The following is a 57,671-nucleotide window of genomic DNA, read 5'->3' as shown; positions in this document are numbered from 1 at the left end:
GCAGCAGATGGCGACGCCCGTCCCGCACGGGACGGTCCAGCAGCCCGACGGCTCGAGGTACACCGACGAGTCCGCCGTCGCCCAGGCCGGGGCCGACGGCGTGACCACGACGACGTTCGAGGTCACCCTCGTGGACGGCGTCGAGGAGTCGCGCGAGCAGCTCTCGCAGGAGGTCACGACCGCGCCCGTGGACGAGGTCGTCGTCACCGGCACGCAGGAGCGCCCGAAGGACCCGCGCGCGATCGGGCAGGCCATGGCCGCCGCGCGCGGCTGGACCGGGTCGCAGTGGACGTGCCTCGAGAAGCTGTGGACCAAGGAGTCCAACTGGAACCCGACGGCGGACAACCCGACGTCGAGCGCCTACGGCATCCCGCAGTCGCTCCCCGGCTCGAAGATGGCGAGCAAGGGCGCCGACTGGGCGACCAACCCCGCGACGCAGATCGCCTGGGGCCTGGACTACATCGCCGGCTCGTACGGCTCGCCGTGCGGCGCGTGGTCCCACTCGCAAGCCACCAACTGGTACTGAGCCGCCCGGCTCCGGTCCCGTCCGCTCTTGTCGGGGCGAGCGGGACCAGCGTCGACGGTGAGTCGAACGCCGAGGGTGCGGCGCGGGGAGGATGCGGCGGGTCGTGGCGGGCCTGGCGGGAGCCGCGAGGCACGAGCGGCGGATGGTAGACCCGCCGCATCCTCCCCGTGGCGCACCCGGAGCCGCGCTTCCCGCACGAGACGCCCCGCAGGCGGGTGCGTCGGCCGACTAGGATCGGGCACCATGACCCACATCCTCTCGGCCGTGGCGTGGCCGTATGCCAACGGGCCGCGCCACATCGGCCACGTCGCAGGTTTCGGTGTCCCGTCGGACGTCTTCAGCCGGCACATGCGCATGGCGGGTCACGACGTCCTCATGGTCTCGGGCACCGACGAGCACGGGACGCCCATCCTCGTGCAGGCGGACAAGGAGGGCGTGACGCCCCAGGAGCTCGCGGACCGGTACAACCGCGTCATCGTCGAGGACCTGCACCAGCTCGGGCTGTCGTACGACCTGTTCACGCGCACCACGACGCGCAACCACTACGCCGTCGTGCAGGAGATGTTCCGCACGGTCCACAAGAACGGGTACATGGTCGAGCAGACGACCATGGGCGCGATCTCGCCGTCGACGGGCCGCACGCTGCCGGACCGCTACATCGAGGGCACGTGCCCCATCTGCGGCTACGACGGCGCGCGCGGCGACCAGTGCGACAACTGCGGCAACCAGCTCGACGCGATCGACCTGATCAACCCGCACAGCCGGATCAACGGCGAGACGCCCAAGTTCGTCGAGTCGAACCACTTCTTCCTCGACCTGCCGGCGTTCGTCGACGCGCTGGGGGACTGGCTGCGCACGCGTACCGAGTGGCGCCCGAACGTCCTGAAGTTCTCGCTCAACCTGCTCGACGACGTGCGCCCGCGCGCCATGACGCGCGACATCGACTGGGGGATCCCCGTCCCGCTGGAAGGCTGGGAGTCCAACCCGAGCAAGCGCCTCTACGTGTGGTTCGACGCGGTAATCGGCTACCTGTCGGCCTCGATCGAGTGGGCGCGGCGCAGCGGCGACCCGGACGCGTGGCGCGCGTTCTGGAACGACCCCGAGGCGCGGTCGTACTACTTCATGGGCAAGGACAACATCACGTTCCACTCCCAGATCTGGCCGGCCGAGCTGCTCGGCTACGACGGCCGGGGGAACAAGGGCGGGGCACCGGGGGCGTACGGGAACCTGCAGCTGCCGACCGAGGTCGTCTCGAGCGAGTTCCTCAACGTCGAGGGGCAGAAGTTCTCGTCGTCGCGCGGTCTCGTGATCTACGTGCGCGACATGCTGGCCCGCTACCAGCCGGACGCGTTCCGGTACTACGTCGCGTCGGCGGGTCCGGAGACGCAGGACGTCGACTTCACGTGGGCGGACTTCCAGCGCCGCACGAACGACGAGCTCGTCGCGGGCTGGGGCAACCTCGTGAACCGCACGGCGAACCTGGTCCACAAGAACTTCGGGGCGATCCCGGAGCCGGGACAGCGCCAGCCGATCGACGAGGGCGTCCTCGCCACGACGACGACCGCGTTCGGCCGGGTGGGCGAGCTCATCGCGACGCACCGCCAGCGCGCGGCCGTCGCGGAGGCGATGAAGACGGTCGGCGAGGTGAACAAGTACGTGTCCGACACCGAGCCCTGGAAGCTCAAGACGGACCCGGACCGCCTCGCGACCGTGCTGCACACCGTGACCCAGGCGGTCAGCGACCTCAACACGATCCTGTCCCCGTTCCTCCCGCACTCGGCGCAGCAGGTGCACGAGGCGTTCGGCGGGACGGGCACGATCACGCCGCAGCCGCGCATCGACGAGGTGACGGACCTCGACGACGACTCGCGGCACTACCCGGTCATCACGGGCGACTACCGGGCCGAGGGCCTGGCGACGTGGGAGCCGAAGGCCGTCGTGCCGGGCACACCGGTGGGCAAGCCGACGCCGGTGTTCACCAAGCTCGACGACTCGATCGTCGAGGAGGAGCTGGACCGCCTGCGCGAGACCGCCTGACCGTGGCGAAGCAGCGCGAGCGCGGGTGGCCGCCCGACCCGGAGCCGCTGCCGGTCCCGGTGGTCGACAACCACACGCACCTCGACTCGATCCCTCACGTCCTGCCCGACGACGTCCCTGCACCGAGCGTCGCGGACCACCTCGCGCGCGCGGCCGCCGCGGGGGTGGACCGCCTGGTGCAGGTCGGCTGCGACCTGCCGTCGGCCCGCTGGACCGACGCCCTCCTGCGCGGTGTCCCCGCGGCCTGGAAACAGGCGGACGCCCCGGCTGAGCAGGGGGTTCCTGCCCGTCCGGGGGTGGTGACGGGCGACGACCCCACGCTCGGCGAGGCGGCGGCCGACCGTGGGCGGCTGCTCGGGGCCGTCGCCGTCCATCCGAACGAGGCGGTGCTGCACGGCGGGGTGCGGGAGGTGGGGCCGGACGGGCTCTTGCCCGACCCGCAGGCGCACCACGACGTCGCGCTCGACGACGCCGTCGCCGAGATCGCGGCGATCGCGCGCGGCAACGACCGCGTGCGGGCGATCGGCGAGACGGGGATGGACCTGTTCCGTACAGGGTCGCAGGGCGAGGCTGTACAGCGTGAGGCGTTCCGCGCGCACGTCGCGCTCGCCAAGGAGCTGGGGCTCGCGCTGCAGATCCACGACCGCGACGCCCACGCCGAGGTGCTCGACGTGCTCGCGCGGGACGGTGCCCCGGAGCGGACAGTCTTCCACTGCTACTCGGGCGACGCGGCGATGGCCCGGTTCTGCGCGGAGCAGGGCTGGTTCCTGTCCTTCGCGGGACCGGTGACGTTCCGCGCCAACGACGAGCTCCGGGCCGCGCTGCGGGAGGTGCCGCTCGGGCAGGTCCTGGTCGAGACGGACGCGCCGTACCTCACGCCGCACCCGTACCGGGGTCGTCCCAACGCCCCGTACGTGCTGCCGACGACCGTGCGTACGGTCGCCGAGGTGGTGGACCTGCCGCTCGCGGACGTCTGCGCGCGGCTCGCCGCGACGTCGGTCGCGGTCTACGGGCCCTGGTGACGCAGGCACGGCGGAGGCAGACCCGTCGCCGCGCGTCGCCGCCCGTTCCGGGGCGAACCGGAGGTTTCGTCCGGGGTCACGTTTCGGCTACGGTCAGGTCCGTGCGTCGCGCGCCGTGCGCCGACGACGTGCCCCACCTCGCCCTCGGCGGTCGCCGAGGGCCGCTTCCCAGAAGGGACCGCGCGCGTGCTCGCACCTGACGGAACCGGTCGCCGGCGCCTGCAACGGCTGGCGGCCCGGGGCGTCGTCGTCGCGAGCCTCGTGGTCGTCACGGGCGCGTTCGCCTCGCTCCAGAAGAGCGTCACGCTCGACGTGGACGGCGAGCTGTACGACGTCTCCGCGTACGGGCGCACGGTCGCCGAGGTGCTCGACTACCAGGACGTCGCGGTCGGCGCGGAGGACCTCGTCGAGCCGGGCCTGACGGACTCCGCGCACGACGGCGGCACGATCGTCGTCCGGACGAGCCACGACGTGACGATCGAGATCGACGGCCAGGTCCAGACGATCTCGACGACGGCGCGCACCGTCGGAGAGCTCCTCACCTACCTCGGCCCGCGCGCCGAGGGGGCCGTGACCGAGGTGTCCCGTACCCAGGCGCTCGGCCGCGACCCGATCCGGGTCTCCACCCTCAAGACCGTGCACGTCGCCGTGGACGGCGCGGTCATGCCCATCACGACGGCGGAGCCCACGGTGCGCGGCGTCCTCGCGACGGCCGGCATCGTGCTGGCCGAGGGCGACGGGACGTCGGCGCCGCTCGACGCCGCCGCGGTGGACGGCATGCTCGTCCTCGTGAGCCGGGCCGCAGCGTCGGCGACGACCGTCACCGAGGTGCTGCCCTTCGCCACGGAGGAGGTCGAGGACCCGAACCTGCCGAAGGGGCACCGGGTCGTCGTCCAGTCCGGCCGCGTGGGCGAGGCGACCACGACGTACGCCGTCCAGACCCTCGGCGGCGCCGAGGTGTCGCGCACGGTCCTCACGCGCACCGTCACGACGGAGCCGCGGAACGAGGTCATCAAGGTCGGGACGATGGACATCTCCGTCTCGGTGGACCCGGGCTCGGCCCGGGCGATCGGCCGGTCGCTCGCGGCCCAGCGCGGCTGGGGCGACGACGAGTTCACGTGCCTCGACAAGCTGTGGACCAAGGAGAGCAACTGGCGCGTCGACGCCGACAACCCGAGCTCGAGCGCGTACGGGATCCCGCAGGCGCTGCCGGGGTCGAAGATGTCGAGCGCGGGCGCCGACTGGCGCACCAACCCGGCGACGCAGATCACGTGGGGCCTCGGCTACATCGAGGGCCGGTACGGCACGCCGTGCTCGGCGTGGTCGCACTCGGTCGCCAAGGGCTGGTACTGAGACCGGCGCGGCGCCCGCGGTCCGCGAGCGCCGCGGCGCGCTAGGCCTCGAGCATCTCCAGGTAGTGCGGGTTCTGCATGATCCCGAGCACGTTGCCGAACGGGTCGACCACGGACGCCGTGACGAAGCCGGTGCCCTCACCACGCTCGACGACGCCCTCGTACTCGGTCGCCCCGAGCGCGAGCAGCCGGGCGAACGCGTCGCGCACGTCGTCGACGTGCCAGTTCACGATCGCGCCCCCGGGGGTCTCCGGCTGCGGGCGCGGGGACCAGGACCGGGCGATGATGCCGAGCTCGTCCTGGCGGTCGCCGACGCGGAACTCCACGTACCCGCCCGGGACCACGTAGTAGGGGTCCGTCCCGAGGACCTCCGCGTACCACGCGGCCGCGGCCTCCAGGTCGTCGGCCCACAGGTTCAGCGTCGCCATCCCACGCAGCATGCTCGTCTCCCTCGTCGTCGTCCCCGGATCCGGCCCGGGGACCGCGGTCGTCGACCCCGGCGGGACCGACACCACGACAGTAGGACCCCATGCGGAACCTGCGGTTCCGCATGGGGTGCCAGGATGGGATCCGTGCTCGACACCTCCGTGCGACTCCTCCGCCTCCTCGCGCTCCTCCCGTCGCGCCCCACGTGGTCCGGCCCCGACCTGGCGGAGCGGCTCGGCGTCACGACCCGCACGGTCCGCAACGACGTCGAGCGGCTGCGGCTCCTCGGGTACGAGGTGCGGTCGGCTCCGGGGACCGCGGGCGGCTACCGGCTCGGGTCCGGGACGGCGCTGCCCCCGCTGCTCCTCGACGACGAGGAGGCGGCCGTCGTCGCGGTGTCGCTGCGGGCCGCGGCCACGGGGTCGATCACCGGGGTCGAGGACGCCGCGCGACGCGCTCTCGTCAAGCTCGACACCGTGCTGCCCGCGCGGCTGCGCGCCCGGGCGGACGCGCTGCGCGCCGCGGTCGCGAGCGCGCCGGTGGCGGGGTCGCCGGTCGACGCGCGGGTGCTCTCCGAGATCGCCGGTGCGGTCGCGGCGCGGACCGGGCTGCGCCTCGAGTACCGGGCCCACGACGGGACGACGACGGACCGGGCGGTCGAGCCGTACCGGCTCGTGCACCTGGGGCGGCGGTGGTACCTCCTGGCGTTCGACCTGGGCCGCGACGACTGGCGGACCTTCCGCCTCGACCGGCTGCGCCTGCGCACGCCGGGCGGGCCCCGTTACACGCCTCGCCCCGTGCCGGGCGGAGACGCGGTCGCCTACGTGGTCCGCGGAGTGGGGTCGATCGCGTGGGCGCACCCCGCCCGCGTGCGCCTGCACGCGCCGGCGAGCGTCGTGGCGGAGCGGCTCGCGCCGGAGGCGGGGGTGCTCGTCGACGACGGCCCGGACGCGTGCGTGCTGGAGACCGGGGGGACGTCCCTCGCCCAGCTCGCGGGCTTCCTGCTGGGCCTCGACGTCGACCTGACGGTGCTGGAACCGCCCGAGCTGACGGCATCGCTGGCACGGGTCGGGGCGCGGGCCGTGCGTGCCGGACACGCGTGACGCGGCACGGTGCGGGCGACGCCCCAGCGTCGCGTCGGGGCGACGTCGGGGCGACGTGGGCGGTGACGCAGGGGTGAGAAGTGCGTGGAGAGGCCCGCGACATACGCGCAGAAAACCGGACAGAACCTCCCAGTCTAGCGGCGCGAGGGTTGGACTTCGATAACGGATCGGTTACGGTCGAACGTCGCTCGCGTGCGAACGGCGTGCCTCGGGGTCCTTCCGGACCACGGGAGGCGTGCCCGGACCTCGCGGGCGGTGCGCCGTCGTCGGGCCCTGGGGAAGGGGCGCCGGGGTTGGCGCCGGCAGCCGGATCGGCCGCTCGAGACCCGCGGACGCACGTGTGCGCCCGCCGTGGAGGACGTCTGTCCGCCACGGGCCGCGGGTGGTGCGCACGCGCCGTCGAGCCTCCGTGCCCGGGACCCCCGACGACTGGACCCGAGTGAAGAACCCCTTCCACCGGACCGCTGACGCGGCCGGCGCCCCCGAGAGCGCCGACACGAACCTGCAGGACCCCCTGACCCCCTTCGAGACCACCGACGGCCTCGCGGAGAGCCCCCAGGGCCCCGCGACCACCGCCCGCCGTCGTCGCCGCTGGCCCCTCGTGGCCGGCGCCACCGCCGTCGTCCTGCTCGCGACCGGCGCCGTCGCCTACGGCAGCGCGCGCAAGACCGTCCAGCTCGACGTCGACGGCCAGATCACCTCCGTCACGACCTTCGCCGGGTCCGTGGAGGGCCTGCTCGCGGAGCAGGACGTCGCCGTGGGCGACCGCGACCTCGTCGTGCCCGACGTCGACTCCGCCCTGCGCGGCGGCGGTGACGTCGTCGTGCGGTACGGGCGCGAGGTGCCCGTCCAGGTGGACGGCTCCCAGTCCTCCGTCTGGCTGACCGCGCTCGACGCGGACGAGGCCCTGACGACCCTCGCCTCGCGCGGCAGCGACGTGCGCCTCGTGGCGTCGCGCTCCGGCGAGCGCGTGTCGCTCCCGATCCGCCTCGACGCGGACGGCCCCGTGAACGTCGTCGTGGACGGCGAGACCAAGGTCGCGCCCGACGGCAGCATCGGCATCGACGCGATCCTCGACCAGCAGGGCGTGCAGCTCGGCGAGCTCGACCGCGTCCACGTGGAGAAGTCGGACCAGATCGCCGCGGCCCAGGCGGACGCCGCTGCCGAGGCGGCACCTGCCGCCGACGCCGCCGCGACCGAGGACGCCGACGCCGCCGCGACCGAGGACGCCGAGGCTGCGGCCGACGCCGCGCCGGTCTCGCTCGTCGTGCAGCGCGTGAAGGTCGAGGAGGTGCCGACCGCGGCGGCCGTGCCGTTCGAGACGGTCACCGAGGAGGACGCGAACCGCTTCAAGGACCTCGACCCGGTCGTCAAGCAGGAGGGCGTCGAGGGCGTCCACACGACCGTGCACCGCGTCACGACGGTCGACGGCGTCGAGGAGTCGCGCGAGCTCGTCTCCGAGGGCGTCACCACGCCCCCGGTGAACAAGATCCTCGTGCAGGGCACCAAGGAGCGTCCCAAGCCCGAGCCGAAGCCCACGACGCAGCAGCGCTCGTCGGCCCCGTCGTCGTCCGGCGGTTCGTCCGCGCCGGCCGCCGACCTCGGGTCCGCCCCGGGCGGCGTCTGGGGTGCGCTCGCGCAGTGCGAGTCGGGTGGCAACCCCGCGACGAACACGGGCAACGGCTACTACGGCCTCTACCAGTTCTCGGCGTCCACGTGGCGCGCGATGGGCGGCTCCGGCCTCCCGTCGGAGGCCTCGGCCGCCGAGCAGACGCAGCGCGCCCAGGCGCTCCAGGCCCGCTCGGGCTGGGGCCAGTGGCCCGCGTGCGCGCGCAAGCTGGGTCTCCTCTGACCCGCTAGCAGGACCCGCGGCCGCCCGACGGCCGCACCGCGGAGGGCGGGGCGCACGGCGCCCCGCCCTCCGTCGTCCCCGCGACGTCCGACCCGTGCCTGCCCCGGTCGGTAGGCTTGGCTGTCATGAGCGACACCCGCGGTGCCCTGCTGGGTCCGGCCGAGATCCGTGACCTGGCGGGCCGCCTCGGCGTCCGCCCCACCAAGACCCTCGGCCAGAACTTCGTGCACGACGGCGGCACCGTCCGCAAGATCGTGCGGGCCGCGGACGTGCGCGCGGGGGAGCGCGTCGTGGAGGTCGGGCCGGGGCTCGGCTCGCTCACCCTGGGGCTGCTCGAGGCGGGCGCGAGCGTCGTCGCGGTCGAGATCGACCCGGTCCTCGCGAAGCAGCTCCCCACGACGGTCGCCGCGCACGTCCCCGACCTCGGCGACCGACTCGAGGTCGTCGGCGCGGACGCCCTGGAGGTGACGACCCTGCCCGGGGAGCCCCCGACGGCGCTCGTCGCCAACCTGCCGTACAACGTGGCGGTGCCCGTGCTGCTCACGTTCCTCGAACGGTTCGACTCGCTCGAGCGCGTGCTCGTCATGGTGCAGGCCGAGGTCGCGGACCGGCTAGCCGCCCCGCCCGGGTCGCGGACGTACGGCGTCCCGTCGGTCAAGGCCGCCTGGTACGCCGACGCCCGCCGCGCCGGGACGATCGGCCGCAGCGTGTTCTGGCCGGTGCCGAACGTCGACTCCGCGCTCGTCGCGCTCGACCGCCGCGAGCCGCCGACCACGACCGCCACGCGCGAGCAGGTGTTCGCCGTCGTCGACGCGGCCTTCGCGCAGCGGCGCAAGATGCTCCGCTCCGCGCTGTCCGGCCTCGCCGGCTCCGCGAGCGTGGCCGCCGAGGTGCTCGTGGCTGCCGACGTCGATCCGCAGGCGCGCGGCGAGGTGCTGGACGTCGCAGCCTTCGCGCGCGTCGCCGAACAGCTCGTCCTGCGCGGCGGCCTCGACGAGCGCCCCGCCCGTGGTGCCGCACCCGCGGAGCGTCGCACCGGACGACCTGGCACAGTGGACGCGTGACACCCCCGCGACCGCCGAGCATCGCCCTCGCGCCACCCCCGTCCGTCCGCGTGCGCGCACCCGGCAAGGTCAACCTCTCGCTGCGGGTCGGGGCGCTGCAGGACGACGGCTATCACCCGCTCGTGACGATCTTCCAGGCCGTCGGGCTGAGCGAGGACGTCGTCGCCCACCAGGTGCCGCCGGGCTCGGGCGTCTCGCTCAGCGTGACCGGGCTCCAGGCCGACGTCGTGCCGACCGACGAGACGAACCTCGCGTGGCGGGCCGCCGTCGCGCTCGCGGAGCACGTGGGCGTCGACCCCGACGTGCGGCTCGAGATCCACAAGGAGGTCCCCGTCGCGGGCGGCATGGCGGGCGGGTCCGCGGACGCCGCTGCCACGCTCGTCGCGTGCGACGCGCTCTGGGAGGCCGGCGTGCCCCGCGCCGACCTCGTCCGGCTCGCCGCGGGGCTCGGGGCCGACGTCGCGTTCGGGCTCGTGGGGCACACCGCCGTCGGGACGGGGCGGGGGGACGTGCTCACGCCCGCGATGACGCGCGGCGAGTTCCACTGGGTCTTCGCCGTCCAGGCCGACGGCCTCTCCACGCCGGAGGTGTACCGCACGTTCGACGAGACCGTCGGCGGCCCGGCCGAGCTCGACCTCGCCGAGGACACCGCGCTCATGCAGGCGCTGCGCGCCGGGGACGCGGTCGGCCTCGGGCAGGTGCTGCGCAACGACCTCCAGGGCCCCGCGCTCGCCCTGCGCCCCGAGCTCCAGCGGACGATCGACGTCGCGACCGAGGCCGGGGCGCTCGGCGCGATCGTCTCCGGCTCCGGCCCGACGGTCGCCGCCCTCGCGCGCAGCCGACAGCACGCGCTCGCGATCGCCGCGTCGTGGACGGCGAACGACGCGTGCGACACCGTCTGGTGCACCACCGCCCCCGCGTCGGGGGCCCGCGTCGTCGCGCACTGACCGCCAGCCGGGTGTGTGGCTCGCCACGCGCCCGACAGGGCCTGCGCGTAGGGTCGCCGTCATGTCAGGAGACCGGCTCGGACTGCTCAGCCTGCGGCTCGACGCCGCGTACTGCCTGGTGCTCGGCGCCGTGGTCGCCGCCCTCGCGCCGTCGTGGGCGCCCGCGCTGGGGGTGCCGGTGCCGGTCGTCGCGGGGATCGGGGTCGCGGTGGTGCTCTGGGCGGCGGTCGTCGCCTGGATGACGGCGCGGCTGCGGCTGCGCGTCGCCCTCCGCACGGTCATGGTCGCGAACGTCGTCGCCGCCGCTGCCGTCGCCGCCTTCTCGGCGACGACGGCCGGCGCCCTCGTGCTGCTCGCGGTCCTGGCGGTCGCCGCCGACGTCGGCCTGTTCGCCGGCAGCCAGGCCGTCGCGCTCCGCCGGCTGCGGACCGCGACCCCGGGCCTCGTGACCTAGGACGGGTCTCGTCAGCCATCGGTCTCCTTCGTCGGCCACCCAAGAGCAGGCAGAGCGTGACGTGCCGAGGATGACGACTCCACGGTCGAAGGTGGTGCACCACGGCGAGCTTCACGTTCGACAGCAATGGCCAAGCCGACCTGCAGAAGCACACGGAGCAGCAGCTGAAGAAGGCTGAGGCCGAGGCGAACAGGGCGGCTGCACGGGAGTCGACGCCTGAGGCCAGGGCCCGAGCCTTCGCGCGGGTCCTGCGCAAGTACGGGGTCGAGAACGTCAACGAGGCCGAGCTTCGCGAGAAGTCTCAGTCGCTGAGCTCGCGCTCGCCCGCGGTGTGGCTCGGCGTCCGTACCCTTGCGTCGTGCCAACCAGCGTGTCGGACCGCTCCCTGCGAGGCGGTCACGTGTTCGTCGACGAGAGCAAGAAGCAGGACTACCTGCTCGTCGCCGCGGTGATCATCCCCGGCGAGCTCGCGCTCGCGCGCAAGATGGTGCGTGGGCTGCAGAAGCCAGGCCAGCGCCGGCTGCACATGGTCAAGGAGTCCCCGGCGCGTCAGCACACGATCTTGTCGACGCTCGGCACGCTGGGCGCGCGGGTCACGATCTACCAGGCCGGGGTGGGGTACCGCACGAACATCGAGCGGCGCGGAGCATGCCTCGAGAGGCTCGTCGAGGACATCGCCACGGCGGGCTGCGCTCGGTTGATGCTTGAGAGTGAGCAGGGAGAGGAAGAGCGCGACCGGCGTCTGCTGTATCGCGAGACGGGCCGGCGTGGGTGCCGGGACTCGTTGACCTACGCCCACGCGACCGCGGCCGCCGAGCCGCTGCTGGCGATCCCGGACGCGATCGCGTGGGCGTGGGCTCGTGGTGGTGATGTGCGTCGTCGCGCCGAACCGCTGGTCGCCGACGTCGTCCGGCTCTAGACAGCGCGAAACCCGAGCGCCACAACCGTCCGGAAGGGTCTCGGGCTCACTTCCCGCCGCTAGTGCGGCGAGCTGGCTCAATCTTAGGCACCCGTGTTGCGCGCGTGCAACGAACCGCCGATCCCCACGAGGTGATCTTGGGCGTTCTCCCCTGCCAAAACTCTCACTAGCTCTCGCGGAGCCAGGCGAGCTGGCGGGCGAAGCGGTAGGCCTGACCGCCCTCGTGCTCGTTGAAGCGGTAGACGTCGATCGCGCGCGCGACGTCCCCGGCGCCCGCGTCCGCGGCCCAGCCGTTGTACGCCGCGTACACCGTCGAGGGCGGGCAGACCGGGTCCATGAGGGCGACCGAGAACAAGCCGGGGGCGGTCGCGCGGCGGGCGAGGCTCGCGCCGTCGAGGTAGGAGAGCGTGCGGAAGACGGCCTCCTCGTGCTCGCGGTGGACGGCGAGGTAGCGCGTGATCTCGGAGTAGGGCGCCCTGTCGGTGATCTCGACGGCGCGGCGGTAGTGCGTGAGGAACGGGACGTCGGGCATCGCGGCGACGAGACCGTCGCTCAGACCGGCGACGGCGATCGTCAGGCCGCCGCCCTGGCTCACCCCGGTGACGGCGACCTGCGCGGGGTCGATCCCCGCGATGGTCCGGACGGCGTCGACCGCGCGCACCGCGTCGGTGATCACGCGACGGTAGTAGTGCTCGTGCGGGTCGAGGATGCCGCGCGTGAGGAACCCCGGGACGGCCGGGCCGGACCCGACCGGGTCGGGCGTGTCGCCCCCGGTGCCCCAGCCGCTGCCCTGACCGCGCGTGTCGACGACGAGGTGCGCGTACCCCGCGCTCGCCCACAGCAGGTGCTCGTGCGGCAGGCCGCGACCGCCCCCGTACCCGAGGTACTCGACGACGGCCGGGAGCGGCGCGGCGTCCCCGGCGGCAGCCGCGCGAGCGGCCGCCGCGGGCCGCACGAGCCAGGCCCGGACGGGCTGGCCGCCGAAGCCCGGGAACGTGACGTCGTCGACCACGACCGTCTCCAGGCCGGCGTCGACGCGGTCGAGGCGGACGGTCTCGGCGAGGTCACCGCCCGCCGCACGGGAGTCTGTGAGCGTCGTCGCCCAGAACGCGTCGAGGTCGGCGGGCTCGTCGAGCGCGGGGGCGTAGGCCTCCAGCTCGGCGAGGGGCAGGTCGAAGAGCGGCACGGGGGATCCTCCGGGGGGCGCAAAGGTCTGACGTCGGGCATCGATGTCGGGCCGTGACGACTCTAAAGCCTGTCGAACAACCTCTGGGGCGTTCGGCAGCGTCCTTCTCGGACGTCCCTATGCCGCGGTGGCGGTGCGGGTTCCCACGTCGTCCGGGCTGGTTTCGTCGGCGCGCGTGCGTCGGCCAGAGCCGTCCCGTCGGTGGGCGTTGGTGACCTGGCCTCGCGCTTCGGGGTCCAGGACCTGGGAGAAGTGCTGTTCGCCCCAGGTGGCGAGGTTGACCGCGGCGTTCAGGTCGCGGTCGATCGTGAGCCCGCAGTTCTCGCAGACGAAGACACGGTCTGCGAGGGTGAGCGTTGTGGTGACGTCCTCGCAGTTGGAGCAGGTCTTCGAGGACGGGAACCACCGGTCAGCGGTCAGGATTTGCCCGCCGTGCCAGGTTTGCTTGTAGGTGATCTGGCGGGCGAGCTCACCCCAGGCCGCGTCCGAGATGGCTGCGGCGAGCCGGTGGTTGGTGAGCATGCCGGTGATGTTCAGGTCTTCGAGGACGAGCCGGTCGTGGGTCTGGACCAGCAGGTTGGAGACCTGGTGCAGGAAGTGGTGACGGCGGGCACGGACCCGTTCGTGATGACGGGCCAGGCGTGCGACGGCGGCCCGCCTGTTCGCCGAGCCCTTGACCTTGCGGGACACGGACTTCTGCAACCGGCGGGTGACCGGTTGCGCTGCCCGTAGCGCCTTGGGTGCCGCTGTGATCCGCAGGGTCTGGGTGCCGTCGGTCAGGGCGACGACGACGGGTGCGTGCAGTCCGCGGTCAACCCCGGCCCAGCCGCCGTGGTCGGCGTCGATGCGCTCGACATGGCGGGCGGCGGGGTGCAGGTCGGCTGCCTCGACGTTCAGGCTGATCCACCACCGGCCGCCACGGCGCGAGATGGTGGCGAACAGGATCCGCGCACGCCCGCTGGCGAGCATGCGGCGCAGTCGGCGGGTGTCGTCGTGGACCTTGATCGCGCCGATGCCGGGCAGCGTGACCGAGCGGGGTCCAGCCTCGCCGAGACGGATCGTGGCCCGCTGGCCGGCCTTGGTCGTGGAGACCTTGTTGCGCATGCGGAACGAACCGCGTTCGTGGTTCTTCTTCTTGAACCGTGGGTGCCCGACCGGCCTGCCGGCACGTTTGCCGCGCCGGGAGTCGGTCCACGCCTTGAGGGCTTTGCCGAGGTCGACGACGGCTTCCTCGAAGACCTGCGCGCAGACCTCGGCCCGCCATGCTAGGCCGGTCACCTCGACGTCCGTCTGCCCAGCGGCGTCGACGACGAACCGGCGGCCGGCGGCCTCGCTGCGCTTCCACGCGTTGAACGCGTTGATCAGGTCGAACCCGGTCCACGGCACCGGCACGGCGTCGACGTCGACGGTGCTCTTGGCAACGTGGCGGGCGTTCAGGTGCAGTCGCAGGCCCTGGTTGAACGCGAACCGGGCGGCCCCCTCATGACGGGCCAGGGCGCGTGCCTGCTCCACGGTGGGGTCAGCCACCAGCTGGAACGTCGTGTGCCGAGCCATCGCCGAGCACGCTACCGACCAGCACTGACACGACCCGGGATGTCAGCGCCGACCTGCACGATCGCGTCCGTGTGACTGTCCAGCCGGCCCGCGCCGCCGATACCCGTCCGACCTGACCGAAGCCGCATGGTGGCGCATCCGGCACCTCGTCATGCCGGTCCGCGGCGACCGCGGTGGGCGACCGTGCTGCGAGCATCGATGGCGCGAGTACGTGAACGCACTGCTGTTCATCGTGACCACCGGCATCCCGTGGCGCTCGCTCCCGCACGACTTCACCGTGACCTGGTCCGCGACGCACAAGCACTTCACCAAGTGGACGAACACGAGGCTGTGGGAGCAGATGCTCGCCGGCCTGCGCGCCGAGGACCGCGTTCACGCCGGCCGCGACAAGGCGCCAACGGCGGCCGTCGTGGACTCATCCTCGGTCAAGAGCACGCCCGTGCCCGGGCCGCGCGGCTTCGACGGAGCCAAGAAGATCGACGGCATCAAGCGGCACATCCTCGTCGACACGGCCGGATGACTCCTGGCCGTGCACGCCACCGCCGCCAATGTCCAGGACAGGGCCGCGTTCGCGCAGCTGCTCACGCGCAACCGATGCCGCACCGTGCGCCGGGTGTGGGCCGACAAGGGCTACATCGGCCAGGCGCCCGCCCAGGCCGCCGCCAGCGCCGGGATCGAGCTGGAGATCGTGTCGGGCCCCAAGCCCGCCGACGCCTTCGTCGTCCAACCACGCCGATGGGTCGTCGAACGCACCAACGGATGGATCAACCGCCACCGACGACTCGTCCGGCAGTATGAGAGCACCCTCGGCGCTCACGAAGCATTCGTGATGCTCTCCCAGATCAGGCTCCTGCTACGCCGCCTCGAACCCAGGTAGTTCTTCGACAGGCTTTAGCGCCGTCGTCGCGGGCCCATGGCCGCACTAATAATGCGCATCATCCCTTTGACCCCTGCGGGGTCGTTGCGGCGAGACTGCCACCAGCCGCCGCCGCGCGCGCGGCGCCCGGTCGGCGACGAGGCCGCCGGTGAGGAACCGATGGAGGTCCCCCTGTGAGAACCCGAGCAGCAGCACCGCGCCGCAGACCCGGCGTCGTCGCGACGACGGTCGCCGCCCTGACGGCGATGCTGACGGCCGGTGCGGTCGCCCCCGCCGGCGCTCAGACCGGAGCGCCCACGACGTTCGGCGCGAGCGCGCCCGCCACGGCCCCCGCGGTGGCGCGCACCAACCCGGACGACGGGCCGTCCGCGTCCGACCTCCCCGTGTTCGAGTACCGCGGCGTGATCACCGACAAGGAGTCGATGACCTACAACCCGACGGACGAGTTCATCTTCCCGAGCGTCTTCCACGCGGGCGCCTACCTCGACGACCCGCTGGGGGAGTGGTACCTGTACTACGCCCCGCACGACTCCCCGGGCGGCATCTCGCTGATGTATGCCGACTCGCTCGAGGGCCCGTGGACGGAGTACGCCCACAACCCGATCGTCGCGAACGAGTGGTTGCCCTTCTACGAGCGCGTCTCGCACGTCTCGTCGCCCGACGTGCTGTGGGACGACGCGGCAGGCCAGGTGCTCCTCTACTTCCACGGCGAGAACTCCACGACCCGCTGGGCGACGTCGCCCGACGGCGTCGCGTTCGACGACTCCGGGGTCGCCGTGACCAACGCCGACGGCGGTGCGGGGACCACCGAGACGTCGTACGCGCGCGTCGTCGAGCACCCGGACCCGGCGTCCGGGTACCGCTTCGCGATGACGTACATGCAGAACCGGACCGACAACATCCGGCGCATCAAGGTGGCCGAGTCGGTCGACGGCAAGGCCTGGGTCGTGCGCCCCGACCCGCTCGTCGTGCCCGACGCCGCGACCGGGACGAACGTGTCCGGCGGCAACCTGTGGGAGTGGGACGGCCAGCTCTACGTGATCTACCACGGCTCCACGGGCATCACCTTCGCCCGCACGCTCGACCCGACGATGACCCAGGTCGGGCCGAGGTGGGAGCTGCACCGGGCCACCGGGGTCGGGGACGACACCGGCCGGGTGGCCGCGCCGGAGATCGTGACCGACGGTGACGAGACCTACCTGTTCTACGAGTCCGGGGACCGCCTGGGCGCGACGATCGCGTGGGCGCAGCGCGACCCCGACGCCGTCCGGCCGCCCGAGCCCGGCGAGGACACCGACCCGTTGCGCGAGCAGTGCAGCGGTGCGGCCTCCGACGAGTTCGACGGCGCCGCCCTCGACCCGGCGCTGTGGTCCGTCGTCCGGGGGGACACGGCCCGGCACGAGCTCGTGGACGGCGCGCTCCGCGTCCCGACGTACGCCACCGGTGTCGCGGGGGCGTCGCTGCCGCTCCAGGCGGTCCCGGACGGGTCGTGGGAGGTCACGACCGCGGTCTCCGTCTCCCCGGCCGAACGCTTCCAGCAGGGCGGCCTGCTGCTGTACCGCGACGACGCGAACTACGCGAAGCTCGACCTCGTGCACGGCTCGCTCGGGCCGCGGGTCGAGTTCATCTGGCGCCAGAACGGCACCGACCGCAACACCGGGTTCGACTCGGTGGTCCCGCCGGCCGGCCTCGGCGACACGTTCTGGCTGCGTCTCGCGAGCGACGGGAGCGCCGTGCAGGCGTCGGTGTCGGTCGACGGGGTCGAGTTCGCTCCCTGGGGCCGCACGGTGGACGTCGCCGCGCTCGGCGCGACGGGCGTCGGGCCGTTCGCGATGCGCGGGTCCGCGACGCCGCCGGAGATCGTCGCGTCGTTCGACTGGTTCCGGTGGACCCCGACCGCCGACGAGGCGGCAGCGTGCGACGACGACGAGCCCGCCGTCGAGGCGCAGGCGGTGTCGCGGTGCCTCGCGGGCCGCGCGTACGTGGCGGTGACGGCGCGCAACGACGGCACGGCGCCGGTCTCGATCCGGCTCGCGACCCCGGCGGGCGAGCGCACCGTCGCCGACGTCGTGCCCGGCCGCAGCGCCTACCAGTCGTTCGCCACGCGCGCGACGTCGGTCGCGGCCGGGGCGGCGACGGTCGAGGCCGTCGACGCCGACGGCGTCGCCCACGGCTCGACCTCGGTGCCCTACGACGCGCTGACCTGCGGGTAGCCCCGCCGGCGAGCGCCGAACAGCGGGCCCAGGGACGCACCTCGGAGTGCGTCCCTGGGCCCGTCGTGCCTCTCCCGGCGGGTCTGCCCGAGACCCGAGCGCGGTCGCGCACCGGGCGATTATGCGGATCACCGGTGGCTCACCGAGGGCCCGAGTCTCACCGCTCTCGACGTAATAATGCGTATTACCGCGTTGACCCACGGGCGTCGCGCTGGCGAGACTCCTGGCACGTCATCGACGACGTGATCGAGGAGGATCCATGCCGAGGCACCGCATCACCCAGGCCGACGTCGCCGCCATGGCCGGCGTCAGCCAGGCGACGGTCTCGTTCGTGCTGAACGACAGCACGCCCGCCGGCGTGCGGATCAGCGAGGAGACTCGGCAGCGCGTCCTCGACGCGATCCGGATCACCGGCTACTCGGCGAACCCCGTGGCCCAGCGCCTCGCGGGCGGGCACAACCAGATCCTCGGCGTCTTCACCTACGAGGCGACGTTCCCGCGCGCGGGTCGTGACTTCTACGGCCCCTTCCTCGTCGGGATCGAGCACGCGGCCGAGAAGCTGGGCATCGACATCCTGCTCTTCACGAGCGCGCGCGTCGTCGACGGGCGCCGCCAGCTCACGCGCGACGGGTGGCAGCGACTCGGGATCGCCGACGGCTGCCTGCTGCTCGGCCAGCACGAGGACCGTGGGGAGCTCCAGCACCTGCTCGACACGAACTACCCGTTCGTCTTCATCGGCAAGCGCGGCAGCGACGGCGGGCGCCTGCCCTACGTGGGGGCCGACTACGTCGCCGCGACCGCGCGCCAGGTGGAGCGACTCGTGGAGCTCGGGCACGAGCGCATCGGGTACGTGGGGCCGCGCGGCACCGACCAGCCGACGCTCGACCGCGTGGACGCCTACCGCGCGACGATGAAGGCGCACGGGCTGACGGTGCGGTTCGTCGAGCTGGACGGCGTCCCCGCGACGGCCGCAGAGATCGTCGACCAGCGGCTCACGGCGGTCGTCGTCGCGCCGGAGAACTACCCCGAGGAGCTGGTCGACGAGCTCGAGGGGCGCGGCGTCCGGGTACCCGACGACGTGTCGTTCCTCCTCCTGGGCCAGCCCCACCACGGACGCCCGGGCGGGCGCCGGTGGTCCGGCTTCTCGATCCCGCGCGAGGAGATGGGCGCGCGCGCCCTCGTCCTGCTCTCGCGCCTCGTCGCCGCCGAGTCCGGTCCGGCGCGGTCCGACCGCCGGTCGGCGCGCGCCGCGCGGGTGCCGGAGGACGAGCTGCACCAGCTCCTCGAGTGCGTCGAGGTGGACGGCGAGACGGTCGCCCGGCCGTCGTCCGCCGCGCCGAGCGACGCCCGCACCCGCCCGGACCACCCGTCCCGCAGCGTGCCCGCCCCGGGCGCCTGACCCCCCGTCCAGACCTCAGAGCACCAGAGCACCAGAGAAACGGAAACCCAGCGTGACCCATCCAGACCTCCAGGCAGACGTCCTCGTCGTCGGTGCCGGGCTCGGCGGCGTCGCCGCGGCGCTCGCGGCGGCCGAGCGGGGCGCCCGCGTCGTCCTCACCGAGGAGCACCCGTGGATCGGCGGGCAGCTCACGTCGCAGGCGGTACCGCCGGACGAGAGCGCGTGGGTCGAGCGGTTCGGCGTCACCGCGCGCTACCGCGCCCTGCGCGACGGCATCCGGGACGTGTACCGCCGGTCGTACCCGCTCACCGACGCCGCGCGCACGTGGGACGCCCTCAACCCCGGCGCCGGCTGGGTCTCCAAGCTGTGCCACGAGCCGCGCGTCGCGGTCGGGGTGCTCGAGGAGATGCTCGCGCCGTGGCGGTCCGCGGGTCGGATCCGCCTGCTCGAGCGCGTGCGCCCGACGGCGGCCACGACCGACGGCGACCGCGTCACCTCGGTGACGCTCGAGCGGGTCACGGGGAGCGTCGAGAGCGGCGACAGCGCTGCCAGCACGGTCGGCGAGCGCGTCACCGTCCACGCCGCGTTCGTCGTGGACGCGACGGAGACCGGTGAGCTCCTGCCCCTGACGGGCACGGAGTACGTCACCGGGTTCGAGTCGAACCGCGAGACCGGCGAGCCGAGCGCGCCGGACGAGGCGCAGCCGGACAACGTGCAGGCGCTCAGCGTGTGCTTCGCCGTCGAGCACGTGGACGGGGACCACACGATCGACCGCCCGGAGCGGTACGACTTCTGGAGCACCTACACCCCGGGCCCCTGGAACGGGCGACGGATGCTCTCGTGGGAGGCACCCAACCCGCGCACGCTCGCGATGGACGTGCGGTCGTTCACGCCGAACCCGGGCGACGACGCGCGCGCGGTCGACGCCGACCAGTCGAAGAACCCCGGCGACGGCAACCTGTGGACGTTCCGGCGCATCGCCGCGCGCGACCTGTTCGCGCCCGGCCACTACACGAGCGACCTGTGCCTCGTGAACTGGCCGAGCATCGACTACTTCCTCGCGCCGGTGCTCGACGTGCCGCGCGACGTCGAGGAGGCGCGGATCGCGGACGCCCGCCAGCTCAGCCTCTCGATGCTCTACTGGATGCAGACGGAGGCTCCCCGCCCCGACGGCGGGACCGGCTTCCCGGGCCTGCGGCTGCGGCCCGACGTCATGGGCTCGGCCGACGGTCTCGCCCAGGCGGCCTACCACCGCGAGTCGCGCCGCCTGCGCGCGGTGACGACGGTGACGGAGAACGACGTCTCGTACGCCGTGCGCGGGGACCGGGGCGCGACACGCTACGACGACTCCGTCGGGCTCGGTATGTACCGGATCGACCTGCATCCCTCGACGGGCGGCGACACGTACATCGACGTCGCGTCGAACCCGTTCGAGATCCCGCTCGGCGCGCTCCTCCCGCAGCGCGTGACCAACCTGATCGCGGCCAACAAGAACATCGGCACGACGCACATCACCAACGGCTGCTACCGCCTGCACCCGGTCGAGTGGAACATCGGCGAGGCCGCCGGCCACCTCGCGGCCCACTGCCTCGCGACGGGGCGCACGCCGCACGCCGTCCAGTCCAAGGCCGACCTGCTCGCCGACTACCAGGACGAGCTCGTCCGGGCCGGCGTCGAGCTGCGCTGGCCCGCCGAGGCACACCCCTACTGACGCGGGCCCCCGCCCGCACCGACACGGCCACCCTCAGTCCGAAGGAGAACTGATGACCCCCCTGACCCCGCGCCGGAACCCGACCCGGCGGCGCCTCGTGAGCGCACCCCTGGCCGCAGGCGGCGTCGCGCTCGCACTCGTCCTCACCGCGTGCTCCGGCGGCGGCGACGACGTCGCCGGCGAACCCAGCACACCGAGCGAGCCCGTCGAGCTCCGCATGACCGTCTGGACGGCGGACGAGACGCAGCTCGCCCAGTTCCAGGAGATCGCCGACGCGTACGTCGCGGAGAACCCCGACCTCGTCTCGGGCGTGACGTTCGAGACGATCCCGTTCGAGGACTACACGACGTCGCTCACCACGCAGCTCGCGGGCGGCAACGCCCCCGACCTCGCGTGGATCCTCGAGAGCTACGCGCCAGAGTTCGTCGCGAGCGGCGCGCTCGTGGACGTCGCCCCCAAGCTCCAGGAGACCGAGGGGTACGAGTTCGACGACCTCCTCGACTCCTCGCTCGCGCTGTGGGAGAAGGACGGCGGGCTCTACGCCTATCCGTTCTCCAACTCGCCGTTCGCGATGTTCGTCAACACCGACCAGGTCGCCGCCGCGGGCCAGCCGAACCCGGCCGACCTCGTCGCGTCGGGCGACTGGACCTACGACCAGGCCCGCGACATCTCGGCCGCTGCCGCCGCGACGTCGGGCAAGCAGGGCCTCGTGGTGCGCGACTTCGACTTCAAGGTGTGGGAGAACCTGTCGACGATCTGGGACGGCTGGGACGCGGCGCCGTGGAGCGAGGACGGCACGCAGTGCACGTTCACCGACCCGGAGATGGTCGACGCGCTCACGTGGGTCCACGACGCGACGTTCGTGGACAAGGCGATGCCCGGCCCGGGCACGACGGCCGACTTCTTCGCCGGTGACTCCGCCATGACGATCACGCAGATCAGCCGCGCGTCGTCGCTCGACGACTCGTTCGCGTGGGACGTGGTGCCGCTGCCCGCAGGACCGGCGGGCCAGCAGAACGTCATCGGCCAGGCCGGCATCGGCGTCTTCGCCGCGGGCGAGCACCCGGACGTCGCAGCCGACTTCCTCGCGTGGTTCACCAACCCGGAGAACGCCGAGACGCTCGCGGCCTACTTCCCGCCGCCGCGCGAGTCGCTCCTGAACGCGGAGACGCTCGGCGCGGCCAACCCGAAGCTCAGCGAGGACCAGCTCCAGGCGGTCGTCGTGGACGGCATCCAGGGCGCGGTGACCAAGCCGTCGCACCAGAACTTCGCGAAGCTCCAGGACACGGTGCGCGCCCAGCTCGACGCGCTGTGGACCGCGGACGCCGACGTCGAGGGCGTCCTCGCCGACACCTGCGCGGCGATCCAGCCCTTGCTCGGGGACTGAGCGTGGCCTCCTCCGCACTCGCACGACGGGACGCGGCCGTGGGGTACACCATGGTCGCGCCCGCCGTGCTCGGCGCGCTCGCGTTCGTCGTCGCGCCGCTGGTCGCCGTAGTCTGGTACTCCCTGCACGAGTGGAACGTCCTCGCGAACACGTTCACGTTCGCGGGTGCCGACAACTACGAGCGCATGCTCTCCGACCCCGGTCTGCACGACTCGCTGCTCGCGAGCCTGTGGTTCTCGGTCGGCCTCGTGGTCCTCAACATCTCGCTCGCCCTGCTGCTCGCGGTGCTGCTCAACCAGAAGCTCCCGGGCACGACGACGTTCCGCACGTTCTTCTTCTCGCCGGTCGTGGTGTCGCTCGTCGCCTGGACGATCGTGTGGAGCTTCCTGCTCCAGGCCGACGGCGGGATCAACGGGTTCCTGTCGCTGCTCGGCATCGAGGGCCCGAACTGGCTGCGCGGCGAGACGACGGCCATGATCTCGGTGATCGTCGTCCAGGTCTTCAAGAACGTCGGCCTCAACATGATCCTGTTCCTCGCGGCGCTGCAGGGGGTGCCGGAGGAGATCCAGGAGGCCGCGCGCATCGACGGCGCGGGGGCGTGGCGACGTTTCCGCTCGATCACGCTCCCGCTCATCAGCCCGACCCTCCTGCTCGTGTCGATCCTCACGATCGTCGGCTCGCTCGAGGTCTTCGCGCAGATCGCCGTGCTGACGGGCGGCGGTCCGGGGAGCTCGACGACCGTGCTCGTCTACTACCTGTACCAGCAGGCGTTCCGGTTCAACGACTTCGGCTACGCGAGCGCGATCTCCGTCCTGCTGTTCGTCATCGTCCTCGTCCTGACACTCGTGCAGTGGCAGACGCGCAAGAGGTGGGTCTTCCATGAAGTCTGACGTGATGCCCGGCCCGGCCACGCTCCCGGGCGCGGACGGCGTACCGGCTCGGCCCGCGCCGTCGGGCCCGGGCGACGGCACCGACGGGCCGCGGCACGCACCCGCCCGCCGGGACCGGGCCGCGCGCTCGCGGCGTCGCTGGGGTCGCTGGGCGCTCGTGGCGCTGCTCGTCGTGCTGAGCGTCCCGTTCGTGTTCCCCACGTGGTGGATGGCGACGTCGAGCCTCAAGCCCATGAGCGAGATCCTGCGGGCCGTGCCGACGCTGTGGCCGCAGGACCCGTCGTTCGCGGCGTACGGGGAGGTGTTCCGGCTGCAGCCGTTCGCGCAGCAGTACTGGAACAGCCTCTACGTCGCGGCGCTGGTGACCGTCGGGACCATCCTCGTGTCCTCGATGGCCGGGTACGCGTTCGCGCGCATCCGGTTCCCGGGGGCGAACGCGCTGTTCCTGCTCGTGCTCGTCGGCCTGCTCGTGCCGTCCGAGGTGACGATCGTCCCGCTGTTCCGGATGGTCAACTCGCTCGGGCTCATCGACACGCACTGGCCGCTCGTGATCATCCCGATCCTCGGGGCGCCGAGCGTCCTCGCGACGTTCATCATGCGGCAGTTCTTCCTCGGCCTGCCGGGCGAGCTCGAGGAGGCGGGGCGCATGGACGGCCTCGGGCGCTGGGGGATCTTCTGGCGCATCGCGTTCCCGCTGTCGCGCTCGGCGATCTCGGCCGTCGCGATCTTCACGTTCCTCAAGTCGTGGAACCTCTACCTCGAGCCGATCGTGTACCTGTCCAGCAAGGACCGGTTCACGCTGCCGCAGGCGCTCACGCAGTACGTCGACGCCTACGGGGGCCCGATGTGGAACGTGCAGCTCGCCGCGACGACGCTCACGGTGCTGCCGGTCCTCGCGGTGTTCCTCGTCGCGCAGAAGCAGTTCGTCCAGGGCCTCGCCCACTCGGGCCTCAAGGGCTGACCGCCCCTCCCGTGAGTGCAGGAGACAGCCGCGAGCTCCTCGCGGATCCGCGACCATTTCCTGCACTCACGGGGTGCGGCCTAGGCTCGACGGCGTGGCTCATCTTCTCGGCGCCGACGGCATCTCGCTGACCGTCGGTACCCGCACCCTGCTCGACGACGTCTCGCTCGGTCTCGACGACGGCGACCGCGTCGGCATCGTCGGCCCCAACGGGGCCGGCAAGTCGACGCTCCTGCGGCTGCTCGCGGGCACGCAGCAGCCCGACGGCGGCCGGGTCACCCGGGTGGGCGGGCTGCGGGTCGGCCTGCTCGACCAGCGCGACGACGTCGGCACCGGCGCGACGATCCGCGACCTCGTGCACGGCGACGCCGCGACGCACGCGTGGGCGTCGGACGCGAGCATCCGCACCGTGCACGCCGGCCTGCTGGCCGACCTCGACCTCGACGCCCCCGCGGACACGCTGTCGGGCGGGCAGCGGCGCCGTGTGGCGCTGGCCGCACTCCTGGTCGCCGACCACGACGTCCTGTTCCTCGACGAGCCGACCAACCACCTCGACGTCGAGGGCGTCGCGTGGCTCGCCGCGCACCTGGGCGACCGGTTCGCGCGCCCGGGCGCGAAGGGTGCGCTCGTCGTGGTGACGCACGACCGCTGGTTCCTCGACGCCGTCTGCTCGCGCATGTGGGAGGTGCGCGGCGACGGCTCCGGCGCGGTCGAGGGGTACGAGGGCGGGTACGCCGCCTACGTGCTCGCGCGCGCCGAGCGCCAGCGGACCGCGGCCGTCGCCGCGGAGAAGCGCGACAACCTGCTGCGCAAGGAGCTCGCGTGGCTGCGCCGCGGGGCACCCGCGCGCACGTCCAAGCCCAAGTTCCGCCTCGACGCCGCCGCGGCGCTCATCGCCGACGTCCCGCCCCCGCGCGACACGCTCGAGCTCACACGCACCGCGACCAAGCGGCTCGGCAAGGACGTGCTCGACCTCGAGGACGTGACGGTCGCCGTCCCCGTGCGCGGCGCGGCCGGTGCGGACGGGGCCCGGCGCGTGCTGCTCGACGACGTCACGTGGCGCCTCGGGCCGGGCGACCGGTACGGCGTCGTCGGGGTCAACGGCGCCGGGAAGACGACGCTGCTCGCCCTGCTCGCCGGGCGCCGCGAGCCCGACGCAGGCCGCGTCAAGCGCGGCAAGACCGTGCACGTCGCCGAGCTGTCCCAGGACGTCGGCGAGCTCGACGACATCGCCGGGTCGCGCGTCATCCAGGTGATCGAGGACGAGAAGCGTTCGGTCGTCGTCGACGGCAAGGAGCTCACGGCCTCGCAGCTCGTCGAGCGGCTCGGGTTCACGCGCGAGCGGTCGCAGACCCTCGTGCGCGACCTCTCGGGCGGCGAGCGGCGCCGCCTCCAGCTCCTGCGCCTGCTCGTCGCCGAGCCCAACGTGCTCCTGCTCGACGAGCCGACGAACGACCTCGACACCGACACGCTCGCCGCGCTCGAGGACCTGCTCGACGGCTGGCCGGGGACGCTCATCGTCGTCTCGCACGACCGCTACCTGCTGGAGCGCGTCGCGGACCGCCAGGTCGCGCTGCTCGGGGACGGCCAGGTGCGCGACCTGCCGGGCGGCGTCGAGCAGTACCTCGAGCTGCGGCGCGCGGCGCTCGCGGGGGCCGGGTCGTCGTCGAGCGGCTACGCACCCGCGGCGGCAGCCGGGGTCGACCGTGGTGCGGAGGGCACGCCGGACGCGGTCGCCCCGGCCGGTCCGAGCGCTGCCGAGGTCCGGGCCGCGAAGAAGGAGATCAACCGCATCGAGCGGCGGCTGTCGAAGATCGCCGAGCTGGAGGGCCGGCTCCACGACAAGATCGCCGCGAACGCGACGGACTTCACGGCGGTCGCGGGGCTCGACGCCGAGCTGCGCACGCTCGCGGCGGAGAAGGACGAGCTGGAGGCGGCGTGGCTCGAGGCGGCCGAGGTCGCCGGCTGACGAGCCCGCGCGGTGAGGCGTTTCAGCGCCGCAGGAAGCCCATCCGGTCGTCGGGGTCCACGCGCTCGAGGATCGCGCCCGCGATCTCGTCGAGCTGGCCGACCTGCTCGGGGGTGAGCACGTCGATCACGTGGTCCCGGACGGTGGCGACGTGGCCGGGGGCCGTCGCGACGACCTTGTCCCACCCGGCGTCGGTGAGGTGCGCGTTGGTGGCGCGCCGGTCCTCGGGGCACGGGACGCGCTCGACGAGGCCGCGCTTCTCGAGCCGGGCCACGACGTGGGAGAGGCGGGGGAGCGTCGCGTTGGTGGCGCCCGCGAGGTCGGTCATGCGCAGGGTGCGGTCGCGGGCCTCGGAGAGCATGGCGAGCACGTAGTACTCGAAGTGGCTGAGGTCGGCGTCGCGCCGGAGCTGGGAGTCCAGGACGCCCGGGAGCAGCTCGACCACTGCCACGAGCCGCTTCCACGCGTCGAGCTGCTGGTCGTCGAGCCAGCGGGGTTCTGTCGTCATCGGGCCTCCTCCGGTGTGACCATCGTAATAGTTGACGCTACAAGTTTAGCGCCGTATCGTCTGGGTTGTAGCAACAACCAATTGCCGACCGTGCGGCCGGCGCACGAAGGGAAGCCACCATGAGCAGCATCACCATCATCGGCGCAGGCAACATGGGCACCGCGATCGCCGGCCTCGCGCTCGCCGCGGGCAGCGAGGTGCAGGTCCTCACGCGCGAGGCGACCGACCTCGACCCCCGGGTCGCGGCCGGGACCGTCGGCGACGAGCTCAAGGGCGACGTCGTCGTCCTCGCCCTCCCGTACGGGGCCCTCGCGGAGGTCGTCGACCTCTACGCCGACCGCCTCGACGGCAAGGTCGTCGTCGACATCACCAACCCGCTCGACTTCGCGACGTTCGACGCCCTCGTCGTGCCCGACGGCTCGTCGGCCGCGGCGCAGCTCCAGGCTCGCGTCCCCGGCGCGCGCGTGCTCAAGGCGTTCAACACGAACTTCGCCGCGACGCTCGCCTCCGGGCAGGTCGGCCCGCTCCCGACGACGGTCCTCGTCGCGGGCGACGACGCGGAGGCCAAGGCGGCGCTCGCCGGCGCCGTGTCCGGGGTCCGCGTGGTCGACGCGGGCTCGCTGAAGCGCGCGCACGAGCTCGAGGCGCTCGGCTTCCTCCAGCTCACCCTCGCCGCCGGCGAGAAGACGTCCTGGACGACGGGCTTCGCGCTCGCCGAGTGACGCGTCTCCCGGAGGAACGACGGCGGCCGGCCACCCTCGGGTGACCGGCCGCCGTCGTGCCGCCGGGGAGTCAGCCGCGTGCCTTCTCCACGGCAGCCCGCGCGGTCTCGCGCTCGGCCTTCTCCGCCTCGCGCAGCGCCTTCTCGAGCTCGCGCACCTTCTTCTGCGCCTCCCGCACCCGGCGCTCGGCGTCGCGCCGCTTGAGCGTGGCCTTCTTGACCTTCGGGTCCTTGACGTGCACGGCCATCTCGACCGGTGCGACGGCGTCGCGCGGGTCGGGCTCCGCCCCGGCGCCGTGGGCAGGGCCGCCCGCGTCGGACGTCCCGTCCGGGGCGGAGGAGTCCCGTCCCGCGCCCGGGGCGCCGGCGGCCCGCGCGTCGACGTACACCGCGATCCCGTCGAGGACGCGCTCGAGACCCCACGCGGTGTCGTCGATCTCGCCCTCCTCCGCGTACGTCCCCGCCTCCACGAGCGGCCGCAGGTAGGGGAAGCGCACCTCGTCGACGAGGTCGCGCAACGCACCGCCCCAGCCGCCGCCCAGGACGGTCTCGTCGCCGCCGGCCGCGGTGACCGCGCGGGCCAGGTCGCTCTGCAGGCGGGCGGCGTTCCGCGCGTAGCCGCTCACGAGGAGGATGACCGACATCTTCTCCTCGTCGTCGAGCGGGGTGGAGCGCAGGGCGCGCAGCGCGCTGTCGGCCCCGCGCAGGTTGTTCGGCGTGAGGGGCGCGCCGGTCACCGGGATGTCGAGGAACCACGGGTGGGACGCGAACACCGCCATGGTGAACTGCGCCCACTCGCGCAGCTCCGCGCGCCAGTCCGCTGGCTCGTGCGCGGGCGGGTACTCGACGTCGAGCGCGGCCTCCTGCATGAGGAGCAGCAGGTCGTCCTTGCTCGTCACGTACCGGTAGAGCGACATCGTCGTGAAGCCGAGGCTCTGCGCGACCTTCGCCATGGAGACGGCGGCCAGCCCGTCGGCGTCGGCGATCTCGATGGCGGCCTCGACGATCCGCTCGATGCTCAGCTCGCGCTTCGGCGTGCGCTCGGGACGTTCGGCGACGCCCCACGCGAGCGCGAGCCGGGGCGGGAGGTCGGGTGCGTCCGTCATGCCCACATCATGTCTGGTATCCGGTCGAGCATGCGGCCGTCGCCCGCCCTGGGCCCAGGACGGACGACGGCCGCACGCTCGGCGACCGGGGTCAGCGGGCGGTCCGCCGGCGGTAGAGGACGGAGCCGGCGGCGCAGCTCACCGCGAGGAAGCCGACCAGCCACGCGATCGCGGTGAGGACCGTCGAGGCGTCGGGTGCTCCGGCCAGGAGTCCGCGGAACGTCTCGATGATCGGCGTGAACGGCTGGTTCTCGGCGAACCCGTGCAACCACGAGGGCATGGTGTCGATCTCGACGAAGCCCGAGCTGAGATACGGCACGAACAGGAAGAGGAAGTTCACCGACTGCGACGCCTCGACGCTCAGCACCAGACCGAGCGCGACGCTCAGCCACGTGAACGTGAGCACCGCGAGCACGGCGAACGCGACGAGGCCCAGCCAGTCGCCGAGCCCGGCGTCGGGCCGGAAGCCGAGCGCGAGCGCGACGGCCACGACGACGACCGCGGACGCGAGATTGCGTACCACGCTCGCCACGACGTGCCCCCACAGCGCGGACGGTCCGAAGATCGGCAGCGTCTTGAACCGGTCGATCGTGCCCGACGTCATGTCCTGCGCGACCCCCACGGCGGCCGTGGCCGAGCCGAACCCGAGGCACATGACGAGCACGCCCGGAACGACGTAGTCGATGTAGTCGTCCCCGCCGATCGCGCCGCCGAAGATGACGACGAACACGAGCATGATCATGACGGGCAGCGCGAACGCGGTGATGAGCCCGTCGACGCTGCGGAGCTGGCGGCGCGTCTCGCGCGCGACCATCGTGCGCACGTCGCGCGCGGCCGTCGCGGGCGTCTGCCGGGCGCGCGCGGCGGTGCGCGGCGGCCCCGTCGGGGCGGTGGCGAGCGTGGGCGTGGTGGCGCTCATCGGGCGCCCTCCTTCCGGGTCAGCGCGAGGAAGACGTCGTCGAGCGTGGGCTTGACGACGCTGACGCCGACGACCGCGAGGTCGTGGGCGTCGGCGGCCGCGAGCACGTCGCGGATCGTGCGGACGGGGTCGTCGCTCGGCGCGGTGAGGGACAGGTCCTTCTCGTCCGTGGCCGTGCGGGCGAGACCCAGCGTCGGCGCGAGCCCGACGGCGGCCGCGAGGCTCGCGGGGTCGTCGAACGCGACGCGCACGTGGTCGCCCGCGACGAGGGCCTTGAGCTCGGCGGCCGTGCCGCGCGCGGCGACGCGGCCGTCGTGCAGGACGGCGATCGTGTCGGCGAGGCGGTCGGCCTCCTCCAGGTACTGGGTCGTCAGCAGGACCGTCGTCCCGTCCGCGGCCAGCCCGCGGACCACGTCCCAGAGCTGGGCGCGCGAGGCGGGGTCGAGCCCCGTCGTCGGCTCGTCGAGGACGAGGACGGCGGGGTCGGCGACGAGGCTGATCGCCAGGTCGAGGCGGCGGCGCATGCCGCCCGAGTACGTCCCGACGCGCCGGTCGGCGGCGTCGGTGAGGTCGAAGCGGGCCAGGAGCTCGTCGGCCCGTCGACGCACCGCGCGCCGAGGGAGGTGGGCGAGCTCGCCCATCATGACGAGGTTCTCGCGGCCCGTCTGGAACTCGTCCACCGACGCGTACTGGCCCGTGAGGGCGATCGTCTCGCGCACCCGCGCCGCGTCGTGCGCGACGTCGGCCCCCGCGACGCGGGCCGTGCCGCCGTCGGGCCGGACGAGGGTCGTGAGGATGTTGACGGTCGTGGTCTTGCCGGCGCCGTTGGGCCCGAGCAGCGCGAAGATCTCGCCGCGGCGCACGGTCAGGTCGACGCCGCGCAGCACGGCGTGGTCGCCGTAGGACTTCTCGAGCCCCTGCACGGCGATCATCGGTTCGGTCATCGCCTTCTCCTTCTCGGTCGGACGTGCTGGCCGGTGTGCGGCGCACACTGACGTGTATGTCATAAACTATGTGTACACCATAAACACGCCTCGACGCGCGGGTCAAGGGCGTCGTGCCTGCCGAGGGAACGAGCGCGAGGTGGAGCCCTGGCCTCCCGAGGCAGAGCCGTGGTCGCGGGAGGTGGAGCCGCGGTGGGCTACCTCGTGTGCTCGCGGGGGGAGCCCGTGACGGCGAGGCCGATCCCCGTCATGAGCACGAGGGCGCCGAGCACGACGGCCACCGGGGTGGTCCACGTCCCCGTCGCCGTGTGCAGGGCGCCGGCGAGCGTCGGGGCCACGGCGGCGAAGCAGTAGCCGACCGACTGCACCGTCGCCGAGGCCTGACGCCCCCGGCGGACGGTCGGGAAGCGCTGCGCGACGAGCGTGAAGATGACGACGAAGTTCGCCGCCTGGGCGACACCCGCCATCGACGCCCACACCGCCCACAGGCCCGGGGCGACGAGCAGACCCAGGGGCAGCGTCAGCCACAGCACCGCGATCACGGCGAAGCTCTGCCGCAGCGACCAGCGTCGCGCCGCCAGCGGCACGGCGAGCCCGCCGACGATCGCGAAGCCCTGGAACAGCGACGCCGCGCCGCCCGACGCCGCGCGAGGGATCCCCGCGAGGTCCTCCAGGATGAGCGGCAGCCACGCCGTGAGCGCGTAGAAGCTCGACGACTGGAGCGCGAACATCGCGCACAGCCACCAGGTGAACGGCGTCGCCAGGACGTGGCGCTCGCGGGCGGCGGCCGGGTCGGTGCCGGTGACGCCCTCCGCGACCGCGGCGGCGAGGTCGCCGGGGTCGGAGGGCGCGTCCCCGCCCGACCCGCCGGCGTCGTCCGGCGCGTGCTCCGCCCCGTCGCCGGGCGCCGTCGTGCCCGACGCCGGCCCGCTCGCCCGGCCCGTCGTCGTCCGTCCCGTCCGGCTCGCCTCACGCGGGACGGCGCGGAGCCACCACACGAGCGCGACGACGGCGAGGACGGACCACGACGCGAGCGCCCAGCGCCAGCCGACGGCGTCGGCGAGGGGCGCGGTGAGCGCCGTGGTCGCGACGGTCCCCACGTTGATCGCGGCCGTGTACAGGCCGGTCACCGTCGCGACGTGCCCGGGGAAGTCGCGCTGCGCGATCATCGGGACGGCGAGGTTGGCCGTCGTGATGCCGAGCCCGAGCAGCACCGTCCCGGCGAACGTGCCCGCGGCGCCGAGGGCGGCGACGTCGGCCGAGCGCAGCAGGGTGCCGGCGAGGATCAGCCCGAGCGCGACCGCGATCGCGGTCCGCAGCGACGACCGCCCCAGCAGCCCCGCGACCGCGGGCGTCGCCACGGCGAAGCAGAGCACGGGGATGCCCGTGAGCAGGCCCGCGGCCGCCGCCGTGAGGTGCAGGTCCGCTGCGACGTCCGCGACGACCGGCGGCAGCGCCGTCAGCGGCGCGCGCAGGTTGACCGCGACCAGCAGCACCGCGACGAGCAGCACGCCGTCGATCCCGCCCCGAAAGGTGCTCGGGCGGGGCGGCCGGGACGGCGGCATCGGGCGGTGACCTCCAGGTGCGGGCGCGTGCGACGCCGCCCGCCCGGTCAGCCGGGCCGTCGGTCAGTCGTCGAACTGTCCTACGACTGTACGCAGGAGCGCCGCGAGCGCAGGGCGGCCGCCCGGCTCCAGCGCGTCGAGGATGCGCGCCTCCACCGCGAGCAGGTCGGTCATCGCCGTGTCGACCCGCTCCAGGCCCTCGGCCGTGAGCTCGACGAGCACGCCGCGGCGGTCGTCGGGGGACCGGCGGCGCAGCACGAGCCCGCGCTCCTCGAGCCGGTCGATGCGGTTGGTCATGGTCCCGCTCGTCACGAGCGTCTGCGTCACGAGGGCGCCGGGGGACAGGCGGTACGGCTCGCCGGCCCTGCGCAGCGCCGACAGCACGTCGAACTCCCACGTCTCCAGGTGCCCCCGCGCGAACGCCGTGCGGCGCGCGCGGTCGAGGTGCCGCGCGAGGCGGTCGACGCGCGAGAAGACGGTGAGCGGCTCGACGTCGAGGTCGGGCCGCTCACGCTGCCACGCCGCGACGATGCGGTCGACCTCGTCCTCGTGCTGCTGCTCCATGACGCGAGGGTACTCGACGTGTCTCGACATCAAGACTCTTGACGCCCGCCATCCACCTCGCCCACCCAACGCAACCACACGCCGTCGAGCACAACCACGGCTCTACCTCGCGCGACGGTTCTCCCGCGCCGCGGTCCCGGGTCAGGTGGTGCGGAGGGCGTCCTTGAGGCGGACGCGGGCACCGGTGCGCAGGACCGCGTTGGAGTAGATCTTCGCGGCGAGCCACACGAGCACCGGGATGACGGCGAGCGAGAGGCCGAGGGCGAGGAGCGCCTCCCAGGTCTCGGCGCTGCCGAGCGCGATGCGCACGGGCATGAGGAGCGGCGAGCACAGCGGGACGAACGACAGCCACACGACGAGCGGGTTGTCGGGAGCCCACGGCGCGACGGAGATGCCGACGACGTACGGCACGATCATGAGGAACGTGACGGGGGTCGTGACGGCGCCGACGTCCTCCTGGCGCGAGACGAGCGCGCCGAGGCCGGCCATGAGGAGCGCGTAGCTGACGAACCCGACGACGAACCACACGAGCGCCCAGACGGCCGCGGTGCCGAGGTCGATCGTCGACGTGTCGACGAGGCCGAGGCCGAGCGCGGTCCCGACGCCCGCGAGCACGACGAGCGCGACCTGCCCGAGCCCGACGAGGCCGATGCCGAGCACCTTGCCCGCCATGAGCTGCCAGGGCCGGACGGTCGAGAGCAGGAGCTCGACGACGCGGCTCGTCTTCTCCTCGACGACGCCCTGCGCGATGAGCTGGCCGCTGATCATGATGGCCATGAAGAGCAGGATCCCGGTGACGAGGCCGGTCACGTACCGGGTCGGGTCGAACTCGCTGGGCTCGCCGATCGTGCGCACGGTCGGCGCGGCGGTCGCGATGTCGCCCGCGACCTGGGCGGGGTCGCCGCCGAGGCTCGCGACGGCGTCGGACAGCGCGGCCTGCTGGGCGAGGGTGGTGAAGACGGCGGTGAGACCGGGGGAGAGCTCGGTGTCCACGACGACCGTGGGCGACTCGGCGGTCCCGGTGACGAGCGCGTCGAGGTCGCCGTCCTGCACCTGGGTCTCGCCCGCCGCGTCGTCGGCGACGTCGACGGTCTCGACCTCGGTCCCGAGGGTGGTGCCCGTGGCCTGGATCGACTCCGCGAGCGCCGCGGTCTGCGGCGTGACGCCGACGCGCTCGGCGGTCGGGCCGGACGAGCTCGCGAGGTTCAGCACCACACCGCCGAGCACGACCGCGCCGACGAGGACCACGGTGAGCCAGACGAACGACTTCGAGCGGATCCGCGTCGTGATCTCGCGGCCCGCGACGAGCCGGATCGCGCCCCAGGACGTCAACGAGGTCCCCGTGCTCATGCCCCCACCTCCACGGTCTCGGCGGCCGTCCCGGCCGGCTTCTCCTCGGCGCTCACGACGTCGCGGTACAGCTCGGTGAGCGACGGCCGGACGAGCGAGAACTCGTGCACCGGGCCCGCGGCGAGCGCGGCGCGCAGCACGGCCTGCTCGCGCCCGCTCGTCCCGTCGACGGCGGCACCGTCGCCCGCGGCCCCGTCGCCGTGCGCGAGCTCGACGACGGTGCGCGACCCCTCGAGGCTGACGGCCCGCGCGTCGGGCACGGCGCCGATCCACGTCGCTCCCGGTGGTCCGTCCACGACCCATCGTTCGGTCTCGGTCCGGCGCAGCTCGTCGATCGTGCCGACCTCCACCATGGCGCCGTCCTTGATGATCCCGACGCGGTCGCACAGGCGCTCCACGAGGTCGAGCTGGTGCGAGGAGAAGACGACGGGGACGCCTGCCTCGGCGCGGTCGCGCAGGACGCCGCTCATGACGTCGACGGCCACGGGGTCGAGCCCGCTGAACGGCTCGTCCAGCACGAGCAGCTCGGGGTCGTGCGTGAGCGCGGCCGCGAGCTGGACGCGCTGCTGGTTGCCGAGCGAGAGCTTCTGCACCTCGTCGCCGCGACGCGCGTCGACGCCGAGGGTAGTGGTCCAGCGTTCCATCGCGTCCTTGGCCCCCGCGGCGGACAGCCCGTGCAGCCGGGCGAGGTAGACGAGCTGCTCGCCCACCTTCATGCGCGGGTAGAGCCCGCGCTCCTCGGGCATGTAGCCGATGCGCCGCCGCGCGGCGAGGTCGATCGGCCTGCCGTCCCAGCGCACCTCGCCGCCGTCGGCGGCGAGCACGCCGAGGACGATGCGCATCGTCGTGGTCTTGCCCGCCCCGTTGGACCCCACGAAGCCGAAGATCTCCCCGGCACGCACGTCGAAGGACGTCCCGCGCAGGGCGCGCACGTCGCCGTAGGTCTTGGTCAGCGAGTCGATCTCGAGTGTCGCCATGCGCCCCAGACAACCACGGGCGAACGCGCGCGGCACGGGACAGATGTCATGTCCTCACCCTCCCGACGGAGGGGAGGAGCCTCCCGAGGTCGGGGGTCGCGGCCGAGGGCTCAGCCCCGGTGCTCGTCGCGCACGGGCGGCAGCGGGGTGCGCGCGGCCCGCACGGTGAGGCGGAGCATCGCGGCGGTCGCCTGGTCGACGTCGGCGACGTCGTCGCGCCGGACGGCGTCGAGCGCGGCCCAGAGGAGCTCGCGGGCGATCGCCGCATCCCGCTCGTCGAGTCGGCTCGAGATCGACTCGACGGCGCTCATCGCGACGAGCACGCGCATGCCCGCCGACGTCGGCGGCGCGACCCGCACGCGCCGGATCTCGACGGCGTCGCGCAGGGCCCGGCGCTCGACCCGGGAGAGCCGGGGGCCGGCCACCCGCAGGAGGACCGGCGTGAGGAGCGCGGCGGTGACGCCCAGGAGCGCGGCGACGAGGACGAGCGCGACGGGCGCCAGGTCGTGGCCGACGAGGACCGCGGCGATCGCGGTCGCCGCGCCCGCGACGAGCCCCAGGCGCACGCCGTCGACCGACGCGTGCCACTCGGCGTGCCGCCGCACGCGGTCCAGCTCGCGCGGCGTCAGGCCGGGGACCAGCACGTCGGTGCGCTGGACGATGCGGTCCGGTGCGCCGGCGACGGCGCCCTGGAGGCAGCGCGCCGTCGTCCAGGTCGAGTACCCCCAGACCGTGGGACGGATCTCGTCCCGGTGGTCCTCGTGCATGCGGTCGGTGGACCGGTCGTGCCCGTGCATGAAGTGCCCCGCTTCGTCGGTCTCGTGCTTCCGCAAGGAGAGACGGGTTCGCCCGGGCGCCATGACGCGGTTTCGGAGAAGTTTCCCCGGGCGACCTGTGGACGGACGCGTCAGGACTTCGTCGTGATGAGGTGCGGCCTCTTCTCCATGTCCGCGAGGCCGTTCCACGCGAGGTTGACGAGGTGCGCCGCGACCTCCGTCTTCTTGGGCGAGCGCACGTCGAGCCAGTACTGCCCGGTGAGGGCGACCATGCCGACGAGCATCTGCGCGTAGATGGGCGCGACCTTCGGGTCGAGGCCGCGCGTCTTGAACTGGTGGGCGAGCAGGTGCTCGACCTGGGTCGCGACGTCGCCGATGAGGCTGGAGAACGTGCCGGTGGCCTGGGCGACGGGGGAGTCGCGCACGAGGATGCGGAACCCGTCCTCGGACGCCTCGATGTAGGACAGGAGGGCGAGCGCGGTGCGCTCGAGGAGGACCTTGGGGTGGCCGCCCTCGTCGAGCGCGCCCGAGAGCGCCGCCGTGAGCGCCTGGACCTCGCGGTCCACGACGACGGCGTAGATGCCCTCCTTGCCGCCGAAGTGCTCGTACACGACGGGCTTGGACACCTCGGCGCGCGCGGCGATCTCCTCGACGCTCGTGCCCTCGAACCCCTTCTCGGCGAACAGCCCGCGGCTCACGGCGAGCAGCTGCTCGCGCCGCTGGCTCGCGGTCATGCGGGATCGGGGGGTGCGTCTGGACTCGGCCACGGGGTCCATCATGCCGTGCACCCGCTCGCGTGCCCCGCACCGGTGTGGCGCAGGCAACTGTCGCGGTGAGCGAGGACCAGGGTGCGGACCGGACGAGACGGGCACGACCGGCGTCGGGCACGGGGAGCGACCTGGCAGACTGTTCCCGGACCCACCCCGCCCGTCGTGGCCCGGGAACGCACCGGGCGCGAGCGTCGCCGGGTCCGATCCGCCTTGGTGTAATCGGCAGCACAAGGGTTTTTGGTGCCCTTGGTCCAGGTTCGAGTCCTGGGGGCGGAGCTCGTGCCACCGATCCCGAGGGGAACACCCATGGAAGCTCAGCAGGGAACCGACTCCACCGTCGCCCCCGCTGCCGTGATCGTCCTCGCCGCCGGCGAGGGCACGCGGATGAAGTCGTCCACCCCCAAGATGCTCCACACGCTCGCGGGCCGCAGCCTGCTCGGGCACGTGCTCGTCGCGGCGCGCTCGCTCGACCCGGCGCTGCTCGCCGTCGTCGTGCGGCACGAGCGCGACCGCGTCGCCGAGCACGCCGTCTCGGTGGACCCGGACGCGGTCGTCGTGGACCAGGACGAGATCCCCGGGACCGGGCGCGCGGTGCAGTGCGCGCTCGCCGCGCTCGACGCCAAGGCGCACGCCCAGGCGCTCCTCCACGGCGTGCCCGACGGGCAGGAGGGCCGTGGCGTCGGCGACGGGCTCGAGGGCCCCGTGGTCGTCACCGCGGGCGACACCCCGCTGCTCGACGGCGGCACGCTCGCCCAGCTCCTCGCCGCGCACGTCGCGGACGGCAACGCGGTGACGATGCTGACGACGGAGCTCGAGGACGCGACCGGCTACGGGCGTGTCGTGCGCGACGGCTCGGGCGACGTGCAGCGGATCGTCGAGCACAAGGACGCGTCGGCCGACGAGCGCGCGATCCGCGAGATCAACGCGTCGATCTACGTGTTCGACGCGGCGGTCCTGCGCCGCGGTCTGGGCACGCTCGGTCGCGACAACGCGCAGGGCGAGGTCTACCTGACGGACGTCGTCGCGGCGGCGCGCGCCGAGGGCGGCTCGGTCCGGGCGCTCGTCTCCGCGGACCCGACGATCGTCGAGGGCGTCAACGACCGCGTGCAGCTCGCGACGCTGCGCGCGGAGCTCAACCGCCGGATCCTCGAGGACTGGATGCGCGCGGGCGTGACCGTCGTCGACCCGGCGACGACGTGGGTCGACGTCGACGTCGAGCTCGCGCGCGACGTCACCCTGCTCCCCGGCACCCAGCTCCACGGGGCGACGGTCGTCGCCGAGGGCTCGACGATCGGCCCGGACACGACCCTCACGGACACGGAGGTCGGCGCGGGCGCGACGGTGACCCGCACGCACGGCAGCCTCGCGGTCCTGGGCGCGGGGACGTCCGTCGGCCCGTTCGCCTACCTGCGGCCCGGCACCGTGCTGGGCGCGCAGGGCAAGATCGGCACGTTCGTCGAGACGAAGAACGCGGAGATCGGCGAGGGTTCCAAGATCCCGCACCTGTCCTACGTGGGCGACGCGACGATCGGCGAGCACACGAACATCGGCGCCGCGTCGGTCACCGTCAACTACGACGGCGTGCACAAGCACCGCACGGTGATCGGGTCGCACGCGCGCACGGGCGCGGACAACATGTTCGTCGCCCCGGTGAGCGTCGGGGACGGTGCGTACACCGCCGCCGGCTCCGTGATCCGCCGCGACGTGCCCGCGGGCGCGCTCGGCGTGAGCGGCGGGCAGCAGCGCAACATCGAGGGCTGGGTCGAGCGCCGCCGCCCCGGCACCGCGGCGGCCGACGCCGCGGCCGCCGCGCGCGCGAGCGACCCCGAGGCGGCGCCCCTCGGCGCGCAGGCCCAGGCCCAGCTCGCGGACCAGAGCGCCGCGGCGACCGCCGAGCGCCCGACCCCGCCGCCGCCCGGCCCCGAGCTCGAGCACACGCTCGAGGCGCTGCGTGGCGGTCGTCCCGCGACCACGGCAGACTGACCGCGTCCGGCCGAGACCTCCTCAGACCCACCCCGCACCCGGAAACACCACCGAAGGAACCCACTGGTATGAGCAGCACCATCGCCGGAAACGGGGAGAAGTCCCTCGTCCTCGCCTCGGGGCGCGCGCACCCCGAGCTCGCCAACGAGGTCGCGCGGGAGCTGGGCATCGACCTGCTGCCCACGACCGCGTACGACTTCGCGAACGGCGAGATCTACGTCCGGTTCGGCGAGTCGGTGCGCGGCGCCGACGTCTTCATCCTCCAGAGCCACACCGCGCCGATCAACCAGTGGATCATGGAGCAGCTGCTCATGGTCGACGCCGCGAAGCGCGCCTCGGCCCGCACCATCACGGTCGTCCAGCCGTTCTACGGCTACGCCCGCCAGGACAAGAAGCACCGCGGCCGCGAGCCGATCTCGGCCCGCCTCATGTCCGACCTGTTCACCGCCGCGGGCGCCGACCGTCTCATGAGCGTCGACCTGCACGCCGCGCAGACGCAGGGCTTCTTCGACGGCCCGGTCGACCACCTGTGGGCCATGCCGATCCTCACGGACTACGTCCGCACGCGCGTCGACACGTCGAACGTCACGGTCGTCTCGCCCGACGCCGGCCGCATCCGCGTCGCCGAGCAGTGGGCGGCGAAGCTCGGCGGCGGCCCGCTCGCGTTCGTCCACAAGACGCGCGACGTCACGCGCCCGAACCAGGCCGTCGCCAACCGCGTCGTCGGCGACGTCGAGGGCCGCGACTGCGTGCTCGTCGACGACCTCATCGACACGGGCGGCACGATCGCCGAGGCGGTGCGCGTCATCCTCGCCGCGGGCGCGCGGTCGGTCATCGTGGCCGCGACGCACGGCGTGCTGTCCGACCCGGCGGCGCAGCGCCTCTCGGAGTGCGGGGCGAGCGAGGTCGTCATCACGGACACCCTGCCCATCGCCGCGGAGAAGCAGTTCCCGCAGCTCACCGTGCTCTCCATCGCGCCGCTCGTCGCGCGCGCCATCCGCGAGGTGTTCGACGACGGGTCGGTCACCTCGCTCTTCGACGGCAACAGCTGACAGGAGGGGCCGTGGGCGGCTCGGGAGTGACGACCACCGGTCAGGGGGCGGTGACCGCGGCGCCGGACGTCGCGGTCGTCGAGCTGGGCACGGAGGCCAGCGCGCCCGGCGTCCAGGAGGCCCTCGACCGCGCGAGCACGGGGCTCGCCGCGGCGCGCGACGCGCTCGTCGCGGCGGGCGTGGACCCCGTGGACGTGCGCACGTCGCAGACGTCGACGTGGACCGAGCAGCGCGAGGACGGCCCGCGCACGACGGCGCGGCTCACCCTGCGCGCGACCGTGCGCGACGTCGCGGCGTGCGGCGAGATCGTCCGCGTCGCGCTCGACGCGGCGGGGCCCGTCGCGCGCCTCGACTCGACGAGCCTCGCCGTCGGCGACCCCGGCCCGCTCGCCGTCGCGGCGCGCGACGCGGCGTTCGCCGACGCCCGCTCGCGCGCCGAGCAGTACGCCCGGCTCGCGGGTCGCTCGCTCGGCCCGGTCGTGGAGGTCCGCGAGGACGTCGGCGGGCCCGGACCGGTGCCGCGCCTGATGGCGGCCAAGGCCGCGAGCGACGCGCTCGTCGTCGAGCCCGGCACGCAGGAGGTCCGTGCGAGCGTCACCGTGCGCTGGGAGCTCGCGGACTGAGGACGCGCCTCCGCGCGCCGGAGCCTCGCCGCCCGTCGTCCTGCCGGCGTCCCGGCGCCGTCCTCTTGCAGACATGGTCCCGCCGCGGAACCCTGGTGGCCAGGGCGTTCCCGGAGACCCTGGAGGGACGATGAGCCACCAGCCCGAGGTCGGAGAGTATCGCTGGGTCGACGGTCGGCTCCTGCAGTGGGACGGGCAACGGTGGGTCGTCCCGCTCGACGGTCCGGGACCCGACCAGCACCCGGTCGTGGGCGACCTGCTCGACGACCTCGCCACGCCGTCGGACGAGTGACATGACCGCCTCGCCGCCGCCGGGAGCCGTGGCCGGACCGGCACCCGTCGAGACGGCGCTCACCGTCGCGCGCATCTCCTCCTTCGACGCCTCCACGGCACGTCTGCGGGACGTCGCGAAGTGGTTCGCGACGTCGACGGTGGCCCTGGTCGCATTCCTGGCCGCCGCCTTCCCTGTCGCGGGCGTCGTGTCCGACTCCGGGGCGTTGACACCGGTCGCGCTGGTGTGGGGGACAGGAGTCCTCGTGTCGCTCGGCGCGGTGGTCGTGCTCGCGAGCCGGGTGCTCGCGCCCCAGGTCGTCAGCCTGGGGGAGATCGCGACCCACGCGCGGTTCGCGGAGCTGCGGTCGGAGATCGCCAAGGAGCCGGCGACCTTTCTCGGGCTCTGGGCGGCCGACGTCCCTGGTCTGCTCGAGCGCCGGGAACGGGTCCTCGACGACCAGAGGCGTGTCATGGAGACGCTCAAGGACCCTGCGGTCCCCGCGGACCAGCGGGAGGCGTTCGTCGCGCGGAGAGCAGCCGTGGAACGCGACCTCACGGTCCTCGGCTGGGTCTCCTACCGCCTGGAGAGCGCAGGCCTCTACGCGCTGACCTGGGGCCGGTTCACGACCCTCCGGATGTGGAGCGCCGTCGCGGCGCTCGTCGCGGCGGTCTGCCTCGTCGGGCTCGTGGCGTCGGTCCGGGACGTCACGGCCCAGCAGTACCGGGGCGCCGCCGTCACCTTCACGTTCCTCGACTCCGTCAGCCCGGCCCCGACAGCACTCCTGGGCCAGGACTGCCCCGGCGTCGTCTCAGGGGAGCTCGTGTCCACCACGGCGGCGCCACCGTGGGTGGTCCGGGTCACCGAGGAGGGTTGTGAGCGCGCGATCCTTCATCTCGAGAAGGAGTCCGCCGTGCTCGTCTTCCGCGACCGGTAGGTTGCCCGGTCGCGCGGCCGGCACATGACATTCGGCACCTGATCGTTCTGCGGCGGCAGCCGTAGCGTGGGGACATGCTCATCCTCGAGGACTACCTGCTGCTCACGCTCGACGACGTGACCGGGAAGGCCGTCGTCGACGCGTCGTACCGAGAGCAGGTCGCCGCCGGGGCGCTCCTGGTCGAGCTCGCGCTCCTGGGGCGCGCGGACCTCGCGGGCGACGGCGACGGCGGGAGGATCGGGCGCATCGTCGTGCGGGACGCGTCCCCGACCGGCAACGCGCTGCTCGACGAGGCCCTGACCGTCGTGCGGTCGCGCGAGGGGTCGAAGCCGAAGGCGCTCGTCGCGCCCCTCGCGAAGCTCCGGCCCGCGTCGCGCGCGATCGAGTCGCTCGCCGTGCGGGGGGTCCTGCGTCGCGAGGACGGGCGTGTGCTCGGCATCTTCCCGACCACGCGCTGGCCGGCCGCCGACACCCGGCACGAGGACGGCGTGCGCGCCGACCTGTGGCGCGTCCTCGTCGACGGCGGCGCGCCGGACCAGCGGACGGCTGCCCTCGTCGCGATCCTCGCCGCGACCGGGCAGACGGGCCGGGTGCTCGCGGCGGGTGGTGGTCGAGGCGCGCCGGCAGTCGTGGACGGCGGGACCGACCTGTCCGGACCGCGCCGCCGGGACGTCGACGCGCGCGCGAAGGAGATCGCGCGGCAGAGCTGGGCGAGCGAGGCGGTGCGCGCCTACGTCGAGGAGGTCACCGCGGCGATCCTCGTCGGCGCCACGGTCGCGGCGACGGCAGCGGCGACGAGCTGAGGCGTGCGGTCGGCCGACCGCGCCGGGGCTCCCGCCGCGTCAGGGCCGGCCGAGCGCGCGGTACGTCCAGCCCGCGTCGCGCCAGACCGACGGGTCGAGCGCGTTGCGCCCGTCCAGCACGCGCCGGTGCGCGACGTGCTCGCCCAGCGCGCGAGGGTCGAGGTCGCGGTACTCGCGCCACTCCGTGAGCAGGACGACGACGTCGGCCTCCTGCGCCGCCTCCTCGACGGTCGCCGCGAACTTGAGCTCCGGCGCGGTACGCCGCGCGTTCTCCACCGCGCGGGGGTCTGTGACGACGACGTGCGCGCCCTGCAGGTGCATCTGCATCGCGACGTTGAGCGCGGGGGAGTCCCGCGTGTCGTCGCTGTCGGGCTTGAACGCGGCGCCGAGGACGGCGACGTTGCGACCGACGATCGACCCCCCGCACACCTCGCGCGCGAGGTCCACCATGCGCACGCGTCGGCGCATGTTGATGGAGTCGACCTCCCGCAGGAACGACAGCGCCTGGTCGACGCCCAGCTCGCCCGCCCGGGCCATGAACGCGCGGATGTCCTTGGGCAGGCACCCGCCGCCGAACCCGAGACCGGCGTTGAGGAAGCTGCGCCCGATGCGGGCGTCGTGCCCGATCGCGTCCGCGAGGACCGTGACGTCGCCCCCGGTCGCCTCGCACAGCTCGGCCATGGCGTTGATGAAGGAGATCTTCGTCGCGAGGAACGAGTTCGCCGCGACCTTGACGAGCTCGGCCGTTGCGAAGTCGGTGACGACCTTCGGCGTGCCGTCCGCGAGCACGCTCGCGTACACCTCGTCGAGGACTCGCTCCGAGGTGCCGTCGTCGCCCGGCTCGACGCCGTACACGAGGCGGTCCGGGTGGAGCGTGTCCTGGACGGCGTGACCCTCGCGGAGGAACTCCGGGTTCCACACGAGGCGCGCCGCGGGCTGGGCCTCGCGGACGCGCGCGGCGAGGCGCGCGGCCGTCCCCACGGGCACGGTGGACTTGCCGACCACGACGTCGCCGGGGGACAGGTGCGGCAGGAGGGACTCGACCGCGGCGTCCACGTAGCGCAGGTCCGCCGCGTACTCGCCCTGTCGCTGCGGCGTGCCGACGCAGACGAAGTGGACCCGCGCCCCGGCCGCCCGGGACACGTCCGTCGTGAAGGACAGCCGGCCGCCCCCGACCTCCTGCTCGAGGAGGCGGGGCAGCCCGGGCTCGAAGAACGGGGCCTGGCCCGCGGTGAGCGCCGTGACCTTGTCGGCGTCGACGTCCACGCCCACGACGTCGTGCCCGAGGGACGCCATGCTGGCCGCGTGCACGGCGCCGAGGTACCCGCAACCGACCACCGAGATGCGCATCGAGGTCCTCCGTAGGAGACGGTCTGGGTGTCGGCCCACGCTACTCCGCCGGGCGTGCCGGACGGCCGGGCCGTGGGGGTGAAATGACGGACAGGGGGCACCAACCGGTCGTGCGGGACGCCCGCGGCGGGTGAACTTCCGGTCAGGAGGTCGCCCTGCGGGCTCCGCGAGTGGTTCGATTCGCCTGAGGGTGCGTGCAGGGGGCGGCGGTCACGCGGTGTCGCCGCAGTCTCGACGGACACACGCGAGAAGCAGGACGCACCACATGCCGCACACCACACAGGATCCTCGACCGTCCGGGGTCACGCGTCGGCGATGGTTCGTCGCGACCGCCGGTGCGGTCGCGGGCGCGCTCGCGCTCGTGGGCATCGGGGCGGCGCTCCCGGGGGTCCCCGGCGGTGCCGGCACCTCGCAGCTCACCGACGTCGTCGGCGACGCGGCGGACGAGAGCGTCGCGATCGGCGGCGCCGTCGGCCAGGAGGTCGCGGCGAACTTCGCCCCCGACCAGTCCGGTCCCGAGGGTCCGGACGCGTCCGCCTCGTCGATGTGGTGGCGGTGGACGGCCCCGACGAGCGGTCCCATCACCTTCTCGACGCACGGCAGCGAGCTCGACACCGTGCTCACGGTCTACCCGCGCTCGGCGAAGAGCACCCCCGTCGCGACCAACGACGACGAGGGCGACGTCCGCACCTCGTCGGTGACCTTCGACGCGACCGCGGGCGAGGAGTACCTCGTCGAGGTCACCGCCAAGTCGCCCGACCCGGGGCTGCTGACGCTGTCCTGGCAGCCGCCCGCGCCGGCCGCGACGGCGCTCCCGGAGGAGCCGGCCGCGGCGGCGGTCACCTCCACCGGCATCCCCCTCACGGGGAACACGGGCGAGAAGCCCCAGTCCAAGCTCTGGTCCGCGGGCGGCACGTGGTGGGCCGTGCTCGCGTCGGCCAGCACGTCGCCCGCGGGCACCTGGGTCTGGCGGTACGACGCGGTCGCGAAGACGTGGACGAACGTCACCCGCATCTCCGAGCGCACGGACGTGCGCGCGGACGTCAAGACCGTCGGCGACGTCGCGCACGTGCTGCTCCACGGGCCGACCACGACCCTCGTCTCGATCCAGCGGGAGCCGCAGTCGAACACGTACGTCCCGTGGACCGCGCGCACCGGCGCGACGGCCGTCTCCCTGCCGGGGAGCGAGACCGCGACGATCGACATCGACTCCGCCGGCCGCATGTGGGTCGCCTGGGACACCGCGAGCCAGGTCCAGGTGCGCTGGAGCGACGCGCCCTACTCCTCGTTCTCGGCACCGGTCACGGTCGCCTCGGGGATCACGGACGACGACATCGCCGTCGTCACCGCGATGCCGGGCAACAAGATCGGCGTCCTGTGGTCCAACCAGAACACCCAGAGGTTCGGGTTCCGGACCCACGCCGACGGCGCGTCCCCCTCGACGTGGACGGCGGACGAGCTCCCCGCCGCGGGCTCGGCGCTCCCGGTCGGCGGGGGCATGGCCGACGACCACCTCAACGTCGCGGTCTCCGACGACGGCACCTTCTACGCGGCCGTCAAGACCTCCTACAACACCACGGACAACACGGTCATCGGGCTCCTGGTCCGTCACCCCGACGGCACCTGGGACCCGCTGCACGAGGTCGACCGGATCGGCACGCGCGGCATCGTCCTCGTCGACGACGTCACGGACCGCCTGCGCGTCGTGTACACGCGCAGCACCAACCTCGACGACATCCTCGTGAAGGAGACCTCCCGGCTCGCGCCCGACTTCTCCGGCGCGCCCGAGACGGTGCTCGCCGGCACGTGGAACAACGCGACCGCGACGAAGTCGAACGTCCCCGGCGAGGTGCTGGTGATGGCGTCCTCGGCCACGACGGCGCGCGCGGCGCGTCTCGCCTGGACGCCCGCCGGTGCTCCGACGGCGCAGGACTCGACCGTCGCCACGACGGTCGGCGGCACGGTCGCCGGGAAGCTCGGCGCGCAGGCGACGACCGACGACCCGCTCACGTTCCAGGTCGTCACGCCGCCGACCGCGGGCACCCTGACGGCGATGGACCCTGCCACGGGCGCGTTCACCTACCGCGCGGGGGCCGCGAGCGGGCTCGACTCGTTCACGTTCCGTGTCGGCAGCGGCGGGCTGTGGTCGGCCCCCGCCACCGTGGGCGTGCGCGTGTCCTCCGCGGACGGGCTGGTCGGTGCCTGGAACCTCGACGAGGGCCAGGGCCTCCTGACCGCCGACTCCTCCGGGTGGGGCAACGGCGGGACGCTCGTCGGCGGCTCGACGTGGGTCCCCGGGGTCGCCGGGTCCGCCGTGCGCTCGGACGGCGCGACGGGCCTCGTCCGCGTCCCGGACTCGGCCGCCCTCGACGTCAGCACCGGGCTCACCGTCGCCGCGTGGGTGCGCCCGGAGCAGGCCGCGACGCAGTACGTCGTGAAGAAGGCCACGAACGACGCCGCGGACGGGTTCGAGCTGGCGCTCGCGAGCAACGGGAAGCCCTTCCTGCGCCTCAACGAGGACAGCTCGGGCGACACGTACCGGGTGAACGCGACGTCCTCCTACCCCACGAACGGCACCTGGGTGCACCTCGTCGGGACGTACGACGGGACGCGCATGCGGATCTACGTCAACGGCGTCGAGCAGGCCTCGAAGGCCGGGCCGGCGAGCATCGGCACGAACGCGTCGCCGCTGGGCATCGGCGCGGAGGGCAACGGCTACCGGCCCGTCAAGGGTGCGGTCGACGGCGTCCGTCTCTACGACCGCGCCCTCACGGCGAACGAGGTGACGACGCTGTTCCAGGGCGGGACGACGCAGCCCACGCCCGCCCCCGTCGCGCAGGACGGCGCCGTCACGACGACGCTCGGCCAGCCGGTCTCCGGCATCCTCGCGGCCACCGTGCCGCAGGGCGCGACGCCGCAGTTCCAGGTCGTGACCCCGCCGACGCGGGGGACGGTCGCGCTGACCGGCACGTCCACCGGTGCGTTCACCTACACGCCGGGCGCCTCCGCCGGTGCCGACTCCTTCACCTTCCGGGTCGGCGCGGGCGGGCAGTGGTCCGCACCGGCGACGGTCCGGGTGGCGGTGACGTCCCCGGACGGGCTCGTCGGCGCGTGGGACCTCGACGAGGGTCAGGGTCTCGCGACGGCGGACGCCTCGGGCTGGGCGAACGGCGGTTCGCTGGTCGGTGCGGCCACCTGGGTCCCCGGCCGGAGCGGGACCGCGGTGCGGTCCGACGGCGTGACCGGCTACGTCCGCGTCCCCGACGCCTCGACGCTCGACCTCACGACGCGGATGACGGTGGCCGCGTGGGTGCGGCCGGAGCAGCTCGCGACCCAGTACGTGGTGAAGAAGGCCGCGCAGGGGACGACGGACGGCTACGAGCTCGGGCTCGCGAGCGGGGGGAAGCCGTTCCTGCGGCTCAACCACGCGTCGTCGGGCGACACCTACCGGGTCGACGCGACCTCCTCGTACCCGACGGACGGGACCTGGGTGCACCTCGTGGGTACGTACGACGGTTCGCGGCTGCGCATCTACGTGAACGGCGTCGAGCAGGCCTCGAAGGCCGGTCCGGCGAGCATCGGGACGAACTCGCTCCCGCTGGGCATCGGGGCCGAGTCCAACGGCACCCGCGCGACCAAGGGCGCCGTCGACTCCGTGAGGCTGTACGACCGCGCCCTCACGGCGGCCGAGGTCTCGGCGCTCTACTCCGGTGCGAGCGCCTCCACGCCCGCTCCGGACCCGACGCCGACCCCGGACCCGACCCCGGATCCCACGCCGACCCCGGATCCCACGCCGACGCCGGACCCGACGCCGACGCCCGAGCCCACGCCGACGCCGGACCCCACGCCGACGCCGGACCCCACGCCGACGCCCGACCCGACCCCGGATCCCACGCCGACGCCCGACCCGACGCCCGACCCCGGACCGACCGTCCCGGCGGGGGCCGTCGGAACGTGGGCGTTCGACGAGGGGCAGGGGACGACGGCGGCGGACGGCTCGACGAACGGCGCGACGGCGACGCTGCGCTCGGGCGCGACGTGGGCGACGGGCCTGAGCGGCACGGCGCTCGCGCTGGACGGCGTCGACGACTTCGCGCGCGTCGACGACCGGCCCGCCCTCGACCTCGCCGGCCCGATGACGGTCTCCGCCTGGGTGCGTCCCGAGCAGAAGGCGACCCAGTACGTGCTCAAGAAGGCCGCCCAGGGCGTGACGGACGGGTACGAGCTGGGTCTCGCGAACGGCGGGACGGCGTTCCTCCGGTTCAACCACGCGTCGTCCGGGGACACCTACCGCGTCGACACCACGACGCCGTACCCGACGGACGGCACCTGGGTGCACCTCGTGGGCACCTTCGACGGCACACGGATGAGGATCTACGTGAACGGCGTCGAGCAGGCGTCGAAGGCCGGGCCGGCCTCCGTCGGCACCAACGCGCTCCGTCTGGGCATCGGCGCCGAGCCGGACGGGACGCGTCCGCTGAAGGGCCGCATCGACGGCGTGCGGCTCTACGACCGGGCGCTGAGCGCCGCGGAGGTGGCGCAGCTCTACGCCGCACCCGGGAAGTAGCCGGCCGAGCACTCAGGTCTCGGCGCCGCCTCGGCTCCGTCGCGGGTTTCGCGGCGGGGCCGAGCCCGGGTACAGTAGTCAGGTTGCCTCGGCGAGGGACGTCTGACGGCCGGCAGCGCTGGACCGGTGAGCACACCGGCGGCGCGGGACCGCGAGTGTCAGCCAGACCTGTTGGATCTCCGTTATCGACTGGGCGGTCGTCCTCCTGCGCGCCCGTCACACGTCCCGCGCCGACGCAGCCGCCCGTCCGGGTGGCCCTCTCAACCGTCCGGACAGCCGACCGCTCCCCACTGGTGGCCGGCCCGCAACGTTCTTCCAGGAGTGATCCACGTGTCCGAGATCAAGCTCGTCGCCGAGGCCCGCACCGAGTTCGGCAAGGGTGCCGCCCGCCGCGTCCGCCGCGCCGGCAAGATTCCCGCGGTCCTCTACGGCCACGGCAGCGACCCGCTGCACGTGACCCTCCCGGGTCACGAGACGATGATGGCGCTCAAGCACTCGAACGCGCTGTTCTCGATCGAGCTCGACGGCAAGGCCCAGCTCGCCATCACCAAGGACGTCCAGCGCGAGCCGGTCCGCAACGTCATCGAGCACGTCGACCTGCTCATCGTGAAGAAGGGCGAGAAGGTCGCCGTCGACGTCCCCGTCGTCGTGACCGGCGAGTCCGCCCCCGGCACCATCCACCTCGTCGACCTGCAGACCCTCGCGGTCGAGGCCGAGGCGACGCACCTGCCCGAGTCGATCGAGGTCTCGATCGAGGGTCTCGAGGCCGGCTCGCAGATCCTCGCCGGCGACGTGGTGCTCCCGCAGGGCACCACGCTCACCGCCGACGCCGAGCTCCTCGTCGTGTCGGTCACCGAGCCGCAGGCCGAGGCCACCGAGGACGAGGCTGCCGAGGCCGCCGAGGAGGCCCCCGCCGAGGCCGCCGCGGAGTGATCCTCCCCGTCGTCGGCTGACGCCACGACGACCCGCGTCGGACGCCCGGTACCGTGACGGTGCCGGGCGTCCGTGCGCCCGCACCCTCCAGGCACCGACCTGTATCCCACCCGTACGACGAGCGTGCCGCCCCACGCGGGACCCGGACGAAGGACGAGACGACATGACCGACCAGCCGTGGCTCGTCGTCGGGCTCGGCAACCCCGGGCCGACGTACGCGGGCAACCGCCACAACGTGGGCCACATGGTCCTCGACGTCCTCGCGGGGCGCGCCGCCGCCCGGTTCGCGCGGCACCCGCGGGCGCAGGCCGCCGTCGCCGAGGCCCGCATCGGGATGCTGCCCGGCGGGCGGCCCGGGCCGCGCGTCGTCCTGGCCAAGCCCACGACGTACATGAACGTCTCGGGAGGCCCGGTCTCCGGGCTCGCGAAGTACTACGGGATCGAGCCGGACCACGTCGTCGTGGTCCACGACGAGGTCGACATCCCGTTCGGCACCGTGAAGCTGAAGATCGGCGGCGGCGAGGGCGGGCACAACGGCCTGCGCGACATCACCAAGGCCCTCGGCACCAAGGACTACCTGCGCGTGCGCGCGGGCGTCGGACGTCCGCCGGGCCGCCAGGACACCGCCGACTTCGTGCTCAAGGACTTCAAGGGCCCCGAGGCCAAGGAGCTCCCGTTCCTGCTCGACGACGCGGCGGACGCCGTCGAGATGCTGCTCACCGACGGTCTGCTCGCCGCCCAGGGGAAGTTCCACACGAAGGCGTAGCGCCGGGCCGGGCGCGCCAGGACGCCCGTTTTCACCCGGGTGAGGTCCCTTCGTCCCCCTCCCCGGGAGGTCTCTCCGACCTAGGCTGGTTGCCTGCGTTCGCGAGGGAGGACCGATGACCCACGGTGTCGCGCTCGCGCACGACTACGCGACCCAGCGTGGCGGCGCGGAGCGGGTCGCGCTGCTGCTCGCGGACGCGTTCCCCGGCTCGCCGATGTACACGACCCTGTACGACCCGGCCGGCACGTTCCCCGAGTTCGGCTCCCTCGACCTGCGCACGTCCGCCCTCGACCGGGCCGCCCTCCTGCGGCGGCACCACCGGGTCGCGCTCCCGTTCCTCGCGCCCGCCGTCGACCGGCAGCGCGTCGAGGCCGACGTCCTGCTCGCGTCCTCCACCGGCTGGGCCCACGGCTACCGCGGGGCGCGCCGCACGGTCGTCTACTGCCACGCGCCCGCCCGGTGGCTCTACCAGCGTGACCGGTACCTCGGGCCCACGGAGGGCTCGGCCGCGCACCGTGCCCGACGCCGTGCCGCGGCGACGGCGCTCGGCGTCCTCTCCCCGGGGCTGCGCCGGTGGGACGGGTCGGCGGCCCGGCGCGCCGACGTCTACCTCGCCAACTCGACGGTGACGCAGCGCGCGATCCGCGACGCGTACGGCATCGAGGCGGAGGTGCTCGCCCCGCCGCCCGCGATGCTGCCGGACGGCGAGGAGCGCGCGCTCCCCGGCGTGGAGCCCGGCTTCCTCCTGTGCGTGGCGCGCCTCCTGCCGTACAAGAACGTCGACGTCGTCGTCGCCGCGGCGCTCGCGACGGGCCGCGAGCTCGTCGTCGTCGGGGACGGCCCCGACCGCGCGCGCCTGGAGGCGCAGGCGGCCCGTGCGGGCACCGGCCGCGTCCACCTGCTCGGCCGCGTCGACGACGCGACGCTGCGCTGGGTCTACCGGAACGCGTCGGCGCTCGTCGCCGCGTCGTACGAGGACTACGGGCTGTCGCCCCTGGAGGCGGGCGCGTTCGGGCGGCCGAGCGTGGTGCTGCGCGACGGCGGCTACCTCGACACGGTCGTGGACGGCGTCAACGGCGTCTTCTTCGACGCGCCGCGCGCGGATCTCGTCGCCGAGGCGATCGAGGCCGCGGCAGGGCGCACGTGGGATGATGGCGCCGTCACGGCGCACGTCGCGACGTTCGGCCGTGAGCGGTTCGTCGAGCGGCTGCGGGGGGTCGTCGCCCAGCAGCAGGACCGCACCGTCGGCGCGGGCCGACCGGGTGGGGGGAGAGCACAGCGATGACCATCAGGGAGTTCCTCCGCACGATCTGGGCGGGCAAGTACTACGTGCTCGCCGCCGTCCTCGTCGTCGTCGCCGCCGCGCTGTTCTACGTCGACCGCCAGGAGACGATGTACCGCGCGACCGCGACGGTCCAGCTCTACGGCGTGCAGAGCGCTCAGGGCGGGGAGTCGCTCGTCGAGGTCACGGTCGCGACCGACGCCGACGACGTCACCTCGCCCGAGGTCGCCGACGCCGCGGCGTCCGCGCTCGGCGAGCCGGAGGCGGCGGACGAGCTGGCCGACCAGGTCTCCGGCGACGTCGACGGCGAGAACAAGACGGTCGCGGTCGAGGCCACGACCCCCGACGAGGCGCGGTCCGTCGAGGTCGCGAACGCCTTCGCCGACGCGTACGTGGACCAGCTCGTCACGATCCAGGCCGACCAGGTCGCCGAGCTCGAGAGCCGCCGGCAGGCGCTCGCCGACCAGCTCGCGGGCGTCCGCCAGCGGCTGGGGGCCGACCCTGAGGACCCGCTGGCGCTCGCCGAGCAGGACATCATCGTCGGCGACTACTCCGCGCTCACGGTGCAGATCAACTCGCTGCGCGGCATCGCCGTGCCGGGCGAGGTCGTCGCGCCGGCGACGGGGGCCGAGCCTCTCGGGCTCTCGCGGCTCACGGTGCTGGCGCTGGCCCTCCTCGTGGGCCTCGTGGCAGGGGTCGGGCTCGCGTTCGCCCGGCGGGGGCTCGACGTCCGCGTCCGGAGCGCGGCCGAGTCCACGCGGCTCACCGAGACCCCGGTCCTCGCCGAGCTCTACGGCACGCGGCCGGCGGAGAAGGAGTTCACCCACACGCACGCCCTGCCCGTCGCGAGCAAGGTCGCGACGCCCTTCACGGAGTCGATCCGCGAGCTGCGCACCGCCGTGCAGGTGTCCACCGCCGGCATGAAGCACGCGGTCGTGGTCGTCACCGCGGCCGACCCGTCGGCGCCCCGCTCGTTCATCACGGCGAACCTCGCGGCGTCCTTCGCGCTCAGCGGGCGCCGCACGGTGGCGCTGTCCGGCGACCTGCGGCGCCCGCAGCTCGACCGCATGCTCCCGGCCCCCGACGACTGGGACGGTCAGGAGCAGGAGCTGCGCCTGACGTCGGTACCCAACCTGCGGGTCATGCCGGTGCCCGAGGAGGAGATGGACCCGGCGGACTTCCTCGCCACGGAGAGGGCGCGAGGGCTCGTCCGGAGCCTGCGCGACCACGCGGAGGTCGTGGTGGTGGACGCGCCTCCCGTCCTGGCGGCCGCCGACGCGACGATCCTCGGGGGCTACGCCAACGGCGTCGTGCTCATCGCGTCCGCCGGGCGCACCGACCGTGCGGTGCTCGCGGAGGCGGTGGAGCGGCTGCGCGTCAGCAACGTCCCGCTGCTCGGCATCGCGCTGACCGGGGTCACGGGCGACCGCCGCATGCTCTATGCCTCGACGTACGGCGACGACACGACGCAGGAGGCCGGTGACGCCCGGGCGGCGGTACCCGCGCCCTCCGTCGCGCCCGCGGCGCCCGAGCGTCCCGACGCCCCTGCCGAGCAGTCCGAGCCGGCGCGGTCCGGCCAGCCGGAGGGTGGGACCACCGCGGACGGCACCGAGCGCGCGGTCGGCACGCGACGTGCGTCGGTGGCCGCCGCCGCGGTCGCGGTGGACAGCGCGTCGGGGCGCCCCGCGCCGCCCTCGGTGCCCGTCGGCGGCACGCCCACGGCCGACGGCGCCCCGGCGCCCCGCGGGTCCCAGGGTCCGGGCAAGCGGCACCCCGTTCTCGCCCCGGCGTGGAGCAAGGTCGAACCGGCAGCGCCGGACGAGACCGGTGACGAGGCCGGGCCCGACGAGCGCAAGCGTCCCTTCCGGTGGTGACCGCCCCGGGCGGTCCGCCGCTCCGGGTCCTCGTCCTCGACCACACGGCGGAGCTCGGTGGCGCCGAGCTGGCGCTCGTGCGCACGTGCGCGGCGCTCGGGCCCGGGGTGGACGTCCGGGCGCTGCTCTTCGCCGACGGACCCCTGCGCGCACGCCTCGAGGAGCTCGGGGTGCGGGTCGACGTCGTCCCGCTCGCGCCCGCTGTCGCGACAGCCGACCGCGGGCGTGCCGGGCGGCTGTCGGCGGCGACGCTCACGGGCGCCCTGCGGACCGTCCCCTTCCTCTGGCGGCTCGCGCGGCGCGTCCGGGCGCTGCGGCCCGACGTCGTGCACACGACGTCGCTCAAGGCGGACCTCCTGGGGGTCGTGCCGGCGACGCTCGCGCGCCGACCGCTCGTGTGGCACGTCCACGACCGCATCGCCCCCGACTACCTGCCCGGTCCGCTCGTCCGGGTCGTCCGGGGGCTGGCGCGCCGGGTCCCGGCGGCGGTGGTCGCGAACTCGCGTGCGACGGCTGCGACGCTGCCCGTGACGACGGCGGTCGCCTACCCGGGCTTCGCCCCGGAGCAGGCGGAGGGGACCGAGGCGGCGCTCGTCGGTCGCGCGGCCGAGCCCGATCCCCTGGTCGTGATGGTCGGGCGGGTCAGCCCGACCAAGGGCCAGCTCGAGGTGGTGCGCGCGCTGCGCGCGGTCGTGGACGCGGTGCCGACGGCGCGGCTGCGGGTGGTCGGGGAGCCGGCGTTCGGCGCCGAGGGCTACGCGGCGCAGGTCCGGGCCGAGGTGACCCGGCTCGGGCTCGACGACCACGTCGAGCACGTCGGGTTCGTCGCCGACCCGCGCGCGGAGCTCGACCGGGCGGCGGTGTGCGTGCACGCGTCGCCCGTGCCGGAGCCGTTCGGGCAGGTCGTCGTCGAGGCGATGGTCCGCGGCGTCCCGGTCGTCGCGACACGGGCGGGCGGTGTCGAGGAGATCCTCGACGACCCCGAGGAGGGGCCCCCGACGCTCGGGCTCCTCGTGCCGCCCGGTGACGTCGACGCGCTCGCGGCGGCGCTCCTCGACGTGCTGCGCGACCCGGCCGCGGCCCGCGAGCGCGCGCTCCGGGCACGCACGTCGGCGCTCCGCCGGTTCCCCGTGGAGCGCACGGCGCGGGTGCTCACGGACGTCTGGACGTCCGTGTCCGGACCAGCGCGGCGCGCATGAGCGCGGCCTGACCGCGCCAGGTCGGGACGTCGGGCGGGTCGCTGGAGAGCTCACCGGCGTGCGGGGGAGTCGCGCCGCCGAGAACGGCGAGGACCGCCGTCGGGAACTCGTCGCCGGCGGCGACCCGCACCCCGGGCTCGTCCCGGAACCCGGCCACCGGCGTCGACACGACGGGGCGCTCGACGGCCCGGTACTCGTAGAGCTTGATGGGGTCGAGGCTGTCGGTGAACGCGTCCACGAGGTGCGGGACGAGCAGGACGTCGGCGTGGCGCAGGTAGGCCGGCACCGCGGTCCAGGGACGCGGTCCGAGGAGCACGACCCCGGCGCGCGCGAGGTCCGCGTGCTCGGCGGCGGACAGGTCCACCACCGGCCCGACGAGCACCACCCGGGCGTGCCCGTCGAGCGCGCGGGCGGTGGCGAGCAGGAGCGGCACGTCGAACCGGTCGGGGTGCACGGTCCCGACGTAGAGCGCGACCCGGCCCGCCGGGAGGTCGGCCGGGCGGGCGTACGCGCGGCGGTAGCGGTCGAGGTCGACGCCGTTCGTCAGGAGCGTCACGTCGCGGGCAGTCCCCTTGCGGGCGACCAGGCCGGTGGAGCACACCGTGACCTCGGCGCACCGGTCCAGCAGCGTCGCCTCGTCCTCGACGAGGCGCGCGTGCTCGGCGGGCGAGCGGTCGGCGGCCAGCCAGTCGTCGGTGACGTCGTAGAGCGAGGGCCAGCCCGTGCGCCGCACGACGGCGGCGCCGGACGGGTCGTTGACCCACAGCACCGGGCGGCGCAGCCCCGCGCGGGCCGCGGCACGCTCGACCGACCGCGCGAGCCGGACGTCCACGCGCGGGTCGACCTTGCGGGGGAGCCACTTGGTCGGCTCGTGGAGGAGCACGCGCCCCGGCGCGATCCCGTCCAGGTCGGGCGCGGCGCGCAGCCCGCGACCGGCGCGGGGGACACCGCGCCGGCTGAGCCGGTGCAGCGGGTCGGCCGCCGGCTCGACGAACAGCACCCGGGCCGTCGGGTCGGCGCGGCACAGCTCCGCGACGAGGTACTGGTTGCGGCGCCACACGTCGTCCCAGCGCTCGAGCGACAGGACGACGACGTCGCCCGCAGCGCCCGCGGCGGCCGTCACGCGAGCACCGCGCGGTAGACGGCGTCCGTCCCGGCGACCTGCGCCGCGGGGGTGAAGCGCTCGCGCTGGGCGGCGCGCCCGGCGGCGGCGCAGTCGTCGCGGCGCGCGGGGTCGGCGGCGAGGACCGCCAGGGAGCGGCCGGCGGCGTCCGGGTCGAGCGGGGGGTAGAGCGTCAGCGGGTCGATCCCGTCGAGGGTCTCGCGGTGCCCGCCCGCCGCGGCGGCGACGACAGGCAGGCCGCTCGCCATCGCCTCGAGGACGCTCAGCCCCAGCCCCTCCACGGGGCACGGAGCGACGAGCAGGCCCGCGCGCCCCAGGAGGGCGTCGACGTCGTCGCGCGCCCCGAGGAACGACGTGGCGCCGTCGATGCCGAGCGACCGGGAGAGGTCCTCGAGCGCCGTCCGCTGCGCGCCGTCGCCCGCGACCTCGAGTCGCCAGCCGCGGCCCGCGAGCCCCGACGCCGCGAACGCCTCGAGCGCGAGGTCGGTGCGCTTCTCGGCCTCGAGCCGCTGGACGACCAGCACGACGTCGTCCCGCTCGGCGGCGGCGCGCCCGTCGGGACGGTCCGCCACGCCGGGGTGCACCACGACGCTGTCGCCCTCCACGTGGTCCGCGACGTACCGGCTGATGGCGATCTGCGCCCGGACCGGGGACGCGGCGACGACCGCGACGATCCGGCCGCGGGCCCCGGTACCGCGCCGTCGGGCGAAGTGGCGCGTCGACACGACCGGCGGGAACCCGCGCGTCGTGCGGGCCGCGACCGCGGCGGCGACCTCGGCCGCCGTCATGTGCACGTGCACGACGTCCGCCGCGGCGGCGCACTGGCGCAGCGCCCGCACGACGTCGCCGGTCGAGGCCGCCGGGAGGAGGGGCACCGTCGGGTCGTCCACCGTCGCGCGCATGCCGTCGGGCGCCCCGCCGACGACGGCGACCTCGTGGCCCGCCGCGGACTGCGCGCGCGCGAGCCGCGCCACGTGCCGCTCGACGCCGGCGAAGCCGTCGGACCGGACGGCGTGGAGGATCCTCACGGGCGGTGCTCCGATCGTGCGGCGGCGAGCGCCGCCGCGAGCTCGAGGTAACGACGTGCGACGGCGTCCCAGTCGTGCCGCTCGGCGGTCGCCCGGGACCTCGCGGAGACCTCGCGGCGCGCGCCGTCGTCCAGGGCCGCGACGGCCGCGAGACCGGTGCGGACACCCTCGACCGTCCGGTCCACCAGCCACCCGGTGACCCCGTCCTCGATCACGTCGGGCGCGTAGCCGACCGGTGTCCCGACGACCGGGACCCCGCACGCGAGCGCCTCGAGGACGACGAGCGCGTTCGCCTCGTAGGCGCTCGGCAGGGCGAGGGCGTCGGCCGCGTGGAGCCAGGGCCGCGGGTCGGGCACGCGGCCGGCGAGGTGCACGCGGTCGGTCGTCCCGAGGCGGGCGACCCGCGCCCGGACGTCGGCGAGCATGTCGGGCGTCCCCCCGACGACGCTCACGTGGACGTCGGGCAGGTCCGCGGCCGCGGCGAGCACGAGGTCGAGGCCCTTGCGGTCGAACTCGTGCCCGACGAACACCACGTGGACGGCGCCCTCGGGCACGTCGGCCGCGGCACGCGCGGCGACGCGCTCGGCGGGCGTGGGCGGCGTGAAGCGCTCGACGTCCACGCCGTTGCCGATCACGACCGCGCGGGCGCGCAGCCGCGGGTACGTGCTGCGCAGCGCGTCGCGCTCGGACCGCGTGAGGTTGACGACGACGCGGTGGGAGCGTCCGCGGTACCGGAGCGCGTCGCGGGCGGCGGTGAAGAGGTGCAGCGGGTTGCGGGCCATGCGCCACGCGTACCCGCCGCGCGCGCGCATGGCGACGCGCAGGATGCCGTGGTTGACGTACACGTCGCCGGCGAGGACGTCGTTGTGGCAGATCGAGACGACCGCGTGCCCGGACCCGCGGCCCGCGCGGCGCTCGCGAGCGACCCGGCGTCGCGCGAGGAGCGTGCCCACCGTGGAGAACCACACGACCCGCGCGAGGAGCACGAGCCGGCCCCGGACGCCCGGTCCCGGCTCGGGGAGCCACGTGCCGCGCGCGTCGGCGAGCGTGAAGCGCGCGGTCGGTACCCCGGCACGCTCGAAGGCATCCTCCAGATGGTGCGCGACGCCCCCGACGCCGCTGCCCGGGGCGATCTCCGGGGCGATCTGCAGGATCCGCAGGTCGGTCATCGCTCGGCCATCTCCCGCACGGACCGCAGCTCGTCGAGAGGGAGCTCCCGACCGGTCACGTCGCGGGCGTGCTGCCGCGACTCGGCGTAGGACTCGGCGCCCAGGCACACGCCGACGATGACGAAGGGGACGGTCACCTGGACGGACACCCAGAAGAGGTCGAACTGCCCCTGGACGAAGCGCATCATGAGCATCGAGAACGCGAGGGTCCCGAAGCGCGGGTTGATGCGCCAGAGCACCCCCATCCCGCCGAGGAACAGCACGAGGAACCCGACGAGCCCGACGATCCCGGCGGACGTCAGCACCTCGAGCTCGACGTTGGGCGGCTGGAAGACGAACTCCGTGACGCCGGCGGTCCACCACCGCAGCCCCATCCCGACCCAGGGGCTGCGCTGCCACACCTCGATCGAGTCCGCGTACCAGGTGAGCCGCTGGTTGGCGGAGTTGAACTCGTTCCCGGACTCGAGCTGCTCCTGCACCGCGAGCACGACGAAGTAGATCGCCGGGACCGCGGCGAGCAGGATGAGCTTCGAGCGCTTGCGGTCGGGGTCGCCGCGCAGGGTGATGAGCATGATGCCGATCGCGAGGCCGATGAGGGCCTGGCGTGCCTGCGCGGCGAGCACGCCGAGAGAGCACAGCCAGAAGGCGCCGAGCGAGAACCA

The 57,671-nt window shown here is 74.1% G+C and carries 50 protein-coding genes and 1 tRNA gene (2 of these 51 only partly in view); 33 read left to right on the top strand and 18 right to left on the bottom strand.

Going from position 1 to position 57,671, the window contains the following annotated elements; translation table 11 throughout:
* The 4 genes from JOE63_RS17875 to JOE63_RS17860 form a co-directional block, all read left to right on the top strand.
* Window positions 1-526, top strand: the 3' portion of a protein-coding gene (locus JOE63_RS17875) for a G5 domain-containing protein (protein WP_307840203.1). 758 nt of this gene lie to the left of the window's left edge; only the last 526 of its 1,284 coding nucleotides appear in the window; its start codon lies beyond the left edge, outside the window; the stop codon is at window positions 524-526.
* Window positions 527-769: 243 nt separating this feature from the next.
* Window positions 770-2,563, top strand: a complete 1,794-nt coding sequence (metG, locus tag JOE63_RS17870; RefSeq protein WP_087469749.1) for a methionine--tRNA ligase — start codon at window positions 770-772, stop codon at window positions 2,561-2,563.
* Window positions 2,564-2,565: 2 nt separating this feature from the next.
* Window positions 2,566-3,585, top strand: coding sequence for a TatD family hydrolase (locus tag JOE63_RS17865; protein WP_204542862.1), 1,020 nt, complete (start codon window positions 2,566-2,568; stop codon window positions 3,583-3,585).
* Between the two features lie 186 nt (window positions 3,586-3,771).
* Complete coding sequence (locus JOE63_RS17860; RefSeq protein WP_204542861.1) at window positions 3,772-4,938, top strand: ubiquitin-like domain-containing protein; 1,167 nt, start codon at window positions 3,772-3,774, stop codon at window positions 4,936-4,938.
* Between the two features lie 40 nt (window positions 4,939-4,978).
* On the opposite strand, the gene JOE63_RS17855 is transcribed toward JOE63_RS17860, so the two are convergent.
* The gene (locus JOE63_RS17855) at window positions 4,979-5,365 is read right to left on the bottom strand and encodes a VOC family protein (protein ID WP_239576748.1); all 387 of its coding nucleotides are present in this window, start codon (window positions 5,363-5,365) and stop codon (window positions 4,979-4,981) included.
* A gap of 144 nt (window positions 5,366-5,509) precedes the next feature.
* On the opposite strand from JOE63_RS17855, the gene JOE63_RS17850 reads away from it, so the two are divergent.
* The 6 genes from JOE63_RS17850 to JOE63_RS17825 all read left to right on the top strand — a co-directional run bounded on the left by JOE63_RS17850 (window position 5,510) and on the right by JOE63_RS17825 (window position 11,702).
* The gene (locus JOE63_RS17850; protein WP_087469745.1) at window positions 5,510-6,466 is read left to right on the top strand and encodes a helix-turn-helix transcriptional regulator; all 957 of its coding nucleotides are present in this window, start codon (window positions 5,510-5,512) and stop codon (window positions 6,464-6,466) included.
* A gap of 409 nt (window positions 6,467-6,875) precedes the next feature.
* The gene (locus tag JOE63_RS21515) at window positions 6,876-8,318 is read left to right on the top strand and encodes a transglycosylase family protein (protein WP_307840202.1); all 1,443 of its coding nucleotides are present in this window, start codon (window positions 6,876-6,878) and stop codon (window positions 8,316-8,318) included.
* A gap of 125 nt (window positions 8,319-8,443) precedes the next feature.
* Window positions 8,444-9,382, top strand: a complete 939-nt coding sequence (rsmA, locus tag JOE63_RS17840; RefSeq protein ID WP_204542859.1) for a 16S rRNA (adenine(1518)-N(6)/adenine(1519)-N(6))-dimethyltransferase RsmA — start codon at window positions 8,444-8,446, stop codon at window positions 9,380-9,382.
* The gene (locus JOE63_RS17835) at window positions 9,379-10,329 is read left to right on the top strand and encodes a 4-(cytidine 5'-diphospho)-2-C-methyl-D-erythritol kinase (protein WP_204542858.1); all 951 of its coding nucleotides are present in this window, start codon (window positions 9,379-9,381) and stop codon (window positions 10,327-10,329) included. The genes rsmA and JOE63_RS17835 overlap by 4 nt, the downstream gene beginning before the upstream one ends.
* Window positions 10,330-10,390: 61 nt before the next feature.
* Window positions 10,391-10,783, top strand: coding sequence for a hypothetical protein (locus tag JOE63_RS17830; protein WP_087469742.1), 393 nt, complete (start codon window positions 10,391-10,393; stop codon window positions 10,781-10,783).
* Between the two features lie 358 nt (window positions 10,784-11,141).
* Window positions 11,142-11,702 (top strand): hypothetical protein, encoded by a 561-nt coding sequence (locus JOE63_RS17825; protein ID WP_307840201.1) that lies wholly within the window; start codon window positions 11,142-11,144, stop codon window positions 11,700-11,702.
* 166 nt (window positions 11,703-11,868) lie between these two features.
* On the opposite strand, the gene JOE63_RS17820 is transcribed toward JOE63_RS17825, so the two are convergent.
* Together JOE63_RS17820 and JOE63_RS17815 are read right to left on the bottom strand one after the other, a co-directional pair.
* Window positions 11,869-12,888 carry an acetylxylan esterase gene (locus JOE63_RS17820; protein ID WP_087469741.1) on the bottom strand — a complete coding sequence of 340 codons (1,020 nt, stop codon included), beginning with the start codon at window positions 12,886-12,888 and terminating at the stop codon, window positions 11,869-11,871.
* A gap of 117 nt (window positions 12,889-13,005) precedes the next feature.
* Entirely contained in the window at window positions 13,006-14,442 is a 1,437-nt protein-coding gene (locus JOE63_RS17815; protein WP_239576746.1) for a transposase, read from the bottom strand.
* Between the two features lie 112 nt (window positions 14,443-14,554).
* Between JOE63_RS17815 and JOE63_RS17810 the strand changes: the two genes are divergently transcribed.
* From JOE63_RS17810 to JOE63_RS17770, 9 genes are all read left to right on the top strand, one after another.
* Window positions 14,555-14,962, top strand: a complete 408-nt coding sequence (locus JOE63_RS17810; RefSeq protein ID WP_275582920.1) for a transposase — start codon at window positions 14,555-14,557, stop codon at window positions 14,960-14,962.
* Window positions 14,963-14,971: 9 nt separating this feature from the next.
* Window positions 14,972-15,319 (top strand): transposase, encoded by a 348-nt coding sequence (locus JOE63_RS17805; protein WP_157759463.1) that lies wholly within the window; start codon window positions 14,972-14,974, stop codon window positions 15,317-15,319.
* A gap of 173 nt (window positions 15,320-15,492) precedes the next feature.
* Window positions 15,493-17,532 carry a DUF1349 domain-containing protein gene (locus JOE63_RS21745; protein ID WP_204542854.1) on the top strand — a complete coding sequence of 680 codons (2,040 nt, stop codon included), beginning with the start codon at window positions 15,493-15,495 and terminating at the stop codon, window positions 17,530-17,532.
* A gap of 259 nt (window positions 17,533-17,791) precedes the next feature.
* Entirely contained in the window at window positions 17,792-18,931 is a 1,140-nt protein-coding gene (locus JOE63_RS17795) for a LacI family DNA-binding transcriptional regulator (RefSeq protein WP_204542852.1), read from the top strand.
* Between the two features lie 52 nt (window positions 18,932-18,983).
* Window positions 18,984-20,642 carry an FAD-dependent oxidoreductase gene (locus tag JOE63_RS17790; protein ID WP_204542850.1) on the top strand — a complete coding sequence of 553 codons (1,659 nt, stop codon included), beginning with the start codon at window positions 18,984-18,986 and terminating at the stop codon, window positions 20,640-20,642.
* Window positions 20,643-20,694: 52 nt separating this feature from the next.
* Window positions 20,695-22,029, top strand: coding sequence for an ABC transporter substrate-binding protein (locus tag JOE63_RS17785; RefSeq protein WP_204542848.1), 1,335 nt, complete (start codon window positions 20,695-20,697; stop codon window positions 22,027-22,029).
* A 2-nt stretch (window positions 22,030-22,031) separates the two neighbouring features.
* Complete coding sequence (locus tag JOE63_RS17780; RefSeq protein WP_307840200.1) at window positions 22,032-22,919, top strand: carbohydrate ABC transporter permease; 888 nt, start codon at window positions 22,032-22,034, stop codon at window positions 22,917-22,919.
* Window positions 22,909-23,880 (top strand): carbohydrate ABC transporter permease, encoded by a 972-nt coding sequence (locus tag JOE63_RS17775; RefSeq protein ID WP_239576744.1) that lies wholly within the window; start codon window positions 22,909-22,911, stop codon window positions 23,878-23,880. The genes JOE63_RS17780 and JOE63_RS17775 overlap by 11 nt, the downstream gene beginning before the upstream one ends.
* Window positions 23,881-23,974: 94 nt before the next feature.
* Window positions 23,975-25,849, top strand: a complete 1,875-nt coding sequence (locus JOE63_RS17770) for an ABC-F family ATP-binding cassette domain-containing protein (RefSeq protein ID WP_087469733.1) — start codon at window positions 23,975-23,977, stop codon at window positions 25,847-25,849.
* Between the two features lie 22 nt (window positions 25,850-25,871).
* Here the strand turns inward: JOE63_RS17770 and JOE63_RS17765 are convergent, their stop codons facing one another.
* Window positions 25,872-26,357 (bottom strand): MarR family winged helix-turn-helix transcriptional regulator, encoded by a 486-nt coding sequence (locus JOE63_RS17765; protein WP_087469732.1) that lies wholly within the window; start codon window positions 26,355-26,357, stop codon window positions 25,872-25,874.
* Window positions 26,358-26,476: 119 nt separating this feature from the next.
* Here JOE63_RS17765 and JOE63_RS17760 point away from each other — a divergent pair, with 119 nt between their 5' ends.
* A complete protein-coding gene (locus tag JOE63_RS17760; RefSeq protein WP_204542846.1) occupies window positions 26,477-27,079 on the top strand; it encodes an NADPH-dependent F420 reductase in 603 nt (200 codons plus the stop codon).
* 70 nt (window positions 27,080-27,149) lie between these two features.
* On the opposite strand, the gene JOE63_RS17755 is transcribed toward JOE63_RS17760, so the two are convergent.
* From JOE63_RS17755 to JOE63_RS17715, 9 genes are all read right to left on the bottom strand, one after another.
* Entirely contained in the window at window positions 27,150-28,184 is a 1,035-nt protein-coding gene (locus JOE63_RS17755; protein WP_204542844.1) for a TetR/AcrR family transcriptional regulator, read from the bottom strand.
* Between the two features lie 91 nt (window positions 28,185-28,275).
* A complete protein-coding gene (locus JOE63_RS17750; RefSeq protein WP_204542842.1) occupies window positions 28,276-29,103 on the bottom strand; it encodes an ABC transporter permease in 828 nt (275 codons plus the stop codon).
* Window positions 29,100-30,047 carry an ATP-binding cassette domain-containing protein gene (locus tag JOE63_RS17745; RefSeq protein WP_087469729.1) on the bottom strand — a complete coding sequence of 316 codons (948 nt, stop codon included), beginning with the start codon at window positions 30,045-30,047 and terminating at the stop codon, window positions 29,100-29,102. Before JOE63_RS17745 ends, JOE63_RS17750 begins: the two co-directional genes overlap by 4 nt.
* Before the next feature lie 197 nt (window positions 30,048-30,244).
* The gene (locus tag JOE63_RS17740; RefSeq protein WP_307840199.1) at window positions 30,245-31,558 is read right to left on the bottom strand and encodes an MFS transporter; all 1,314 of its coding nucleotides are present in this window, start codon (window positions 31,556-31,558) and stop codon (window positions 30,245-30,247) included.
* 117 nt (window positions 31,559-31,675) lie between these two features.
* The gene (locus JOE63_RS17735; protein WP_167551001.1) at window positions 31,676-32,176 is read right to left on the bottom strand and encodes a MarR family winged helix-turn-helix transcriptional regulator; all 501 of its coding nucleotides are present in this window, start codon (window positions 32,174-32,176) and stop codon (window positions 31,676-31,678) included.
* A gap of 141 nt (window positions 32,177-32,317) precedes the next feature.
* On the bottom strand, window positions 32,318-33,526 hold the full coding sequence (locus JOE63_RS17730; RefSeq protein ID WP_204542838.1) for an ABC transporter permease: 1,209 nt from the start codon (window positions 33,524-33,526) through the stop codon (window positions 32,318-32,320).
* Window positions 33,523-34,503, bottom strand: a complete 981-nt coding sequence (locus JOE63_RS17725; protein WP_204542836.1) for an ABC transporter ATP-binding protein — start codon at window positions 34,501-34,503, stop codon at window positions 33,523-33,525. The genes JOE63_RS17730 and JOE63_RS17725 overlap by 4 nt, the downstream gene beginning before the upstream one ends.
* A 110-nt stretch (window positions 34,504-34,613) precedes the next feature.
* Window positions 34,614-35,300, bottom strand: a complete 687-nt coding sequence (locus JOE63_RS17720; RefSeq protein ID WP_204542834.1) for a hypothetical protein — start codon at window positions 35,298-35,300, stop codon at window positions 34,614-34,616.
* A 110-nt stretch (window positions 35,301-35,410) separates the two neighbouring features.
* Window positions 35,411-36,013, bottom strand: coding sequence for a TetR/AcrR family transcriptional regulator (locus tag JOE63_RS17715; protein ID WP_087469723.1), 603 nt, complete (start codon window positions 36,011-36,013; stop codon window positions 35,411-35,413).
* A gap of 240 nt (window positions 36,014-36,253) precedes the next feature.
* Here JOE63_RS17715 and JOE63_RS17710 point away from each other — a divergent pair.
* The 7 genes from JOE63_RS17710 to JOE63_RS17680 all read left to right on the top strand — a co-directional run bounded on the left by JOE63_RS17710 (window position 36,254) and on the right by JOE63_RS17680 (window position 41,718).
* Window positions 36,254-36,325, top strand: a tRNA-Gln gene (locus tag JOE63_RS17710).
* Between the two features lie 30 nt (window positions 36,326-36,355).
* Entirely contained in the window at window positions 36,356-38,032 is a 1,677-nt protein-coding gene (gene glmU / locus JOE63_RS17705; RefSeq protein ID WP_087469722.1) for a bifunctional UDP-N-acetylglucosamine diphosphorylase/glucosamine-1-phosphate N-acetyltransferase GlmU, read from the top strand.
* Window positions 38,033-38,100: 68 nt separating this feature from the next.
* Window positions 38,101-39,084 (top strand): ribose-phosphate diphosphokinase, encoded by a 984-nt coding sequence (locus JOE63_RS17700; RefSeq protein ID WP_087469721.1) that lies wholly within the window; start codon window positions 38,101-38,103, stop codon window positions 39,082-39,084.
* An 11-nt stretch (window positions 39,085-39,095) separates the two neighbouring features.
* Window positions 39,096-39,707: an SIMPL domain-containing protein gene (locus JOE63_RS17695; RefSeq protein ID WP_307840198.1), complete on the top strand. Its 612-nt coding sequence runs from the start codon at window positions 39,096-39,098 to the stop codon at window positions 39,705-39,707.
* 130 nt (window positions 39,708-39,837) lie between these two features.
* Window positions 39,838-39,999 (top strand): hypothetical protein, encoded by a 162-nt coding sequence (locus JOE63_RS17690; RefSeq protein WP_204542832.1) that lies wholly within the window; start codon window positions 39,838-39,840, stop codon window positions 39,997-39,999.
* 1 nt (window position 40,000) lies between these two features.
* Window positions 40,001-40,915 carry a hypothetical protein gene (locus JOE63_RS17685; protein ID WP_204542830.1) on the top strand — a complete coding sequence of 305 codons (915 nt, stop codon included), beginning with the start codon at window positions 40,001-40,003 and terminating at the stop codon, window positions 40,913-40,915.
* Between the two features lie 74 nt (window positions 40,916-40,989).
* Window positions 40,990-41,718, top strand: coding sequence for a GOLPH3/VPS74 family protein (locus tag JOE63_RS17680; RefSeq protein ID WP_204542828.1), 729 nt, complete (start codon window positions 40,990-40,992; stop codon window positions 41,716-41,718).
* Between the two features lie 39 nt (window positions 41,719-41,757).
* Here the strand turns inward: JOE63_RS17680 and JOE63_RS17675 are convergent, their stop codons facing one another.
* Window positions 41,758-43,068: a UDP-glucose dehydrogenase family protein gene (locus tag JOE63_RS17675; protein ID WP_087469719.1), complete on the bottom strand. Its 1,311-nt coding sequence runs from the start codon at window positions 43,066-43,068 to the stop codon at window positions 41,758-41,760.
* Window positions 43,069-43,333: 265 nt separating this feature from the next.
* Here JOE63_RS17675 and JOE63_RS17670 point away from each other — a divergent pair, with 265 nt between their 5' ends.
* From JOE63_RS17670 to JOE63_RS17645, 6 genes are all read left to right on the top strand, one after another.
* A complete protein-coding gene (locus JOE63_RS17670) occupies window positions 43,334-47,635 on the top strand; it encodes a LamG domain-containing protein (RefSeq protein WP_204542826.1) in 4,302 nt (1,433 codons plus the stop codon).
* A gap of 330 nt (window positions 47,636-47,965) precedes the next feature.
* Window positions 47,966-48,568 (top strand): 50S ribosomal protein L25/general stress protein Ctc, encoded by a 603-nt coding sequence (locus JOE63_RS17665; protein ID WP_087472503.1) that lies wholly within the window; start codon window positions 47,966-47,968, stop codon window positions 48,566-48,568.
* A gap of 163 nt (window positions 48,569-48,731) precedes the next feature.
* The gene (gene pth / locus JOE63_RS17660; RefSeq protein WP_204542824.1) at window positions 48,732-49,334 is read left to right on the top strand and encodes an aminoacyl-tRNA hydrolase; all 603 of its coding nucleotides are present in this window, start codon (window positions 48,732-48,734) and stop codon (window positions 49,332-49,334) included.
* Between the two features lie 115 nt (window positions 49,335-49,449).
* Complete coding sequence (locus JOE63_RS17655; protein WP_087469716.1) at window positions 49,450-50,619, top strand: glycosyltransferase; 1,170 nt, start codon at window positions 49,450-49,452, stop codon at window positions 50,617-50,619.
* Window positions 50,616-52,490, top strand: a complete 1,875-nt coding sequence (locus tag JOE63_RS17650) for a tyrosine-protein kinase domain-containing protein (RefSeq protein ID WP_204542822.1) — start codon at window positions 50,616-50,618, stop codon at window positions 52,488-52,490. The genes JOE63_RS17655 and JOE63_RS17650 overlap by 4 nt, the downstream gene beginning before the upstream one ends.
* Window positions 52,487-53,689 carry a glycosyltransferase gene (locus tag JOE63_RS17645; RefSeq protein WP_167551000.1) on the top strand — a complete coding sequence of 401 codons (1,203 nt, stop codon included), beginning with the start codon at window positions 52,487-52,489 and terminating at the stop codon, window positions 53,687-53,689. The genes JOE63_RS17650 and JOE63_RS17645 overlap by 4 nt, the downstream gene beginning before the upstream one ends.
* Here the strand turns inward: JOE63_RS17645 and JOE63_RS17640 are convergent.
* The 4 genes in view from JOE63_RS17640 to JOE63_RS21740 are tightly spaced (each overlapping or abutting the next) and all read right to left on the bottom strand, a layout consistent with a single transcriptional unit that may run on beyond the window.
* Window positions 53,643-54,812 carry a glycosyltransferase gene (locus JOE63_RS17640; RefSeq protein ID WP_204542820.1) on the bottom strand — a complete coding sequence of 390 codons (1,170 nt, stop codon included), beginning with the start codon at window positions 54,810-54,812 and terminating at the stop codon, window positions 53,643-53,645. The genes JOE63_RS17645 and JOE63_RS17640 overlap by 47 nt on opposite strands.
* The gene (locus JOE63_RS17635; protein WP_157759460.1) at window positions 54,809-55,840 is read right to left on the bottom strand and encodes a glycosyltransferase family 4 protein; all 1,032 of its coding nucleotides are present in this window, start codon (window positions 55,838-55,840) and stop codon (window positions 54,809-54,811) included. Before JOE63_RS17635 ends, JOE63_RS17640 begins: the two co-directional genes overlap by 4 nt.
* Window positions 55,837-57,009 (bottom strand): glycosyltransferase family 4 protein, encoded by a 1,173-nt coding sequence (locus JOE63_RS17630; protein ID WP_087469711.1) that lies wholly within the window; start codon window positions 57,007-57,009, stop codon window positions 55,837-55,839. Before JOE63_RS17630 ends, JOE63_RS17635 begins: the two co-directional genes overlap by 4 nt.
* Window positions 57,006-57,671 carry the 3' portion of an O-antigen ligase family protein gene (locus JOE63_RS21740; RefSeq protein WP_204542819.1) on the bottom strand. It continues 744 nt past the right edge of the window, so only the last 666 of its 1,410 coding nucleotides appear in the window; its start codon lies off the right edge, out of view — the gene reads right to left on this strand; the stop codon is at window positions 57,006-57,008. The genes JOE63_RS17630 and JOE63_RS21740 overlap by 4 nt, the downstream gene beginning before the upstream one ends.

This window comes from Cellulosimicrobium cellulans (assembly GCF_016907755.1).
GTDB classification, from domain to species: Bacteria; Actinomycetota; Actinomycetes; order Actinomycetales; family Cellulomonadaceae; genus Cellulosimicrobium; species Cellulosimicrobium cellulans_D.
Note: the sequence above shows the minus strand (reverse complement) of the source record. Positions and strands in the feature narration are given on the sequence as shown.

Coding starts and splice junctions, on each gene's coding strand:
- JOE63_RS17700 (WP_087469721.1), top strand. CDS start 38,101: ATGAGCAGCACCATCGCCGGAAACGGGGAGAAGTCCCTCGTCCTCGCC.
- JOE63_RS17815 (WP_239576746.1), bottom strand. CDS start 14,442: ATGGCTCGGCACACGACGTTCCAGCTGGTGGCTGACCCCACCGTGGAG.
- JOE63_RS17760 (WP_204542846.1), top strand. CDS start 26,477: ATGAGCAGCATCACCATCATCGGCGCAGGCAACATGGGCACCGCGATC.
- JOE63_RS17750 (WP_204542842.1), bottom strand. CDS start 29,103: ATGAGCGCCACCACGCCCACGCTCGCCACCGCCCCGACGGGGCCGCCG.
- JOE63_RS17690 (WP_204542832.1), top strand. CDS start 39,838: ATGAGCCACCAGCCCGAGGTCGGAGAGTATCGCTGGGTCGACGGTCGG.
- JOE63_RS17655 (WP_087469716.1), top strand. CDS start 49,450: ATGACCCACGGTGTCGCGCTCGCGCACGACTACGCGACCCAGCGTGGC.
- JOE63_RS17745 (WP_087469729.1), bottom strand. CDS start 30,047: ATGACCGAACCGATGATCGCCGTGCAGGGGCTCGAGAAGTCCTACGGC.
- JOE63_RS17765 (WP_087469732.1), bottom strand. CDS start 26,357: ATGACGACAGAACCCCGCTGGCTCGACGACCAGCAGCTCGACGCGTGG.
- JOE63_RS17795 (WP_204542852.1), top strand. CDS start 17,792: ATGCCGAGGCACCGCATCACCCAGGCCGACGTCGCCGCCATGGCCGGC.
- glmU (WP_087469722.1), top strand. CDS start 36,356: ATGGAAGCTCAGCAGGGAACCGACTCCACCGTCGCCCCCGCTGCCGTG.
- JOE63_RS17650 (WP_204542822.1), top strand. CDS start 50,616: ATGACCATCAGGGAGTTCCTCCGCACGATCTGGGCGGGCAAGTACTAC.
- JOE63_RS17855 (WP_239576748.1), bottom strand. CDS start 5,365: ATGGCGACGCTGAACCTGTGGGCCGACGACCTGGAGGCCGCGGCCGCG.
- JOE63_RS17755 (WP_204542844.1), bottom strand. CDS start 28,184: ATGACGGACGCACCCGACCTCCCGCCCCGGCTCGCGCTCGCGTGGGGC.
- JOE63_RS17725 (WP_204542836.1), bottom strand. CDS start 34,503: ATGGCGACACTCGAGATCGACTCGCTGACCAAGACCTACGGCGACGTG.
- JOE63_RS17785 (WP_204542848.1), top strand. CDS start 20,695: ATGACCCCCCTGACCCCGCGCCGGAACCCGACCCGGCGGCGCCTCGTG.
- JOE63_RS17830 (WP_087469742.1), top strand. CDS start 10,391: ATGTCAGGAGACCGGCTCGGACTGCTCAGCCTGCGGCTCGACGCCGCG.
- JOE63_RS17630 (WP_087469711.1), bottom strand. CDS start 57,009: ATGACCGACCTGCGGATCCTGCAGATCGCCCCGGAGATCGCCCCGGGC.
- JOE63_RS17730 (WP_204542838.1), bottom strand. CDS start 33,526: ATGAGCACGGGGACCTCGTTGACGTCCTGGGGCGCGATCCGGCTCGTC.
- JOE63_RS17775 (WP_239576744.1), top strand. CDS start 22,909: ATGAAGTCTGACGTGATGCCCGGCCCGGCCACGCTCCCGGGCGCGGAC.
- JOE63_RS17715 (WP_087469723.1), bottom strand. CDS start 36,013: ATGACCGCGAGCCAGCGGCGCGAGCAGCTGCTCGCCGTGAGCCGCGGG.
- metG (WP_087469749.1), top strand. CDS start 770: ATGACCCACATCCTCTCGGCCGTGGCGTGGCCGTATGCCAACGGGCCG.
- JOE63_RS17680 (WP_204542828.1), top strand. CDS start 40,990: ATGCTCATCCTCGAGGACTACCTGCTGCTCACGCTCGACGACGTGACC.
- JOE63_RS17685 (WP_204542830.1), top strand. CDS start 40,001: ATGACCGCCTCGCCGCCGCCGGGAGCCGTGGCCGGACCGGCACCCGTC.
- JOE63_RS17675 (WP_087469719.1), bottom strand. CDS start 43,068: ATGCGCATCTCGGTGGTCGGTTGCGGGTACCTCGGCGCCGTGCACGCG.
- pth (WP_204542824.1), top strand. CDS start 48,732: ATGACCGACCAGCCGTGGCTCGTCGTCGGGCTCGGCAACCCCGGGCCG.
- JOE63_RS17670 (WP_204542826.1), top strand. CDS start 43,334: ATGCCGCACACCACACAGGATCCTCGACCGTCCGGGGTCACGCGTCGG.
- JOE63_RS17735 (WP_167551001.1), bottom strand. CDS start 32,176: ATGGAGCAGCAGCACGAGGACGAGGTCGACCGCATCGTCGCGGCGTGG.
- JOE63_RS17720 (WP_204542834.1), bottom strand. CDS start 35,300: ATGCACGGGCACGACCGGTCCACCGACCGCATGCACGAGGACCACCGG.
- rsmA (WP_204542859.1), top strand. CDS start 8,444: ATGAGCGACACCCGCGGTGCCCTGCTGGGTCCGGCCGAGATCCGTGAC.